The sequence below is a fragment of the Algoriphagus aurantiacus genome, assembly GCF_035156405.1.
Taxonomy (GTDB): Bacteria; Bacteroidota; Bacteroidia; order Cytophagales; family Cyclobacteriaceae; genus Algoriphagus; species Algoriphagus aurantiacus.
The window spans coordinates 1-57,671 of the sequence record NZ_JAXRUT010000024.1 but is presented as its reverse complement, the minus strand read 5'-3'; the positions used below and the strand labels follow the sequence as shown (position 1 = coordinate 57,671).

Annotated in this window: 56 protein-coding genes (1 of these 56 running past the window's edge); 22 read left to right on the top strand and 34 right to left on the bottom strand. The window is 39.9% G+C overall.

Features of this window, described 5'->3' with window-relative positions; all coding sequences use genetic code 11:
* Positions 1–479: the beginning of an AMP-binding protein gene (locus tag SYJ56_RS20050; RefSeq protein WP_323837283.1), read on the bottom strand. 589 nt of this gene lie to the left of the window's left edge; 479 of the gene's 1,068 nt are visible here — the first part of the coding sequence; it begins with the start codon at positions 477–479; the stop codon falls past the left edge of the window.
* A 109-nt stretch (positions 480–588) separates the two neighbouring features.
* Here SYJ56_RS20050 and SYJ56_RS20045 point away from each other — a divergent pair, with 109 nt between their 5' ends.
* Entirely contained in the window at positions 589–1,422 is an 834-nt protein-coding gene (locus SYJ56_RS20045) for a 1,4-dihydroxy-2-naphthoyl-CoA synthase (protein ID WP_323837280.1), read from the top strand.
* Between the two features lie 105 nt (positions 1,423–1,527).
* Here SYJ56_RS20045 and SYJ56_RS20040 read toward each other — a convergent pair whose 3' ends face one another.
* The 3 genes from SYJ56_RS20040 to SYJ56_RS20030 all read right to left on the bottom strand — a co-directional run bounded on the left by SYJ56_RS20040 (position 1,528) and on the right by SYJ56_RS20030 (position 2,659).
* The gene (locus tag SYJ56_RS20040) at positions 1,528–1,764 is read right to left on the bottom strand and encodes a DUF2442 domain-containing protein (RefSeq protein WP_323837277.1); all 237 of its coding nucleotides are present in this window, start codon (positions 1,762–1,764) and stop codon (positions 1,528–1,530) included.
* Positions 1,748–1,978 (bottom strand): DUF4160 domain-containing protein, encoded by a 231-nt coding sequence (locus SYJ56_RS20035; RefSeq protein ID WP_323837275.1) that lies wholly within the window; start codon positions 1,976–1,978, stop codon positions 1,748–1,750. The genes SYJ56_RS20040 and SYJ56_RS20035 overlap by 17 nt, the downstream gene beginning before the upstream one ends.
* Before the next feature lie 105 nt (positions 1,979–2,083).
* Positions 2,084–2,659, bottom strand: coding sequence for a DJ-1/PfpI family protein (locus SYJ56_RS20030; RefSeq protein WP_323837273.1), 576 nt, complete (start codon positions 2,657–2,659; stop codon positions 2,084–2,086).
* A 210-nt stretch (positions 2,660–2,869) separates the two neighbouring features.
* Here SYJ56_RS20030 and SYJ56_RS20025 point away from each other — a divergent pair, with 210 nt between their 5' ends.
* On the top strand, positions 2,870–3,706 hold the full coding sequence (locus tag SYJ56_RS20025; RefSeq protein WP_323837271.1) for an alpha/beta hydrolase: 837 nt from the start codon (positions 2,870–2,872) through the stop codon (positions 3,704–3,706).
* Here SYJ56_RS20025 and SYJ56_RS20020 read toward each other — a convergent pair.
* The 3 genes from SYJ56_RS20020 to SYJ56_RS20010 form a co-directional block, all read right to left on the bottom strand.
* Positions 3,703–4,476: a hypothetical protein gene (locus tag SYJ56_RS20020; protein ID WP_323837269.1), complete on the bottom strand. Its 774-nt coding sequence runs from the start codon at positions 4,474–4,476 to the stop codon at positions 3,703–3,705. The genes SYJ56_RS20025 and SYJ56_RS20020 overlap by 4 nt on opposite strands.
* A gap of 39 nt (positions 4,477–4,515) precedes the next feature.
* A complete protein-coding gene (locus SYJ56_RS20015; protein WP_323837267.1) occupies positions 4,516–5,004 on the bottom strand; it encodes a VOC family protein in 489 nt (162 codons plus the stop codon).
* Between the two features lie 96 nt (positions 5,005–5,100).
* A complete protein-coding gene (locus tag SYJ56_RS20010; RefSeq protein WP_323837265.1) occupies positions 5,101–7,254 on the bottom strand; it encodes an alpha-glucuronidase family glycosyl hydrolase in 2,154 nt (717 codons plus the stop codon).
* A 173-nt stretch (positions 7,255–7,427) separates the two neighbouring features.
* Here SYJ56_RS20010 and SYJ56_RS20005 point away from each other — a divergent pair, with 173 nt between their 5' ends.
* Together SYJ56_RS20005 and SYJ56_RS20000 are read left to right on the top strand one after the other, a co-directional pair.
* Positions 7,428–10,646, top strand: coding sequence for a UvrD-helicase domain-containing protein (locus SYJ56_RS20005; protein ID WP_323837263.1), 3,219 nt, complete (start codon positions 7,428–7,430; stop codon positions 10,644–10,646).
* The gene (locus SYJ56_RS20000) at positions 10,639–13,503 is read left to right on the top strand and encodes a PD-(D/E)XK nuclease family protein (RefSeq protein WP_323837261.1); all 2,865 of its coding nucleotides are present in this window, start codon (positions 10,639–10,641) and stop codon (positions 13,501–13,503) included. The genes SYJ56_RS20005 and SYJ56_RS20000 overlap by 8 nt, the downstream gene beginning before the upstream one ends.
* A gap of 673 nt (positions 13,504–14,176) precedes the next feature.
* Here SYJ56_RS20000 and SYJ56_RS19995 read toward each other — a convergent pair.
* Positions 14,177–14,800 (bottom strand): hypothetical protein, encoded by a 624-nt coding sequence (locus SYJ56_RS19995; protein WP_323837259.1) that lies wholly within the window; start codon positions 14,798–14,800, stop codon positions 14,177–14,179.
* 7 nt (positions 14,801–14,807) lie between these two features.
* The gene (locus SYJ56_RS19990) at positions 14,808–16,055 is read right to left on the bottom strand and encodes an LVIVD repeat-containing protein (RefSeq protein WP_323837257.1); all 1,248 of its coding nucleotides are present in this window, start codon (positions 16,053–16,055) and stop codon (positions 14,808–14,810) included.
* Positions 16,056–16,355: 300 nt separating this feature from the next.
* Between SYJ56_RS19990 and SYJ56_RS19985 the strand changes: the two genes are divergently transcribed.
* From SYJ56_RS19985 to SYJ56_RS19960, 6 genes are all read left to right on the top strand, one after another.
* Positions 16,356–19,019 (top strand): PQQ-dependent sugar dehydrogenase, encoded by a 2,664-nt coding sequence (locus SYJ56_RS19985; RefSeq protein WP_323837255.1) that lies wholly within the window; start codon positions 16,356–16,358, stop codon positions 19,017–19,019.
* Between the two features lie 127 nt (positions 19,020–19,146).
* The gene (locus SYJ56_RS19980; protein ID WP_323837253.1) at positions 19,147–20,199 is read left to right on the top strand and encodes a BF3164 family lipoprotein; all 1,053 of its coding nucleotides are present in this window, start codon (positions 19,147–19,149) and stop codon (positions 20,197–20,199) included.
* Positions 20,200–20,235: 36 nt separating this feature from the next.
* The gene (locus SYJ56_RS19975; RefSeq protein ID WP_323837252.1) at positions 20,236–20,604 is read left to right on the top strand and encodes a hypothetical protein; all 369 of its coding nucleotides are present in this window, start codon (positions 20,236–20,238) and stop codon (positions 20,602–20,604) included.
* A 120-nt stretch (positions 20,605–20,724) separates the two neighbouring features.
* Positions 20,725–21,981 (top strand): DEAD/DEAH box helicase, encoded by a 1,257-nt coding sequence (locus SYJ56_RS19970; protein WP_323837249.1) that lies wholly within the window; start codon positions 20,725–20,727, stop codon positions 21,979–21,981.
* A 310-nt stretch (positions 21,982–22,291) separates the two neighbouring features.
* Entirely contained in the window at positions 22,292–22,711 is a 420-nt protein-coding gene (locus tag SYJ56_RS19965) for a VOC family protein (RefSeq protein ID WP_323837248.1), read from the top strand.
* Positions 22,712–22,716: 5 nt separating this feature from the next.
* On the top strand, positions 22,717–23,007 hold the full coding sequence (locus SYJ56_RS19960; RefSeq protein WP_323837246.1) for a GNAT family N-acetyltransferase: 291 nt from the start codon (positions 22,717–22,719) through the stop codon (positions 23,005–23,007).
* A gap of 6 nt (positions 23,008–23,013) precedes the next feature.
* On the opposite strand, the gene SYJ56_RS19955 is transcribed toward SYJ56_RS19960, so the two are convergent.
* Positions 23,014–23,274 carry a hypothetical protein gene (locus SYJ56_RS19955; protein ID WP_323837244.1) on the bottom strand — a complete coding sequence of 87 codons (261 nt, stop codon included), beginning with the start codon at positions 23,272–23,274 and terminating at the stop codon, positions 23,014–23,016.
* Between the two features lie 25 nt (positions 23,275–23,299).
* On the opposite strand from SYJ56_RS19955, the gene SYJ56_RS19950 reads away from it, so the two are divergent.
* The gene (locus SYJ56_RS19950; protein ID WP_323837242.1) at positions 23,300–23,707 is read left to right on the top strand and encodes a GNAT family N-acetyltransferase; all 408 of its coding nucleotides are present in this window, start codon (positions 23,300–23,302) and stop codon (positions 23,705–23,707) included.
* Between the two features lie 163 nt (positions 23,708–23,870).
* On the opposite strand, the gene SYJ56_RS19945 is transcribed toward SYJ56_RS19950, so the two are convergent.
* From SYJ56_RS19945 to SYJ56_RS19935, 3 genes are all read right to left on the bottom strand, one after another.
* Complete coding sequence (locus tag SYJ56_RS19945) at positions 23,871–24,269, bottom strand: response regulator (protein ID WP_323837240.1); 399 nt, start codon at positions 24,267–24,269, stop codon at positions 23,871–23,873.
* Between the two features lie 173 nt (positions 24,270–24,442).
* Positions 24,443–26,074 carry a chaperonin GroEL gene (gene groL, locus SYJ56_RS19940; protein WP_323837238.1) on the bottom strand — a complete coding sequence of 544 codons (1,632 nt, stop codon included), beginning with the start codon at positions 26,072–26,074 and terminating at the stop codon, positions 24,443–24,445.
* 39 nt (positions 26,075–26,113) lie between these two features.
* Positions 26,114–26,392: a co-chaperone GroES gene (locus tag SYJ56_RS19935; protein ID WP_192349086.1), complete on the bottom strand. Its 279-nt coding sequence runs from the start codon at positions 26,390–26,392 to the stop codon at positions 26,114–26,116.
* Between the two features lie 214 nt (positions 26,393–26,606).
* Here SYJ56_RS19935 and SYJ56_RS19930 point away from each other — a divergent pair, with 214 nt between their 5' ends.
* Positions 26,607–27,317 carry a hypothetical protein gene (locus tag SYJ56_RS19930; protein WP_323837234.1) on the top strand — a complete coding sequence of 237 codons (711 nt, stop codon included), beginning with the start codon at positions 26,607–26,609 and terminating at the stop codon, positions 27,315–27,317.
* Positions 27,318–27,437: 120 nt separating this feature from the next.
* Here SYJ56_RS19930 and secG read toward each other — a convergent pair whose 3' ends face one another.
* From secG to SYJ56_RS19890, 8 genes are all read right to left on the bottom strand, one after another.
* Positions 27,438–27,803, bottom strand: coding sequence for a preprotein translocase subunit SecG (gene secG, locus SYJ56_RS19925; protein WP_323837232.1), 366 nt, complete (start codon positions 27,801–27,803; stop codon positions 27,438–27,440).
* Between the two features lie 12 nt (positions 27,804–27,815).
* Positions 27,816–29,204 (bottom strand): hypothetical protein, encoded by a 1,389-nt coding sequence (locus tag SYJ56_RS19920; RefSeq protein ID WP_323837231.1) that lies wholly within the window; start codon positions 29,202–29,204, stop codon positions 27,816–27,818.
* Positions 29,205–29,237: 33 nt separating this feature from the next.
* On the bottom strand, positions 29,238–29,777 hold the full coding sequence (gene lptE, locus SYJ56_RS19915) for an LptE family protein (RefSeq protein WP_323837230.1): 540 nt from the start codon (positions 29,775–29,777) through the stop codon (positions 29,238–29,240).
* Positions 29,761–31,050 carry a sigma-54 interaction domain-containing protein gene (locus SYJ56_RS19910; RefSeq protein ID WP_323837229.1) on the bottom strand — a complete coding sequence of 430 codons (1,290 nt, stop codon included), beginning with the start codon at positions 31,048–31,050 and terminating at the stop codon, positions 29,761–29,763. Before SYJ56_RS19910 ends, lptE begins: the two co-directional genes overlap by 17 nt.
* Positions 31,050–32,525, bottom strand: a complete 1,476-nt coding sequence (gene miaB, locus SYJ56_RS19905) for a tRNA (N6-isopentenyl adenosine(37)-C2)-methylthiotransferase MiaB (RefSeq protein WP_323837227.1) — start codon at positions 32,523–32,525, stop codon at positions 31,050–31,052. Before miaB ends, SYJ56_RS19910 begins: the two co-directional genes overlap by 1 nt.
* A gap of 190 nt (positions 32,526–32,715) precedes the next feature.
* On the bottom strand, positions 32,716–33,819 hold the full coding sequence (gene dinB, locus SYJ56_RS19900; RefSeq protein ID WP_323837225.1) for a DNA polymerase IV: 1,104 nt from the start codon (positions 33,817–33,819) through the stop codon (positions 32,716–32,718).
* The gene (locus SYJ56_RS19895; RefSeq protein ID WP_323837224.1) at positions 33,809–35,059 is read right to left on the bottom strand and encodes an anthranilate synthase component I family protein; all 1,251 of its coding nucleotides are present in this window, start codon (positions 35,057–35,059) and stop codon (positions 33,809–33,811) included. Before SYJ56_RS19895 ends, dinB begins: the two co-directional genes overlap by 11 nt.
* 62 nt (positions 35,060–35,121) lie before the next feature.
* Positions 35,122–35,844, bottom strand: coding sequence for a YceI family protein (locus SYJ56_RS19890; protein WP_323837222.1), 723 nt, complete (start codon positions 35,842–35,844; stop codon positions 35,122–35,124).
* 136 nt (positions 35,845–35,980) lie between these two features.
* On the opposite strand from SYJ56_RS19890, the gene SYJ56_RS19885 reads away from it, so the two are divergent.
* The 7 genes from SYJ56_RS19885 (at position 35,981) to SYJ56_RS19855 (ending at position 42,129) form a co-directional block, all read left to right on the top strand.
* The gene (locus SYJ56_RS19885) at positions 35,981–36,493 is read left to right on the top strand and encodes a gamma carbonic anhydrase family protein (protein WP_323837220.1); all 513 of its coding nucleotides are present in this window, start codon (positions 35,981–35,983) and stop codon (positions 36,491–36,493) included.
* A gap of 95 nt (positions 36,494–36,588) precedes the next feature.
* Positions 36,589–37,101 carry a hypothetical protein gene (locus SYJ56_RS19880; protein WP_323837218.1) on the top strand — a complete coding sequence of 171 codons (513 nt, stop codon included), beginning with the start codon at positions 36,589–36,591 and terminating at the stop codon, positions 37,099–37,101.
* Positions 37,102–37,218: 117 nt separating this feature from the next.
* Complete coding sequence (locus tag SYJ56_RS19875; protein WP_323837216.1) at positions 37,219–37,932, top strand: esterase family protein; 714 nt, start codon at positions 37,219–37,221, stop codon at positions 37,930–37,932.
* A 26-nt stretch (positions 37,933–37,958) separates the two neighbouring features.
* Positions 37,959–38,915 (top strand): ATP-grasp domain-containing protein, encoded by a 957-nt coding sequence (locus SYJ56_RS19870; RefSeq protein ID WP_323837215.1) that lies wholly within the window; start codon positions 37,959–37,961, stop codon positions 38,913–38,915.
* 23 nt (positions 38,916–38,938) lie between these two features.
* Positions 38,939–40,057 (top strand): carboxylate-amine ligase, encoded by a 1,119-nt coding sequence (locus SYJ56_RS19865; RefSeq protein WP_323837214.1) that lies wholly within the window; start codon positions 38,939–38,941, stop codon positions 40,055–40,057.
* 44 nt (positions 40,058–40,101) lie between these two features.
* Positions 40,102–40,932: a type 1 glutamine amidotransferase gene (locus tag SYJ56_RS19860; RefSeq protein WP_323837213.1), complete on the top strand. Its 831-nt coding sequence runs from the start codon at positions 40,102–40,104 to the stop codon at positions 40,930–40,932.
* Positions 40,933–40,938: 6 nt separating this feature from the next.
* Complete coding sequence (locus SYJ56_RS19855) at positions 40,939–42,129, top strand: hypothetical protein (RefSeq protein WP_323837212.1); 1,191 nt, start codon at positions 40,939–40,941, stop codon at positions 42,127–42,129.
* A gap of 214 nt (positions 42,130–42,343) precedes the next feature.
* On the opposite strand, the gene pyrE is transcribed toward SYJ56_RS19855, so the two are convergent.
* Positions 42,344–42,988 carry an orotate phosphoribosyltransferase gene (gene pyrE, locus SYJ56_RS19850; RefSeq protein WP_323837211.1) on the bottom strand — a complete coding sequence of 215 codons (645 nt, stop codon included), beginning with the start codon at positions 42,986–42,988 and terminating at the stop codon, positions 42,344–42,346.
* 99 nt (positions 42,989–43,087) lie between these two features.
* Here pyrE and SYJ56_RS19845 point away from each other — a divergent pair, with 99 nt between their 5' ends.
* Positions 43,088–43,774: an NUDIX hydrolase gene (locus SYJ56_RS19845; protein WP_323837209.1), complete on the top strand. Its 687-nt coding sequence runs from the start codon at positions 43,088–43,090 to the stop codon at positions 43,772–43,774.
* On the opposite strand, the gene coaD is transcribed toward SYJ56_RS19845, so the two are convergent.
* The 4 genes from coaD to SYJ56_RS19825 all read right to left on the bottom strand — a co-directional run bounded on the left by coaD (position 43,762) and on the right by SYJ56_RS19825 (position 46,309).
* Entirely contained in the window at positions 43,762–44,217 is a 456-nt protein-coding gene (gene coaD / locus SYJ56_RS19840; RefSeq protein WP_323837208.1) for a pantetheine-phosphate adenylyltransferase, read from the bottom strand. The two genes, SYJ56_RS19845 and coaD, sit on opposite strands and share 13 nt — an antisense overlap.
* Before the next feature lie 121 nt (positions 44,218–44,338).
* Positions 44,339–45,157 (bottom strand): DUF3822 family protein, encoded by an 819-nt coding sequence (locus SYJ56_RS19835; protein WP_323837207.1) that lies wholly within the window; start codon positions 45,155–45,157, stop codon positions 44,339–44,341.
* 11 nt (positions 45,158–45,168) lie between these two features.
* Positions 45,169–45,750, bottom strand: a complete 582-nt coding sequence (locus tag SYJ56_RS19830; RefSeq protein ID WP_323837206.1) for a hypothetical protein — start codon at positions 45,748–45,750, stop codon at positions 45,169–45,171.
* Positions 45,751–45,799: 49 nt separating this feature from the next.
* Positions 45,800–46,309 (bottom strand): NUDIX hydrolase, encoded by a 510-nt coding sequence (locus SYJ56_RS19825; RefSeq protein WP_323837205.1) that lies wholly within the window; start codon positions 46,307–46,309, stop codon positions 45,800–45,802.
* A 14-nt stretch (positions 46,310–46,323) separates the two neighbouring features.
* On the opposite strand from SYJ56_RS19825, the gene SYJ56_RS19820 reads away from it, so the two are divergent.
* Positions 46,324–47,787, top strand: coding sequence for an ATP-dependent DNA helicase (locus SYJ56_RS19820; protein ID WP_323837204.1), 1,464 nt, complete (start codon positions 46,324–46,326; stop codon positions 47,785–47,787).
* Between the two features lie 138 nt (positions 47,788–47,925).
* Positions 47,926–48,321, top strand: coding sequence for a DUF1573 domain-containing protein (locus SYJ56_RS19815; RefSeq protein ID WP_323837202.1), 396 nt, complete (start codon positions 47,926–47,928; stop codon positions 48,319–48,321).
* 379 nt (positions 48,322–48,700) lie between these two features.
* Here the strand turns inward: SYJ56_RS19815 and SYJ56_RS19810 are convergent, their stop codons facing one another.
* The 8 genes from SYJ56_RS19810 to SYJ56_RS19775 all read right to left on the bottom strand — a co-directional run.
* Positions 48,701–50,392, bottom strand: a complete 1,692-nt coding sequence (locus SYJ56_RS19810; protein ID WP_323837200.1) for a potassium channel family protein — start codon at positions 50,390–50,392, stop codon at positions 48,701–48,703.
* A 531-nt stretch (positions 50,393–50,923) separates the two neighbouring features.
* Positions 50,924–51,652, bottom strand: coding sequence for an ankyrin repeat domain-containing protein (locus SYJ56_RS19805; protein ID WP_323837198.1), 729 nt, complete (start codon positions 51,650–51,652; stop codon positions 50,924–50,926).
* A gap of 425 nt (positions 51,653–52,077) precedes the next feature.
* The gene (locus tag SYJ56_RS19800) at positions 52,078–52,446 is read right to left on the bottom strand and encodes a hypothetical protein (protein ID WP_323837196.1); all 369 of its coding nucleotides are present in this window, start codon (positions 52,444–52,446) and stop codon (positions 52,078–52,080) included.
* Between the two features lie 77 nt (positions 52,447–52,523).
* Positions 52,524–53,372 carry an alpha/beta fold hydrolase gene (locus tag SYJ56_RS19795; RefSeq protein ID WP_323837194.1) on the bottom strand — a complete coding sequence of 283 codons (849 nt, stop codon included), beginning with the start codon at positions 53,370–53,372 and terminating at the stop codon, positions 52,524–52,526.
* A gap of 117 nt (positions 53,373–53,489) precedes the next feature.
* Entirely contained in the window at positions 53,490–54,479 is a 990-nt protein-coding gene (locus SYJ56_RS19790; protein WP_323837192.1) for a proline iminopeptidase-family hydrolase, read from the bottom strand.
* Between the two features lie 122 nt (positions 54,480–54,601).
* Positions 54,602–56,116: an alpha-amylase gene (locus SYJ56_RS19785; RefSeq protein ID WP_323837190.1), complete on the bottom strand. Its 1,515-nt coding sequence runs from the start codon at positions 56,114–56,116 to the stop codon at positions 54,602–54,604.
* Positions 56,117–56,771: 655 nt separating this feature from the next.
* Positions 56,772–57,521, bottom strand: coding sequence for a hypothetical protein (locus SYJ56_RS19780; RefSeq protein ID WP_323837188.1), 750 nt, complete (start codon positions 57,519–57,521; stop codon positions 56,772–56,774).
* A partial coding sequence (locus SYJ56_RS19775) for a hypothetical protein (protein ID WP_323837186.1) occupies positions 57,487–57,671 on the bottom strand: 185 nt, incomplete at its 5' end. The genes SYJ56_RS19780 and SYJ56_RS19775, both read right to left, overlap by 35 nt.

Here is a 57,671-nt window from a genome sequence, read left to right as displayed (position 1 = left end):
CCGCCAACGATCAGATGTTTTATTCTTTTCAACTTTTCAAGCGAAGTTTTATCCTGAAGACATGCCTCAGCTTGTAGAGGGACCATAGCTACGAAATCAGGAATATTCCTTACTTCCAAAAGAGGATTTGACTTAGGTTCAGTAATCAGAATTGGGCTATTCCAAACCATTGCGCGGACAAGCATCATTTTGCCAGCGATGTAGCTTGGGTCAAGGCAACAGAGCAATAACGTGTTTTCATTTGTTTCGAAAAAAGTCTGCGTTGCCTTTGCACTGGCAATCATTTGAGACCGTGTTATCTCCAGTTTTTTTGGAGTTCCCGTAGAGCCTGAGGTTTGCTGCACAAAGGTGTTTTGCCCTGAAAGCCATTCCTGACAGAATAGCCCGGCATCTTTTACAAAGCCAGGAAAATCATCATTTTCAAGCTCAAAGTCTTCTTTTGTCCGTAATGTATGATTGCCGAAAGTAAGTTGAAACATTTAGTATGTGCTGGATAATGGCTTTCCCGAAGGTAATAATCCTGACCTCAAAATTCAGGATAGCCTGTTATCTTGCAAAAGAATTAGATTTTTACCCAAATCGAAAGATATGAACTGGACTACAGCAAAAGAATACGAAGATATCACCTATAAAAAATGCGATGGCGTAGCAAGAATCGCTTTCAACCGTCCGGAAGTAAGAAATGCTTTCCGTCCCAAAACTACAGCTGAACTATATGATGCATTTTACGATGCGCAGGAAGATACTTCCATTGGCGTGGTATTATTAAGTGGGGAAGGGCCTTCGGAAAAAGATGGTGGTTGGGCATTTTGCTCTGGTGGCGATCAGAAAGCACGAGGCAAACAGGGCTATGTAGGTGAAGATGGCTACCATCGATTGAATATATTGGAAGTACAGAGACTGATCCGTTTTATGCCCAAGGTTGTGATTGCAGTAGTTCCGGGCTGGGCAGTAGGCGGCGGACATAGCTTGCATGTGGTCTGCGACTTGACTTTGGCAAGCAAGGAGCATGCGATCTTTAAGCAAACTGATGCTGATGTAACTAGCTTCGACGGAGGCTACGGGTCGGCTTATTTGGCAAAAATGGTTGGGCAGAAGAAAGCACGTGAGATTTTCTTTCTGGGAAGAAACTATTCAGCCCAAGAAGCTTACGAAATGGGGATGGTAAATGCTGTGATTCCTCATGCTGAACTTGAGTCAACAGCTTATGAATGGGCTCAGGAGATATTGGCTAAGTCTCCAACGTCGATCAAAATGCTGAAGTTTGCCATGAATCTTACTGATGATGGCATGGTGGGCCAGCAGGTTTTTGCCGGAGAAGCCACGCGATTGGCATATGGCACTGATGAGGCGATAGAGGGCAGAAATGCTTTTTTAGAAAAGCGGAAGCCGAATTTTGGAGCGAATAAGTGGATACCTTGATAGTAGCTAGTATTTAGTAGTAAAACATTAGTATAAAGATAAAAGAGCCAAGAATCAAGATTTGTAAATGTCTTGGTTCTTGGCTTTTTCTATGTGGGTTTGAATTTAGGAAATCAATTCACTCACTAATAAATCTTCGTCTAGATCTTCCCAGTGAATTCCTTCTCCATCGCCAATAAATCTCCAGTTATTTAGCTCTGTTTCGGAGGCATTTCTTAAAGATGGAAACCATTCCAATGGAATACTGATCTCACGCCCATCCTCCATAGAGATTATCATTTTACTTTCAGAAAAAGAAAGCCCGGATGCTTGATTAGATTTGAATTTAGTTAAAGTGCTCATCCCATTTTTGATCAAATAGTTGTAGATTCAATTCAATTAATGTACGGATTTCTGACAATTCAGATGCTGAAAACTTTTTTGATTTGACCAATTGGATAGGGTATAAAATAAATTTTGCAGTCTTTCCCGATTTTTCCACATGAATATGTTTAGGCAAATGATCATTGCTATAAAAGAAAAACCTAAAACCTTTTACTTTCAGAACTGTGGGCATTACTTCACAAGTTAAACAATTCTAGGATTTCAATTAAGCTTATATTAACAGAAAATCCCTTCCAAAATATATGAAAGGGATTTTCTGTTGGAAGTTAAGTAAGTATCAAATCTCGATTTTTGCTCCCAAAACTTTCAAAAACTCACGAATCCAAGCCGGGTGGCCCGGCCATGCTGGAGAAGTGACCAGGTTGCCATCTACGTAGGCGTCAGTTGCTGGGATATCCTGAAACTCTCCTCCAGCAATGGTTACTTCAGGCCCCACGGCTGGATAGGCAGTTAATTTCCTGCCTTTGACTACACCAGCGGCAGTCAGAATTTGAATTCCATGACACACTGCAGCCACGGGCTTGTTTGTGTCGAAGAAGTGTTTGACGATCTCCAGTACTTTCTGATTTAGCCTTAGGTATTCAGGTGCTCGACCACCGGCAATCGCCAATCCCACATAATCGTCTAAATTCACCTTGTCAAAAGAATAGCTCAGCATAAAGTTGTGACCTGGCTTCTCAGTATAAGTGAGATCACCTTCAAAATCATGTATAGCAGTTTTGATCGTTTCTCCTTTTGTCTTTCCGGGGCAGACAGAGTGAACCTCGTAGCCAACCATTTCCAGCATCTGCACGGGTACCATTGTTTCGTAATCTTCTGCAAAATCTCCTGTGAGGAATAATATCTTTTTCATTTTAGAATAATTAGTTGATTTGAAAAGTGAGTAGAGAATCTACCTTTTTTAGTTATCCCAATTTAAGAAAATGAAGCCGGAATGAGATTAATCAAGAGTTAAGTTTTGCTAATCAAGTCAAGGTAAATTTCTAGCGAAATTCTGATTGCTATTTTTTAGCTTTCGACTTTTTGTGCAACTTATCGAGTCAACTCCGAAATCATTTTTCCCATGAAGCATCTCGAAACTTCCTACAAAACCCATGACGCTCTTGAACTTTACCTTCAGGCTTGGATGGTCGATTCTCCTAAAGCTTCGCTGTTGCTAGTTCATGGGCTAGGTGAGCATAGTTCTCGGTATTTTCATTTAGTAGAAAAGCTTAATGACATTGGTATTTCAGTTTTTACGTTTGATGGAAGGGGGCATGGCAAATCTGCCATGGATGGGCCAACTGCCTATTTTGAATCTTACGAAGACTACCTAAAAGACATAGATTCCCTTTTTGGAAAGGTGAAAAGCTATGTACCGAATGTTCCGGCCTTTATTTATGGCCATAGCATGGGGGGTGGTTTGGTGGCTGCCTATGCGTTAAAATACAAACCGGAAACTGCCGGTGTAATTTTGAGTTCTCCTGCGATAAAAGAAGCAGAAGGAACATCTAAAATTCTGATTACACTTTCTAGAGTGATCAGCAAGTATTTCCCGAAACTAAAAGCCTTACAATTGGATGCGAAGAAAATATCCCGAATTCCTCAGGAAATAGCTAAATACTTAAATGATCCATTGGTTTATACAGGTGCTGTGCCTGCAAGGACAGGATATGAGCTGCTGCAGGTAATGCTGTATATTCAGGAAAATGCCTCGAAATTCGTACTTCCGGTATTACTTATTCACGGTTCTGCAGATGGATTGACCAACCCTAAAGGATCTGAAATGCTTTTCGAAAAGGCTTCATCAAGCGATAAAACGCTTAGAATTTTCCCCGGTGGCTATCATGAATTAATCAATGATCTGGACAGGGAAGAGGTGATGAAATTGATTGTAAGTTGGATTTCCGATAGAATCTAGTCAAGGGGAGTTCCAAGCAAATACAGTAAGTAAGTAGGGCCAGATTTGACTCTACCAATTTCCCATAGAAACTTTTCTTTTCCTTCAACCTTAGCTACCAGTTGATTCATTTCTTCGATAGAATAAGTTCTTAAGCAAGATACCATTCCATCCCACCACACAAACAAAGGCACTATTGGGATCAAATAGGTGAAAATCAATCTTCCAACAGAAAAAGGTCGAATAAATGGGGTTGTCAATAGAACGGTGATAGGCGAAAAGAACATTGCTAAAAAGCTTCGAATTGATCTTTCTTGGCCTTCAGCAATAAATATAGGTTGATTGGAGAATACAGCGTTTTCAAGAATTTTTAAAGCATCAATAGGTAGGAAATGATGAAATGAGAGAAACTGTGTTCTCAAACCTTTCAATTGTTCAGGAACTAGCCTCGCATCAATAGGCTCCTTTGAAAAACCTATGTTGTAAGCTTTTGAAGCTGTGTATTTAAAAGCTTTTAGGTTAGGGAAAAAATCTGTCAGCAGAATTAAGACCTCTGGGTTAGTTTCGAGTAATTCTTTGTTGAGCGATAATATTCCACCTCCACCACCCGAAGCTAAATCAATGATTTTAGAGGATCGCGAAGCCATAAGTCCTTTTTTTATCCAAGGAAGTAGAGGGACAAACATTCTTGTTTTGTTAGCTAAAAACTGAAGAAAGTCTGTTCCGTAGTTTCTTATGAAATCTGGAAACCAAGTCTGATCTTCAAATTCAAAAAGATGGATTCTACTCATAAACATTCAAGCTTATTGCAGAATCAATTTATTGAATTTTTACAAGATCTCAGCCAATAATCCTTTGATATCCAATTGTCTGGTGTACATCATGATGCTTCCATCCTGGTTTAAAGGCCATTTTTCTTTTGGTCTATCCCAATACAGTTCTACACCATTTTCATCCGGATCATCCAGGTATAAGGCTTCAGAAACTCCATGATCCGCAGTACCAGTAAGTGGATAGTTAGCGTCAATGAGTCTCTGTAATAATACGGCCAAATCTCTTCGTGTAGGCAATACGATCGCTGTATGAAACAAGCCAGCTGTATTCTTTGGTGCTGGCTTTCCGCCTTTACTCTGCCAAGTGTTTAGTCCAATGTGGTGATGATAGCCTCCGGCAGAAATGAATGCCGCATCGGTACCATACATAGTGATCAATTCAAAACCCAATAAGCCTTGATAGAAATCCAGTGACTTTTGAAGGTCCGTAACTTTCAAATGAACATGGCCAATTCGGGTGGCGGAGGGGATGGTGTAAGTATTCATTAATTTGAAGTTTGAGATTTGAAATTAACCGAACTGATTGCAGATTAGTGCCAACTACTGAGGAAATTTCAAATCTCAAATAAGAAATCTCAAATTTTATATCCCAGGCGCATTCGGAAACATCAAGCTCTTATAATATTCCAAATCACCTTCAGGCTGCTCTATATCGTCAGGAAAAGGTAGTTTGGAAATGCTCTTAAAATAAAGCAAACAGGCATTTCTCCACCACTCAGCTTCTTCTTCCTGGATTTCCAAAAGCTGTCGGACGTGGTCAAATTCCTCAGGATCTATTTCAGATTCCAAGCTTGCCCAGGTCTGTTGCATTTCCCTGACTTCCTTTACACCTCTATCATAATGATAAGCTATGCCTTCCCATAGGGTATTACCATCCTTAAGCTCAAAGTCCCATGGGACATGATGAAACCAAAGCAGATATTTCTCCGGAATCTGATGTGGATCAGACCATTCCTTAGCTATTTCATGCGCATATTGATCCAATGCTCCACTACCGGCACTTGTTCTGTCAAACCCAATTCCAAGGTTATCTGCCTGATGGTAATATGGAGCTGTCCAATCTGCTCTTCCGCCCATCACCCAAGGTCCGGGACCATAGTGATGGCTTCTGCCCATGATATGATGCAAGCCAAGCGGAGTCATATAGTCAACGGCCGCTTCGTGTGATTTCAGCATTATATCGCTGATTTTAGCTACCATCTCTTGTTTTTGACCAAAAGTCAAACTGATCCATTCCTCAGCGATTTGCGCGGATTTCAGGCTTGGGTCCCAAGCTTGACGTCCGAAAGCATACCAGTTTGATTGCCCAAACAGATGCCCTGTCCAGTTGCGATCTGTTCCTATATTGGATACTCCTGCAATAAGTGTGAGCTTTTGATCGCTTTCTTTTCCTTCAAGAATACTCGCAACAGTTGAGTTCGGGGTTGGGCGATAAGTCTTGGTTTTTAGAACTTCCTCCCACATGGGAGCGAGGTAAACTAGCTGTGTAGCCTGACCTAAATATTCTTGAGTAATCTGGAATTCCATACCAACATTGGTTTTGTTGATTGCTCCAAAAAGTGGATGAAATGGCTCTCGAGGTTGGAAATCAATTGCGCCATTCTTGATTTGAATGATCACATTGTCCTTGAAATTTCCATCGAGTGGTTCGAATTCAAAATTGGCTTGCTTGTGACGATCTACATCGTCCTCGTGAGAATATACAAATGCCCTCCAGATCAAAATTCCTCCATGAGGAGCCAAAGCATCGGCGAGCATATTTGCTCCCTCTGCATGATTCCTTCCGTATTCATGCGGTCCGGGTTGTCCTTCGGAATTAGCTTTTACCAGAAATCCCCCGAAGTCAGGAATAAAGGAATAGATCTCATCAGTCTTTTTTTTCCAGAAATCAACCACCTCAGGATCCAGCGGATCGGCCGTCTCCAAACCACCAATTTGTATAGGAGCAGAGAAGCGGGCAGTCAAGAAAACCTTGATTCCGTAAGGTCTGAAAACGTCTGCCAAAGTCTTTGCTTTCTTCATGAAATCAGTGGTCAATATCAGTGCATTTGCATTCACATTTGTCAGTGAAACTGCATTGATTCCTATGGAAGCATTTGCGCGGGCATAGTCAATGTAGCGAGGATCAATGTACCCAGGCAGTCTGTGCCAGTCCCAAATCGAGAAGCCTCCATAACCTCTTTCGACAGTTCTGTCAAGGTTATCCCAATGGTTTAGCATTCTCAGCTTAATTTTCGGTTTATCAGCTAATTCTATAGACTTATCGAAAGTGTTACTTTGAATGGAATTTATCCAATTATAGACTCCATAAAGTACACCGACCGGCTGATTTCCTACAATTAAGTAGAACGATTTTCCATCCAGTTCCACGGAACCTCTCCAATATCCATCCTCTCCGAGTGCTTTGATTTCCGCTTGCTGATCCAGTGACAACACTTGCGATAGTTGTTCTCTTGTCCCGATCCAAAGATTCGTATTTTGAAGCCTGTCTTTGGAGTAAATGGGAGCTTTTCCAAGCATACTTTGGGATGCCAAATTAAGCTCATTTTTAATCGCTTCGAAGGATGGGTTTTCACCGTAAAAGTAAACCCCACCAAATAATGGTTCAACCTGAGATTTTAATTGGGTGTCGTTGATGGGCTGATAATCCAGCCAAAGTTTATAGCCATCATTGGCTACCGATGTCATGGTAAAGCATAGCCATAGTAAGGCTGTTAGGTAAATAGGTCTGTACATTGGTTTTGGGTTTGAACCTAAAAGATCGAAAAATCACAGCTAAATCCAAAGGTTTGATTTTAAGGCAGCTACTTACACACTTGATATTATTCCCGACAATTTTCGTCAAACTTGTTTTTCCATTGAGTTTAAACTGCCTGCCTTCCTTAACTTAGTTACATTACTTTTTACCTATGGATCAAAAACCTTTCATCATTTACAAATCCTCCGCTGGCTCGGGGAAAACCTACACGTTGACACTGGAGTACCTTAAGCTCGCTTTGCAGAGTCCTCATGCATTCAAGCAAATCCTCGCGGTGACTTTTACCAATAAGGCTACTCAGGAGATGAAGGAGAGGATATTGGAAGAACTGAAAAGATTGCGAAACCAAGTCAATCCCGAGGACAAGATGGATGGGGAATTGATGCGTTCGCTTCGTGTGGACGAGGCAGGGCTAAAGCTTCTTGCCCGACAGACACTCACAGCGATTCTTCATGATTACGGAAGATTTTCGGTGAGTACGATTGACAGTTTCTTCCAAAAAGTGGTACGGGCCTTTGCGAGGGAGATTGATCTGAATGCCAAGTTTGATGTGGAATTGGATCAATTGGCAGTGTTAGAGCGTGTAGTAGATCGGGTGGTGATGCTGGTGATGGAAGATGAATTTCTCCATAAATGGCTTGTAGATTATGCCTATGAGCAAATCCAGAATGGAAAAACCTGGGACATAAGACGCAATATCCGCGGTCTTGGTCAGCAGATTTTTCAGGAGGATTTCAAAAAATATTCCCCTGAAATCAAGGAGTTTCTGAAGGATAAGGAAAATATTACTTTACTACAGTCTTTCGTCAGGGAGCGGAAGAAGGAAATTGTCGGAATCTCAAAAGAATTGGGAAAACAGACGGACTTGATCCGGGTTTCAAATGGCTTGGAGTGGACGGATTTCGCCGGAGGCTCCAGGTCATTTGCCAGGCTGTTTGAGAAATTTGGGGATAGAAATCAGCCTATCCCGATTCTGACAGATTCGCAACTCAGTAAAATTGATAACCCCGATGCTTGGTTTTCAAAGTCAAGTAAGCAAATCGATGCAATTCTATCTGCGTACGATCAAGGCTTAAATCAAATTTTGCAACAGATTGTGGCTTTGACTTCCAAGTGGAATACGCTGCAGGCAATTGCCAAAAACAGTTATGTCTATGGTGTTTTTAGAAATTTGTTAGACGAACTCACCCTGATTAAGGATGAGGAAAACATACTTCTGATCTCGGATGCCAATGAATTCCTTAAGGAAATCACCAAGGGAAACGATACACCTTTTATCTATGAAAAGGTTGGAAATCAGTATAGAAACTATCTGATTGATGAATTTCAGGACACTTCGGGATTTCAATGGGACAGCTTCAAACCACTTCTGGAAAACTCACTTGGGCAAAATCAGACCAACCTGCTCGTCGGAGATGTGAAGCAGTCGATCTATCGCTGGCGTGGAGGAGAGATGAAATTATTGCTTTCCCAGGTGGAGGATGAAATTGGAAAGGAGCGTATCCAACTGGAAAATCTGGATACAAATTTCCGTAGCCTTCCAAATATCATCAATTTCAATAATGTTGTTTTTAAAGTGTTGCCTTTGGCGATGGAGCAGGTTTTGAGTATAAGCTATGATGTGGACAATCCGCAGATTCTTTCCCAAGCTTATTCGGATTCCTTTCAGAAAGTCTCTCCAAAGAAGGAAAAGTCAGTTTTTAAGGGAAAGGTTAAATTGGAGTTTATCGACCCAAAAAATGAGGACGATGAGGGGAGTTTCGATGAGGTGGTATTATCAAAATTACCCGATTTAGTTATGGAGCTACAGGATCACGGGTATGAGCTGGAGGATATTGCTTTTCTGGTGAGGAGAAAGTCAGAAGGCGAAGCAGTAGCGGATTGCCTGATGAGTTATGCGGCTGATAATCCCGATTCTCAGTATAGTTTCGATGTGCTTTCTGACGAATCCATGTATCTGAACAAAGCCGCATCTGTGAAGGCCTTGATTTCGGGATTCAACTACCTGCACAATCCGTCCGACAAAGTTCAGTACAAAACCATGTGGTATTACCTGGCAGTGTTGATGGACGCATCCATAAGTCACGAACTTTTTGCATTGGATACAATGCCTCTTTTCTTTGAAGAGCAAGTCAAGGCTTTCAGAGAAAAGGAAATCCTTATGCTCCAATTGCCTTTGATGGAAGCATTGGAAGAGTTGATCAAAGTACTTGGATTGATGGAAATAGGATTGGAGAGAGCTTATATTTCAGGTTTTAAGGAAGCTGTGTATGACTTTACGGCAACAAACCGTGCAGACCTGAGTGGTTTTCTTGAATGGTGGGAAATCAATCAAACCAAGCGCACAGTCAAAATTCCCGAAGGGCATAATGCCATGAGGATTCTGACGATTCACAAATCGAAAGGGCTGCAATTTAAGGTGGTCGTGATGCCATTTCTGAAATGGACGATCTTCGATACCAACAAAGGGAATGTGGTCTGGTCGCCATTTGAAGATCGGGAAAAGGGGCTTTCTGCGATTATTCCGCTGACGCTAAATGGAAATTTGGCAGATTCGGACTTTAGGGATACTTATACCGAGGAAGCTACAATGGCTTATTTGGATAGCTTGAATATGTTGTATGTGGCACTTACTAGGGCTGAGGACGTGTTTTTCGGATTTTTGCCTTACAAAGAGAAAATCGGATCACAGAATTCCATGGAAGTCCAGATCCAGCAATTGATCCAAGCACCACAATTTTCTGAGTCTGAAATGAGCCTAACCTCATATTATGACCCAGAGTCAAAAATATTTGAGTATGGAGATTGGCCGGAAAGCCAGCTAAAAATCATTGAGGTCAAAAAGTCTTCCGAGCTTCGTTGGGCTTATAAAAATTGGTCGGAAGTACTGACCCTGAAAAAGTATGCTGTGGACTTTTCGTTGGAAGGAATGGAGCAACGGAAAAAGCAAAAGTTTGGTCTGATCGTGCATGAGATTCTGGAATTGTCAGCCGACAAAATTGCAGCATTACAGAATTTGCAGACCTTCTATTATGAAGGGAGATTGAATGAGGAAGAAAAGCAATTGGTGGAGAGGCAATTGGAACACCTGTTTATCGATCCGCTTTTTGCTTCATGGTTTGGTATAAAAGGGATTCTCTTGGCCGAGCAAGGCATTCTTCTTCCCGGAGGAAAGCAGAAGAGACCGGATCGGATAATTCTGAATGAAAGCGAAGCATTGATTGTGGATTTTAAAACAGGCGAAGCGCAGAGTCGCTACGCCAATCAAGTGAGAGAATATATGGAGTTGGTATCAAAACTATCGCATAAGCCCACCAAAGGTTATTTATGTTATTTAGAAACAGGTTTGATTGAGGAGGTTTATGCATAGTTTTTTAAGAAATACAGCAAAGGAAATACTGGAAAGCGGTGCAGATCTTCAAAAGCTAACCGTGGTATTGCCGAATAGGAGAGCGGGATTGTTTTTTACCCAACATCTTGGAAGTTTGATCAGCGAACCGACTTGGATGCCGGAAGTAAAAACCATTGAGGAGATATTTTATGAATTGGCCGGAAACCGTCCCGCAGATGATCTGACGTTAATCTTTGAGTTGTATCGCGTGTATCAGGAGCTGAATCCTGAAGCTGAGACTTTCGACCGGTTTTATTTCTGGGGGGAAATGATCCTTAAAGACTTTAATGATGTAGATCAGTTTATGGCAAATGCGGACAAACTCTACCATCATTTGTCTGAGATCAAGGAGTTGGAGTCGGATTTGAGTTTTCTGAACGAAAGTCAAGTAGGACTGATCAAGCAATTCTGGTCTTCATTTATCCGTCAGGATAGAGACTACCAGGAGAAATTTCTGAAGTTCTGGCAATTGCTAAGTCCGCTTTACACCAGTTTTCAAGGAGCCTTGGCTGTATCCGGGTTGGCTTATTCCGGAATGCTCTATAGAAAAGTAGCAGAATCGCTGCATGCTATTCCCCGCCCTGAAAAAGTGCATCATTTTATTGGTTTCAATGCGTTCACAGGCACGGAAGAGGCGTTGATCAAACATTACCTCACAGCGTTTGATGCCAAGATTTATTGGGATGTTGATGCGTATTATTTGGGAGATAAGGTACAGGAAGCTGGCATGTTTTTCCGTGATTATCAGAAAGACAAGGTTTTCGGCCCCACTTTCCCTGAGCGGATTCCAACACAGATTGAGGACCGAAAGGCAAGCATTAAAACCTATGCCACTCCTCTAAAGACCAATCAGGCAAATTTGGTAGGGTCAATTTTGGAAAAAGTCCCTGCCGGTGAGTCTTGGGAAGAGACAGTGGTGATCTTGCCGGATGAGCAGATGCTTTTTCCTGTGCTGCATACGCTGCCTGAGCAAGTGGATAAAGTGAACGTGACCATGGGTTATCCCGTGAAAAATGCACCTGTTTATTCCTTTCTGGAAGCAGTGTTGGAAATGCAGCGGTATATCAAAGAGGAAGATGGAAAGTTGCTTTTCTATCATACGGCTGTGAAAAACCTGCTGAGCTCCCTTTACCTGAAAAGTGCTAATTCCGGCTTTGCGGAGAAGTTGATGGAAGAAATGCAGCTGTTGAACCAGATTCATGTTTCTGCTGAAAAACTACATGCAGGTGGTCCGTTATATCAGTTGATTTTCCAGAAACTTGAAAACGACTCGCTTTTCAGCTATCTGGCCAATCTGATGGAAGCTCTGGCAGTGCGATTGGAGGACGAGCCTCTACAGCGATCCTATCTTTATCAATGTTTTAAGCAATTGACACGATTGCGCGAGATTTTTGCAGGTCAGGATATTCTCACCATCAATAGAGAGTTTTTTATACGGCTTTTTCGTCAGGTTTTCAGAGAGGTCAAATTGCCTTTTGAAGGAGAGCCGCTCCAAGGTTTGCAGATCATGGGAGTGCTGGAATCCCGAAATCTTGATTTTAAGCGGGTGATCATTTGCAATATGAATGAGGATAGTTTTCCTCCTTCCGCAGGTCTGAATTCCATGATTCCTTTTAACATACGTAAAGCGTTTGGATTGCCTGTGCAGGAGCAGAATGACTCGATATACGCCTATACTTTTTATAGATTATTGCATAGTGCGGAAGAAGTACACATGATCTATACTACGGCATCTGATCAGGGAAAATCCGGAGAAAGGAGCCGTTACATTCAGCAAATGGCTGTGGAACTGGGGAGAGCTATGGATGAAGAGGTGGTTTTCATTCCAATAGACCAAAAATCTCCTGAGGCGATCACTATACAAAAAGCGCCTGAGGTGATTCGCCTGCTTGATAAGTACCTAATCGATGAGAATGGTATTTCCCTAACTTCCTTTTCTCCATCTGCACTGAGTGTTTTCTTGGATTGCAGGTTGAAGTTTTACCTTCAGTATTTGGCAAATATTCGGGAAAAGGAAGAAGTGAGTGAGGAAATTGATGCGGCGGTTTTTGGCAATCTCGCTCACCTGAGCATGGAGATATTGTATCAGGATTTTGCGAAGAGAAAGTATAGGACTTTGCTGGAAAAGTCAGATTTCGAGGAATTGGGGAAATTGTGGGTATTTCCGGCTATCGAAAAAGCAATTCGGAATTTTTATCATTTGGAAGACGAAGCAGATACTAAGCTCAATGGTCAGATGGCGATTGCCCGGGATGTGCTACAGAAATATTTGCATCAAATTTTAAAAATAGATGAGGCTTCAGCTCCCTTTACCTTGATTTCTTTGGAGAAGGAGAAAGTGTATAAAGCAGGTTTAAAGATCACTACATCAAAGGGAGAACAACTGGTTTCTCTGAAGGGAATCATTGATAGAGTGGATGAGCACAATGGCTCGGTGAGACTGATAGATTACAAATCCGGGCAGGACAACAAAACCTTTCCGGATGTGACATCGCTTTTTGACAGAGAGAATAAAAACCGTAACAAAGCTGCAATGCAGACGATGTTTTATGGCTTAATCTATCAGGCTACTAACCCGGGGAATACGTTGCCTCTTAAACCTGCGATCTTTAATCTCAGGGAAATGTTTGGTGAGGATTTTAATCCCTACCTGCAGCAGAAATTACCCAGAAAAGAGGGATTTGAAGTGAATGACTACATGCAGTTTGAAGAGGAGTACAGCGCTGGGTTGAAAGTGCTGTTGGAGGATATTTACAATACTGAAATTCCTTTTGACCAGACGGATGATTTGAAGAAATGTAGCTATTGCCCTTATAAAGAGATTTGTGGGAGGTAGGGGAATAACTTCTTGCGTAGGGTTTGTAGCGATTTTTGAAGCATTTTTGGCTTCCCAAAACGAACTAGGCTAAGAGGTGAAAACCTTGGGATTAGTGATTTACCCATGTCATAAGCTATAGCTTAGATATGGGCTTTTTGAGTTCATTAAGTTCTTAGATCGTTCTGTTGAAGAAACCTTTTAGCATGTTTAAAGGCTAGTTTGTTGAATATTTTAATCAAGTTGTTCTTAGCGAACTTGTTAATTATACCTTTTTTTCAAGAAGTCAGAAATCTCCTTTTCAAATTTGAGCCAAGAATTAAAAGGAAAAATTGTACTGGCTGTAAGCAAGCTCATCAGAGATGATATAAAAATGTTAGGATAACATGCATCAACTATGATTTCGTTTTCGTGAACTGTTATTTGGGCACCGATTGTGGCAGATTTTCGCACAATTATGCTTTTTTGAGGTATAGAGTCAAATGTATAAACTGAGTAATTGGAGAATCCACTCTTCAAAATTTGAATCAAATCGTTTAAGTTAGGTAGCCCTGTTGCTTGAACTATCATAGTTTTTATGTTTGTCGAATCTTAAATTACTAATAAATATTGAAGTCGTTGGATTTTGAATTTGCAGGAATTCCCTATAACATGGGAATAGATTCAATGTAACCCTGATTTAATTCCCAAATTGTCAATACATTATTCCCAACCGGAGTACAAGACTTCGAAATAAAAAGTCGTTTTTTGTCATAGAGCTAAATCCTGGAGGTAGCTGATCAGAAGCAATTGTTTGGGTACCGGGGTTTGACAAACTTCCTCGAAAATGAGTGATTTCCTGCCTTTTGTAGGCAAGACTGAATGACAAGGCTGTTTTGCTTTTCAAAACAGGAAAGCTGATGCCCACTGAGGGACTGACTAATAAACCACCTTTATACCAGCTTTTGCTCCATTCATCACTTACTTTTTTCTCCAATACTGCACTACCTCCCCCAAAATCCAAACCTCCAAAAAGTTTAGGTTTGCCATCTTTTCCTAAAAATCCGCGCCATCCTAATGCAATTGGAATTATCGAGATATCCTCATATTGATCAAATCCAACAGAAAATCCCACAACATGGTTTTTGAGGATTCGAGCCCCATGAAAACTCATAATACTTACATCAGTCCGCTTTTCGTGATTTCCATCCCATTGCTCCTCACTTCGGCCTATTAGCACACCGATTTCAGTTTGGCCAAAATACATTTTGTTCTGGGCGAAACCTTCGACGCTGATTAGTAAAAAGCCGATCAATAGGAGTTTTAAAGTTCGAATCATTGGCTTATCAATAAAACTTGATTGGATTTTTGACCTGAATACAGCTGAGTCTTTTCAATTGTGCAGGGTTGCTATAGTCAAATTGGCAAACGCCATCAGGACCGATTACAATCAGAGATTTAGGTCCCGGGATTAGGTCAACTGATTTTTGGTTGGTTAGAAACTCAAGTTGATTTTGGTCAATAGCCATCACATCGCGGACATTGAAGCTTTTCAGACCATGTGCTCCCTCCGCTATATATAAGAAGTCTCCAGCTAATCCCAATCCGTGTGGATTGAGCATGGAATATGATTTTTTAAGCTTGGGTTGGTAAAGGTCTTTGATATCAATTACCTGAAGTTCATTCACACCATTCCAACAGGCATTACCATTTCTCAGTGTCACAAAAGCGTAATCAGCATTTACCACTACAGGATCGCAAGCCTGAACATGCTCGTAAACTGACATGCGGGTAGGAGAACTCGGGGTGCTGGCATCGTAAATGTGCATTCCGACATTGGATCCGATAAATAGCTTGTCCTCAAAAGGGAAAATGGTTTCAATTCCCCAGCCCAAATCAATTGGTTTTACAAAAGTGGGATCGGCAGGAGTCTCTACATCAAATACACGTAAGGTAGACTCGTCTACTGCATAAAGATGTTGATTTGAAAGTGTGAATCTTGCCATGGATCCGCCTGTACCGTAGCTTTGGGATGCAGCAGAAAAGTTGGCTGAAAAGCTCATTCTAGAATCCATAAGCCATCCGCCTTCCATTTGCCAGGTTGGATTCTCGGTGGTAATTACTGTGTCGCGGAAGGTAATTATTTCACCTGTTTCGTGATAGAACATATGGGTAAAAACATCTTCGATACGTTTTACCATTTGTATACTGTTGATATTACTAATGTCGAATGCTAGTAGATCTACATAATTATCGGCATAAAGAATATTACCATTCACCGCCATGTCTACATTTCCAGCAATGGATATAAAGCTCAAATTGATAGGATCGGACGGGTTGGAATTGTCCAGAATGTGAATTCCCTTCGTAGGTTCATTAATAAAAAGATAATCCCCATAGATGTAGATTTTACCCGGGTTGTCCAAAGGTTTGGCTGGCTCTGTAGTGATGATCCTTGCTCTTTCATTGCTCATTTCCACATACACCGGCATCATAGTATGGTAAGTGTATGAAGAATTGATTTCATCATGGCAGGATGAGAATAACAAAATCGATAGTAAGAGTAGTAGATAGGAAGAGGAGAAACGTTTCATATAGCTCGATTTTAGTGGTATAAAAGTATATATTCTTCAGACGTAACCGAACAATAATACGCTACAGAAGCCGTTAGGGAAATTTGATTTTTTTAGCAAATTTTCTCAAAGCACCCTAAAATCTGTCTAGTTTCAGCTTCAAATTCACCTGCAGCCTGTTATTATTTTCTCAAAGAATTCCTGAACTATTTCAGTGGAAGAAAATTTCCTAAGCCGAAATTGATACCATTGATCATAATCAGCCGCTGAAATTTTCAGATTTCTTTACCTTCAAGGTCTGAATAAATCTAAGTCAATTGTATGAGAAAGTACCTGCTTCTGTTTGCAGTTTGTAGTTTGAGTTTTTGGAGTTGTGACAAAAAGCAAGAAGATCCTTTTGCCAACGTGAAACCAGATGAATCGCGATTCACTAAAATCCCTTTGGCGGGAAACTTTAATGAACCTATGGAAATCGAGGTGCTGGATAATGGTGATGTACTGATCATCGAGCGCCATGGTAAACTCAAACTTTTTCAGGCTGAATCAGGAGAAACCTCAGTTGTAGGAGAATTGGCAGTATTCCCAGAGCGGGAGGATGGCTTGATGGGAATGGCAATGGACCCAGATTTTATTACCAATAATTGGTTGTATCTCTACTATGCTCCGGCTTCTGAACCGACCTTAAACAGGATTTCAAGGTTTGATTTTGTAGATAATAAGCTGGATTTGGCTTCTGAAGTTGAGATTTTAGATGTGGATATCTATCGTGGCTGTTGCCACTCTGGAGGTGGTTTGGAATTCGACGCTCAGGGAAATCTCTACTTGGGAATAGGGGATGATTCTACGCCTTTTGAATCTAGTAATTTCAATCCTATAGATGAGCGCCAAGATCAGCCTAAGAATGTGGATGCTCAAAGAAGTTCTGGAAATACCAACGATTTGCGTGGTGCTATTCTTAGGATCAAACCTAATCCGGAAGGAGGATATTCTATTCCTGAGGGAAATTTATTTCCGGTAGGTACGCCCAAAACACGTCCCGAAATCTATGTAAAAGGAAATCGTAATCCGTTTAGGTTTTCCATTGACAGTCGTAATGGTAATTTGTATTGGGGTGAAGTAGGTCCTGATGGTTCGGAGGACAAAGAAGGTCGTGGCCCTAGAGGCTATGATGAAATCAATGTCGCAACTGAACCTGGATATTACGGATGGCCATATTTTGTAGGAAATAATTACGCCTATTGGAAGTATGATTTTGCTACAGGTGAAAGCTTATTTCAATTTGATACACAAGCTCCAAAAAATACTTCTCCCAATAATACAGGTATGGAAATTTTGCCAGCGGCAAAGCCTGCTTTGATTTATTATCCATACGCAGAGTCAGAAGAATTCCCAATGCTAGGTCAGGGTGGTAGAAATGCCATGGCTGGTCAGGTGTATTATCGTGAAGATTATGAGGAGTCTGAAGTTAGGTTTCCAGGATATTACAATGAGAAGTTGTTCATCTATGATTGGATGAGAAACTGGATTTTTACCGTTAGTCTGACGGAGAATTTTGAATACGATACCATGGAGCGATTTATGCCGGAAACTCACTTTGAAAAGCCCATGGATATGCAGTTCGCTAAAGACGGTTCGTTGTATGTGTTGGAATATGGGACTTTTTGGCGAGCGAATAACGATGATTCGGGTTTGTATAGAATTGTCTTTTCCGAAGGAAATAGAAAGCCGGATGTAAAAATCTCTGCAGACAAAACGGCTGGTGCAGCACCTTTGGCGGTAAGTTTTTCTTCAGAGGGTACAAAAGACCCAGACACAGACGACCAAGTCAGTATTCAATGGGAGTTTGGAGAAAACGGAGCAACTTCCACGGATGAAAATCCAACCTTTACTTTTGATGATCCTGGTGTTTATAAAGTAAAATTGACAGCGACTGATCTAAAAGGTGAGGCACCAAGTTCATTTTTGGAAGTGAAAGTAGGCAATGAGGCACCGACAGTTTCTATTGACTGGCAGGGAAACCGGAGTTTCTATTTCGGCGAAGAGACGATTAGTTATGAGGTCACAGCAACTGATAAAGAAGATGGGAATATAGATCCTTCTCAGATCGAGGTGACTATTGATTATCTGGAAGGTGGATACGATCTGATCGAAATGGGTCATCAGGAACAAATTTTGAGTATTGGGGAGACCTACATCAACGAAGCTGGCTGCAAAGCCTGTCACGGGATCAGTAATGAATCCGTGGGGCCGGATTATACTTCGGTGTCTGAGAAATATAAAAGCGATCCCGAAGCTAAATCATACTTGATCGACAAAGTCAGAAATGGTGGAGCTGGAGTTTGGGGTGAGCAGATTATGCCAGGTCATACTCATTTGAAGGAGAATAAAGTTGGGCAGATGATTGATTTTGTGTTGGGTATTTCCAACCCAACTGCTGGAACAGGATTGCCTGCTTCAGGGGGATTCCAAATTGAAAACACTGAAAAGACAGAGGGAATCTACCTCGTGCAAGCTTCTTATGAAGATCAAGGAGCGAATGGTATTCCTGGGATTAAGACGACCAGTCAATTGAAATTGCGAAATACAACGGTCTCTGCTTACAGCGCAGATGGTATGGAGGGTGCCGCCCGTGCTAATCCTGAAGATGAGTATTATGTGCAATTCACTTCTGCTGGATCTTGGCTTTTGTTGAAGGCTATTGATCTCAATCAGATCAGTGAAATCACCCTGTCCATTATGCCGGTAAACACGAAAGGAAAAATTCAGTTGAGGTCAGGATCTCCAGAAGGAAAACTTATAGCAGAAACAGAAATAATAAGCAAAGGTTCACGACCTGCGTCGGGTCAACGAGAGGGCTGGTTTGATTTTCCTTTTGCCATTCCAGCAACAGGTTACTATGGGGATTTATACTTCGTGTATGCCTCAGAAGATCCTATTGATATTTGGAACACATTTAATCTGAGTACTTTAAAGTTTGAGAGGTGAGCTAGAGGGAAATCTTGAGCCAATTAGTTTGAAAGGATTGTTTTTCAAACTAATTGGTTAACTTAGTTTGTGTTCAAGAGATATAGGATGAATGATTTTTTCCATTTAGCTAATAATGCCAATTAATATGAGAGAACTTAGGTTAATTACACTTTTAACAATTCTTTTTTCAGCCGTTGCTTGCGAAGGAACAAAAAATGAAGCTTCAGAAGAAATTAAATCCAAAGTTGAATTGGATAAACACGAAACCGGAATACAAGTGCTCAGCAGAGGAAATGTAAATTTACTGGTAATAGATACACTGCTAATTGTACAAAAGTCCTCAGAGCCTTTTCTGGAAATTTATGATACGAATTCACATAAGCTACTGACAACTTTCGGCAAACACGGGGAAGGTCCAGGAGAAATCTTAATGCCATTGTTGATCAAACAAAAGGAATTTGAAAATGGATCTCCAATAATTACTGTGTTTGATTCTCAAAGAAGAATAGTTAATAAAATTAATCTCAAGAGTCTTTTACTAAACAAAGAATCAGTTCTTAAGCAAGAACCCCTTCCTTTTAGAGGCAGTCACATGATTTATTTCTACCATGCAGACCAGGATTTTATCCTAGGGACGACAGAGGGGGATGATAGGTTCACAAGTTACAGCTTTGAAAAAGACAGCGTACAATTTATCCCTTACATTCCGCATCAGGAATTTAATAAAGGCGAAATCCGAAATACTTCTATATACAGATCTGCTGTGACAGTTAATAAAGAGAAAGGGCTCATAGCTGCATTTCCTATACTATTAGGGTCTCTTGATTTTTTTGATGCGCATGGCCAATACCTAAGAAATACCTATTTTGATGATCCGGAAAAATTTTTACAAGGGTATGAAGAGAAAGATGAAAACAAGAGATCTCTTGTTAATGTATTCGTTAGAGATTCTGACTCTGATCAAAAATATATCTATGGATTAAATCTCAATAATCGAGCATCTGATTTAACAGGAAATAGCTTGCCGAAAAAGATGCAAGTAGAAGTATTTGACTGGGAGGGGAATCATATAAAACAATACATACTTAATGATGATCTTCCTACAGAGACTTTTGCATTCGATGAAAAGCATAACCGGTTTTACACCTATTGCAGGGAATGTGAAGATAGTAACCTTAGTTATTTTGATGTAGATTAACAGCGGTGGATTAAATTACTTCAAACTTTTTAGCGTATGGCAATTGAGAAAAAATACTGTTTGAATTGTAATGCAGTAATTCAAGGCAGAATTGACAAAAAATTCTGTGATGACCAATGCCGAAATACGTTCAACAATCAGCAAAATGCTTTTTCCACCAATTACATCCGTCGCGTAAATCACAGCCTAAAGAAGAACCGGAATATTCTGGAAGCAATTATTCCTTCAGGCGAGGAAATAGGCAAGACCACGAGAGAGCGTTTACTTCGCGATGGATTTCAGTTCAAGTATTTTACGCATCTCTACGAAACCAAAAAGGGCAATATTTATCACTACTGCTATGACTACGGCTATTTGGCTCTTGAAGGAGATTGGTATTTGGTAGTGAAGGGAAAGGAAGTTTAGCTACTCACACAAATTGACCACATAGCTCAAAGGAAATGGGTACTTTTGTGCGTGTCAGAAAATCAAACAGAATCCACCGCCCAGTATCTAAAAAGCCTTTCGATTGACAGCCTCAACGAAATGCAAACCGAGTTCATCTCCAGAGCCGCCAAAAATCCACACCTCGTACTTTTATCACCCACAGGATCGGGTAAGACTGTCGCCTTTCTGATTCCGCTTTTAAATTCTTTGAATGATAATGTGAGAGAAGTGCAGGCATTGATAATTGTGCCTTCCAGAGAATTGGCAATTCAGATCGAGCAGGTTTTCAAGGCCATGAGAACTCCCTTCAGAGTGAGTACAGTCTATGGAGGGCATTCCTCCAAACTCGAATCTAACAGTTTGGGGGAAGCTCCAGACGTGATTATTGGCACTCCAGGAAGGCTGGCTGATCATATAGAAAGAGAATCCTTCGACCCTAAAACTATCCAGACAATAGTTTTGGATGAATTTGACAAGTCGCTACAAATGGGATTTCATGAGCAACTGAAAGTGATTTTCGGAGCGCTTAACGGGCAGCAGAGACATTTGCTTACCTCGGCGACGGTGCTGAAGCGAATGCCAGATTTTCTACCATTTGTAGATTACCGCACAGTCAATTTCCTTCGGGATGTGGTTGAGTCTAAGTTGGAGCTAAAGGTTGTACACAGCTCCAGCAAGGAGAAAGGAGAAACACTGATGCGGTTAGTAGCGGGGTTTCAGGACGAATCTTGCATTGTTTTTTGCAATCACAGAGATGCTGTGGACAGACTGAGCACTTTGCTGAATGACTATGATTATTTTCATTCGGTACTGCATGGTGGTTTGGAGCAAATAGATAGGGAGAAGAACCTGATCCGATTCAGAAGCAAAGTCACCAATTTATTGATTGCGACCGATTTGGCATCGCGTGGCTTGGATATTCCGGAGATCAAGCATATAGTTCATTACCAATTACCGCCCAAGGAAGATGCCTTCATCCATAGAAATGGGCGAACAGCCAGGATGCATGCAGAGGGCTTGTCCTATCTGATCTTGGCCAATGATGAGTCCAAACCTGAGTATATTGATGAATTTATTGATGAATTCAAGGTTGGTGAGAAGCTTGTTCCGCCAGTTCCTCAGGAATGGACCTGCCTTTATGTGAGTGCAGGTAAAAAAGATAAGGTCAGCAAGGGGGATATTGTCGGGATGCTTACCAAAAAGGGCGGGCTAACCAGTGCTGAAATCGGTTTAATCACCATTATGGATTTTGCTTCGTATGTAGCCGTGAAAAGCAGTTTGCTTCAAAAACTTTTGCCAAAACTCAAAAATGAGCGGGTGAAAAAAGTTAAAGTGAAAATTGAGGAAGCGAATTAAGGTTCAATTTTCAGTGATCAGTCGCAGTGATCAGCCAGTCGCAAGGGGGGTTTTTCCTTTCAAAAAACACTTATGAGGATAAGAGATTTCATTATTTTCTTATCTTAATACTCCACAAATAATGATGAATTCAGATGAAATCGAGCATGACGAAAAACGTCACACTGGGATGATTATAATGCATGCGAGATTCCCTGCCTGACGGTAGGCAGATCCCGATTGATCCCGATAACTATCGGGACGGGACAGGCTATCTCGTATCCTTCGTCACGGGACAGGTTATGACCTTTAAAAGACAAATTATAAACAGATGAAAAAGCGCGTCACAGGAATAGGAGGAATATTTTTCAAAGTAAAAGATCCAAACCAAACCAAAGATTGGTATCAAAAGCATCTGGGATTGAATACCGATCAATACGGGACTGCTTTCGAGTGGAGGAGTTCTGAGAATCCCGAGAAGATGGGCTTTTCCCAATGGTCTCCCATGAAGGATGATACCCAATATTTTAAGCCTTCGGAAAAGGATTTTATGATCAATTACCGCGTGGAAAATCTAGTGGAATTGGTGCAGGAGTTAAAGGCTGAAGGTGTGACTATTTTGGATGAAATCGAGGATACTGAGTACGGTAAGTTTGTGCATATATCAGATCCAGATGGGCATAGTATTGAACTCTGGGAGCCAATTGATGAGGTTTATGATGAATTAGTTTTAGGCAGAACAAAAAGTTAAATACGATGAGTGAGATCAAGATCCAACATCAATTTGATGGGAAAAGAGGTTCCTTCTATCTGGAAGAAGGGGCGAAGCGAATTGCAGAAATGGTCTATGTGATGGCTGGGCCGAAGAAGATGATCATCGAACACACTGAAGTAGATGACAGTTTACAAGGTCAAGGAATAGGGCTCAAACTATTAAACGAGCTAGTGGATTATGTGAGGGAGGAAGAGATAAAAGTCATTCCACTTTGCCCATTTGCTAAAGCCATGTTCAAAAAAGAGGAAGAACTTAGAGATGTACTTAATTAGTGCTATCTAAAGAAAAAGAGTCCAAATAATCCAAATCAAGGTTAGGATAACCATGATCGCAAAGAAATAACCACTTTTGGAAGAAGAAGAATATCTCTCTGCTCTGAACTTGATACCGTCATCTATACTTTTAAGATCAGCCTTATCTAGATTCTTTTCTCTGGATATTCCATCAGAATTTGAGGATTTGGGACGGACTTTTCCCAGGTTCCTATTCTCCTTAGAAGACTTAATCGCTGAAACACTGAATCCTGCTCCTCCTGTCATTGTTAACTAATTGTTCCTCAACATAATGATTTTATACGAAATAGAAAAGAACTTGTCTCTTCAGGACTTTATGTATGTTTTGGATGATTCAGGATTGGGGAAAAGAAGACCAATGCATGATCCTGAACATCTAGAAAGGATGCTTCGAAATTCTAATCTTGTCATAGTTGCCAGAGAGGGAGGTGATATTCTTGGTGTTCTTCGTGCGCTATCTGATTATTCATACCGGACTTTTATCGCTGATTTAGCTGTAATTTCTTCTAGACAAGGAGAAGGTATTGGACGGGGAATGTTGGAGTTTGCTAGAAGCTTAGCTCCAGAGGCTAGACTAATTCTTTTTGCAGCTGAAAATGCAATCAATTTTTATCAGAAACTCGGGTTTCACTTACATGAGCGTTGTTATCAATTGAAGCCTGATGAGCGCCTTCATTAAGATGTGTTTCTCATATCAGGCAATGCAAAAATGGCCAGTTTTCGATAGTGGTTCCGTCAGAGGTTTGGCACTTGTTAGAATGGTAGGGCCAGGAGATAATGCTCTGTTTTCCTTTTATTGATAAAGGATATTGGGGGAAATTGTAATCAATAATCGAATAGGATCAGATTGAGTCTTTCTCGTATTTCTCCATTTGAATCCTTATTTTTTCTAAAGTCAGTGGTTTCTCTAGAAATCCGGAAACGATCTGATATCCTTGAGCTTTGAATCTATCTTGATAATCAATGGAACTGGAAAGGATCACTATTTTATCCGATCTGTTTGCATGTATCTCTTGATATTTATTGAGAAACTCCCAGCCATTCAAGACAGGCATATTTATATCTAAAAAAATTAGAATGGATAGGTTTGGGTCAAAATCATTGAGTTTGAGTAAAGCCTCCTCACCTTCGAGGAATTCCACAATATTTTCTGCAATACCAACTTTTCCAAGTAGCCTTCTATTGATAAGGTTGTTTATTGGGTCATCATCCACTAGAAAAATTGTGTCAAATTGGATCATCGAGAGAATTGAGATAGAAAAAAGGGCTTTTTACTAAGCCAAAATACAATTAATACTGATCTGAGAAAAAGGTTTAACTACCTTTTTTATTTTAATCTTTTTAACTACTAGTATTCAGACAATAAAAAAGGAGGTTCCGAAGAACCTCCCTTTAAAGTATTGTGGAGGGATGATTACATCATGCCGCCCATTCCTCCGCCGCCACCCATTGGAGGCATAGCAGGAGAGTCTTCTTTCACATCTGCAACTACACACTCAGTAGTCAAAAGAAGCGCTGCTATAGATGCTGCGTTCTCAAGAGCCAAGCGAGTTACTTTAGTAGGATCGATTACACCAGCTTTGAATAAGTCTTCGTAAACGTCTGTTCTAGCATTGTAACCGTAGTTACCTTTGTTTTCTCTGATCTTGTTGATCACTACAGAAGGCTCACCACCGGCGTTTGCTACGATTGTTCTCAATGGAGATTCGATAGCCTGTCTGATGATATTGATACCAGTATCTTCATCTTCGTTAAGGCCTTTAAGGTCATTAAGTGCCTCAGCAGCTCTTACAAGTGCTACACCACCACCTACGACAACACCTTCTTGAACAGCTGCTCTAGTTGCATGAAGTGCATCGTCTACACGGTCTTTTTTCTCTTTCATTTCTACTTCAGTAGCAGCACCGATATAAAGGATAGCTACACCACCAGATAGTTTTGCAAGTCTTTCCTGCAATTTCTCTCTGTCGTAGTCAGAAGTAGTTTTGTCGATCTGAGCTTTGATTTCAGCTATTCTGCCTTTGATAGCAGCTGCATCACCAGCACCATTCACGAGTGTAGTATTATCTTTGTCAATATTGATTTTCTCAGCTCTACCAAGCATATCAATAGTTGCATTTTCTAGTTTGAAACCTCTTTCTTCAGAGATTACTGTTCCGCCAGTAAGGATTGCGATGTCTTCCAACATTGCTTTTCTTCTGTCACCGAAACCTGGAGCTTTTACAGCAGCCACTTTCAGAGCACCTCTGATTTTGTTGACTACCAAAGTAGCTAGCGCTTCACCATCTACGTCTTCAGAGATGATTACTAATGGCTTGCCTGACTGAGCTACTGGCTCAAGTACTGGAAGCAGTTCTTTCATCGAAGAGATCTTCTTGTCGTAGATCAAGATGTAAGGCTGCTCAAGTTCAACCTCCATTTTCTCCGTGTTAGTTACGAAGTATGGAGATAAGTAACCTCTGTCAAACTGCATACCTTCTACAGTTCTTACTTCAGTTTCAGTGCCTTTTGCTTCTTCTACAGTGATTACGCCGTCTTTACCTACTTTGTCCATTGCGTTAGAAATCATTGTTCCGATTTCTTCGTCATTGTTGGCAGATACAGTCGCTACTTGAGCGATTTCTTTAGAAGTAGAAATTTGCTTAGAGTCAGCTTGTAGTTGTTTTACAACTGCAGCTACAGCTTTATCAATTCCTCTTTTAAGATCCATTGGGTTAGCTCCGGCAGCTACGTTTTTGATACCGACACCGAAGATGGATTGAGCAAGTACAGTTGCAGTAGTAGTACCGTCACCTGCATCGTCAGCAGTTTTGGATGCTACTTCTTTTACAAGCTGAGCGCCCATATTTTCGATTGGCTCAGCCAATTCGATTTCTTTGGCAACAGATACACCATCTTTAGTGATAGTAGGTGCGCCGAATTTCTTATCAATGATCACATTACGTCCTTTAGGACCCAATGTTACTTTTACTGCATCTGCAAGCGCATCAACGCCTTTTTTCAGCTGATCTCTGGCACTTGTATTGAAAAATAATTGCTTAGACATATTGTTAACTATTTTGAGTTAAAGATTAGGGATGATTTATTAAAGGATTGCGAAGATGTCTGACTCTCTCATGATAAGATAGTCACTACCCTCTACGTTCAGCTCAGTACCGGAATATTTACCGTACAATACTGTATCGCCAACTTTAACAGTTAAAGGCTCATCTTTTTTGCCATTTCCTACTGCCACTACAGTACCTTTTTGTGGCTTCTCTTTAGCGGTATCTGGAATATAAAGACCAGAAGCTGTTTTCTCTTCAGCTGCAGCAGGTTGTACCAAAACTCTGTCTGCAAGAGGTTTGATGTTCACATTTGACATAATATAAATTCGTTTAAGGTTAGTTTAAAATGTACTTGCCTAATAGCACTTCTTGTGCCAAGGAAGGAATAATGGCAAAGGCTGACAAATCGGCTGTTAATGTTTAGAAAATTGTGATGAAAGGCTGATTTTTTTGGCAGAACAGACTGCCATTTTTGCTCTTATCGCTTCAGAATTGTCAGAAATTTGTAATTTAAAGTCAAACCTATTTCTTATGACATCACTACCTAAAAACTGGATTACCGAAGGCCTGATAGATTTCGAGTATAAAAAGTATCAGTTGCTGGCCTATCTGCAGGAAACTAACAAGCATTTTAATGAAATGAAGCTTTATCCTGTTCTTTCCGAATTGATAGATCATTACCGCGATTTGGAGGAATTGAAGTCAGGTAGGACAGAGCTGACAAAGCTTTTTCCAAAGACATTGGAATCAATTGACTTTCAAAAAGGAGAGTTGAATTATCTATCCAAGGTAAGTGAGGATGGAGTGATGAAAGAGCTTACTATGATCACCGAATTTGCATTGCCAAAGTTAGTTTCACAGATCGAAGAGGGCAGGACAATTTATGATTATGTGGAAGATCAATTAGAATTTGAACCTGTAGGAATTGTACCGATCTATAATCAAGAAGGCTATATCTTGATGTCCAGAGACAGAAAAAAAGATATTCATGCCTTTCGTTATAAATCAAGTTTGCTGCATTTTGCAGGGGGAAAATTTCGAGGCATTAGCATGTGGCTAGTTGGAATTTTCCAGCGAAGCATAGTAAATACCCTGGAAAGAATCAAAATGGATTTGGTACGAGAGATCAAGGAACTGCCAAACCCTGCCACTTGGAGAATTCATAGCCAACAAGAATTTCCCATCGAAGAAACACTGATCCCTATCACTAAGCGACTTCTGCTTAAGACTGTTTCTTTATGAGCTATGAGGTGTTTCGAGCTTTTCCAAAGTTCTAAACTTTGGAAAAGCTCGAAGAAAGCTTATAAACAAGAAAAGTCTGCCCTTTGCGGAGCAGACTTTTCTTGTTTGGAGATATTCTACTTAGTTTCCTGAAGTAGTATCAGGCTCAGCAGAAGTTTCTTCAGTGGCTGCGGGAAGCAAGCTTTCGCCTTCTCCAAAAGTAGGAGCTACCACTTGCTGCTTCGCATTCTCAATATTTGGAGATGAGAATTGATTCGACTGTGCTCCATTGTAGAAGGCAGATGATGCCAAAGAAAGCGCAAGGATAGAAACTGCCAATACCCAAGTAGCTTTTTCAAGTACGTTTCCGGTACGGGTTACTCCCATGATTTGAGAAGCACCGCCTCCGAATGCTGCACCAACTCCACCTTTAGAGTTTTGGCCTAGGATCACTAAGATTAGCAAAACAGCTAAAATCAGAATAATTGTAATCAATAAAATAAACATATAATATGGGTGTTAATCTTTCAGTTTTTCAATCAAGTCCGCAAAGTAAGCCCTTTTATCCGGAAACTTCAATACCAATTTCTCATAAATTTCCTTGGCCAATTGCTTCTTACCTTGTTTGGCAAGAATCTTAGCGTAAGATTCTGATATCAGATTATCATTGATCTGCGTACTGGCAGCTGCAAGGTTCTCTGTATTTTGGTTTGCTTCGATTTCCTTGATTGTAGCCAGCTTGATGTCTTTTTTGCTAAAAGCTTTGATCAGGTCTATTTGCTCTTTCTTTTTCTCGTCAACAATTACCCTTTTTTCTTTTCTTTTGATGGTCTCAATCAGGTCATCTTTCGGAGGTTTTCTTCTTTGCCGAATTGGCTTAGCAGGTTCAGAATTGATTTCTGCTTTTTTATTCGCTTCCTCAGTAGCTTCAGTTTTTTCTCCCACGTTAATTTCAGGTTTCGGAATACTTGCATTTGGAATGCTAGCTTCCACCGCCGTCTTTTCTATCAAGCTTTTAAGCCAAATTCTATCGGGGCTTGAAATCGCTGCATAACCTAGTGAGGAAGGTTTCTCTGTCCCATCTTTTTGAAGTTCAAAGCGGGCTGTGAGGACATAGGGAATTTGAAAGTAGGGAAAATTTTCCTGCACCTTTTGCAACTGCAGGATCTCACTCGGATCTAAGGAATCTGCTTTTTGGATTATTTCTAAAAATTGGACTGCGTTCACGTGAATATTTCTTTTGGCTTGAATATAGTTAAAATCCGGGTTAGCGACTGTCGATGTGAAGATATCTTGAATGATAGTGAAAATCTCATCTACCAACTCATTTTCCATATCGAGGAGAGTAGTAGTTCTTGGATCGTAATCTTTGAAAAACGTAAAGGGTCTTTTTAGAGTTTCCTTTTGGTTTGTTGGGTTGATATATTCCACATCAATAACAATAGTTAAGCGCATGGTGGCAGCACTCAGATTATATTTTACCTGCGTGCTGCCTGCCGCAAGGTTATCAGTATTCTGTTTTGCTTCGATCTCTTTGATCGATTCTAGTTTGATCTTTTTTTTGCTAATTCCTTTGATAAGGTCTATGGGCTTCTTCTTCTCCTCCTCGACAATTCCCCCCTTCTCTTCTTGAATAGTCTCGATCAAATCATCTTTAGGTGCGACAGCTTTTTCTCCCTTCTTTTCTATAAGGGTTTTCAGCCAGATTCTATCGGGGCTTGTGATCGCTGCAAAGCTTAGTGATGAAGTTTTTTTACTTTCATCTTTCTGATATTCATAGCGTGCAGTGAGGATATATGGAATTTGAAAGTAAGGGAAATTTTCCTGCACCATCTGTAACTGCAGTATCTCACTGTAATCTAAAGAATCGGCTTTACGGATAATATCTAAAAATCGGACTGCGTTCAAGTGAATATTTCTTATAGTTTGAATATAAGAAAATTACCAGTTGGCTACTGTCGCTGTGAAGATATCTTGAATGATAGTAGTGAAAATCTCTTCTACCAGCTCATTTTCCACATCAAGGAAAGTTGTTGTTCTAGAATCGTAATCTTTGAAAAACGTAAAACCTTTTTTTAGATTTTCTTCTTCGTTTGTCGTGTTGATGTATTCCACGTCCACGACTATAGTCAGGCGCATGGTGCCTGCACGGTCAGGTAGATTCGGATCAGTACTTGATACAGGAGCTTGCGGAGTAGTAGTGTATCGGGTGATTGCCCCCATAAACTGCAAGTGGCCGTTTGTTCTCACTAGCTCTAACTGGGTGTTTCTCTGGTAATATTCTTTCAGTGCTTCAGTGAATCTCTGCTCTATATTCGCAGGTCCTCCGCCGGAATCATTGAAGAAATTATCTACAGTAAATGTCTTCACTAGATTGTAATCGATATTTGTACCTGTAAAGCTGTATTTGACCGAACAGCTTTGGAAAAGGAAAAAGACCAATCCCAGTGCAAAGAGCGTGAACTTATTGGTCAATTTCATATTGTTTGATCTTTCTGTAAAGTGTTCGTTCTGAGATACCCAGGTCACTCGCTGCGTATTTTCTCTTATTATTATGCTTGCGCAAAGCTCTGAGAATCATTTCTTTCTCTTTCTTTTCAAGTGAAAGTGAATTATCATCTTCCTCATGAATAATGTCCTCAATGACATCGTCTTCATAATCATCGTCATTTGATGAGTTAGATTTCTTAGAATCGATTACTAAAGGAACGTAACTTGGATTGGATTCAGTACTTTCTTTAGAACCAAATCCGCTATCCATATCTTCGAAAAGTCCCTGATGCTTTTGGATGATATTTGAATTTAACCCGCCATTGTGATACGTCTCCAGCACAAGTTTTTTCAGGTCAGTCATATCTTTTTTCATGTCAAACAATACTTTGTACAGCAAATCTCTCTCAGAGAAATCTGTAGTGTCAGTGTTTTTTGACAGGCTCGGAAGTGTCATCGGCAGACGGGAACTTTCTGATGGCAGGTACTTGGCCAAAGTTGTAGCATCTACTTCCCGCTCATTTTCCAAGAGAGAAATTTGCTCCGCAATATTTTTCAGCTGACGGATATTGCCCGGGAAAGAATAACGCATCAAAGCTGCTTGAGCCTCAATATCTAAGGAAATTGGGCGAACGTGGTATTTTTCAGAGAAATCAGAGGTGAATTTTCTGAAAAGTAAAACCACATCTTCTCCACGCTCTCTCAGTGGTGGTACAAAAATCGGAACGGTATTCAATCTATAATAAAGGTCTTCTCTGAACTTGCCTTTTTCTACTGCCTTGAGAAGTTTGACATTGGTAGCCGTGATTACGCGGACATTGGTTTTTAGGACTTTTGAGGAACCTACTTTGATGAATTCTCCATTTTCCAGCACACGAAGTAACCTAGACTGAGTGCCTAAAGGCAGTTCTCCGATTTCATCGAGGAAGATGGATCCGCCATCAGTTACTTCGAAATAGCCTTTTCTGGATTCATGAGCACCCGTGAAGGAGCCTTTCTCATGACCAAAAAGTTCGGAATCAATCGTTCCTTCCGGAATAGCACCACAGTTGATAGCTATGGATTTACCATGCTTGCGAAGGCTGAGGGAATGAATGATTTTTGAAAAACTTTCCTTACCACTTCCACTTTCACCAGTGATCAGCACTGTCATATCGGTAGGAGATGCCTGCATTGCTACCTGAATCGCATGATTCAAAAGCGGACTATTTCCAATGATCCCGAAGCGTTGTTTGACGCTTTGAATTTCCGGATTTGTAATCATCAAATTTTCGGGTTTATTTCAATCACCTCACCAAATAACGTTGCAGGAGTGCAATCGGTGATTTTTACCTTTAAGTAATCGCCCTTAGCGTAGTTTCCTGCAGGTACGATTACTACTTTGTTTGCGGAGTTTCTTCCTTTGAAATCATCTGCAGATTTTTTCGAAGCACCTTCAACTAGCATTATTTGCTCTTTGCCAAGGTCAAGTTTATTTCTCTCCAGAGAAGTTGCACTTTGTTTTTTAATCACCTCAGCCAGCCTTCGCTTTTTCACTTCCAAAGGAATATCATCTGCATATTTCTTTGCAGCCAAAGTTCCAGGTCTCTCGGAATAGAAGAACATGTAAGAAAAATCGAATTTCACGATGTCCATCAAGGAAAGCGTGTCCTGGTGTTCTTCTTCTGTTTCGCTGCAAAATCCTGTAATCATATCTGAAGAAATTCCGCATTCTTCGCCGAGTATCTCTCTGATTTTGGAAACACGCTCCAAGTACCATTCCCGGTCATACGTTCTATTCATCATTTCCAGTACACGGGAATTACCACTTTGTGCCGGTAGATGGATGTATTTGCAGATATTATCGTACTTCTTCATCGTGTACAAGACATCGTCTGTGATGTCCTTGGGATGGGAGGTAGAGAAGCGCACACGTAAACTTGGATCTACCAAGGCAACCATTTCCAATAAGTTGGCGAAATTGACTACAGTAGTTACTTCCTCTTCTTTTTTGTTCAGTCTTGCTTTGTTGTTTTCTTCAGGAGACCATTTGTAGCTATCTACATTTTGACCCAGCAGAGTCACTTCCTTGTATCCTTTGGAAAATAGGTCTTTTGCCTCTTCGATAATGGAATGTGGATCACGGCTTCTCTCTCTTCCACGAGTGAAAGGTACTACGCAGAAGGAGCACATATTGTCACAGCCACGCATGATGGAGATGAATGCCGATACACCGTTGGAATTCAGTCGGACAGGAGAAATATCTGCGTATGTTTCCTCACGGGAAAGAAAAGTGTTTACAGCCTTTTGCCCGTCTTCGGCTACTGAAAGGAGATTTGGAAGATCTCTGTAAGCATCCGGACCCACGACGATATCTACTATTTTTTCTTCTTCAAGTAGTTTTTCTTTCAATCGCTCAGCCATGCAACCCAACACTCCAATAGTCAATTCAGGCTTGTTTCTTTTGGCTCTGTTGAAATCAGTGAGGCGTTTTCTTACTGTTTGTTCAGCTTTTTCGCGGATGGAGCAGGTGTTAAGGAAAATCACATCTGCTTGATAAAAATCAGAAGTTGTATCAAATCCCCCTTCTTTCATAATGGAGGCTACAATCTCCGAATCTGCGAAATTCATGGCGCAACCGTAGCTCTCGATGTAGAGTTTTCTGGTTTTGCCGGTGTTTTCATCTACAGTGGTTTTGAAGTCGCATGCTTGTGCTTCTTCTGCTGGGATGATATCAATGTCTGCAATTAAATTATTCATGTAACTTCTTCTTTCCTTCTTTCGGATGGCGAAATTACGAAAATGCGGACAAAATGGCAGAATGTGTGATTCTTTTATTTGTTAAAACTCTTAATGTTTATTGATAAGAGAGATAACCTATCTTAGAGTATTCCTTTTTATTCCAGTACATATCAATTCATTTACAGGAAGTAGGGGAGATAAGTGAATCTTATCCTTCAAACGGAATCTTCAACTGCTCTCCAAAATGCTGATGCTCCTCGATAATGTTGAGATTGGATATGCCCAGTCCCAATAATCGAATAGAGTTGCTGAAGGGTTCTTGGGCCAAAAGCTCCTGAGCTATTTTCCAGATAAGGTCTTCATCAGGATATTGCTCCTGAGTTTTGCTCCGGGTTTGCTGTGTGAAATCTGAGTATTTGATTTTTATTGTGACTGTCCGGCCTTTGATTCCACTTTTCTTTATTCTTTTGATCAGTTCATCACAGATTGGTTTTAAGGCAGAAAGTAAGTCTTCCATTGCCAAGAGATCTTTTTCAAAGGTGTTTTCTGCACTGATGGATTTTCGAATCCGATGCGGTTGAACTTCGGAGAGGTGAATTCCCCGTACTATATTGAAATAATGGATGCCTGATTTACCAAATTTCCGGGTGAGGTATTGAAGTGAAAACTGCTTCAGGTCTTTTCCGTTGTGAATTCCCAGACTACTCATTTTTTCGGAGGTTACTTTTCCGATTCCGAAGAATTTTTTGATGGGCAGTTTTTCTAAAAACCCTTCCGCTTCTTCAGGAAGTATCACCGCCTGACCATTAGGCTTGTTCAGATCAGAGGCGATTTTTGCCAGAAATTTATTGTATGAAACTCCTGCAGAAGCATTTAACCCAGTGCGTTCTTTGATTTTCTGACGGATTTGCTTAGCTATCAGAATAGCAGACTTCAAGCCTTTCTTATTTTCTGTCACATCCATAAATGCCTCATCCAGAGACAGTGGCTCCACCAAGTCAGTGTATTCGTAAAAAATCTCCCGGATTTGACTGGAAATCTCTTTGTACCGATCAAATCTTGCTGGTGCAAAAATAAGCTGGGGACACTTCCGCGCTGCCAAAACTGAAGGCATAGCAGAATAGACACCGAATTTCCTTGCTTCATAGCTGGCTGCTGCTATCACGCCTCTGGCTGCATTCCCGCCTACTACCAGTGGCTTCCCTCTCCATTCGGGATGATCAAGCTGCTCCACTGATGCATAAAATGCGTCCATATCCACATGGATGATTTTCCGGATTGGAGGGAGCGATATTTCTTTTTCATTTTTCACTGAGAACTTCTAGAATTGCCTGAGCTTTGAGGCCACATTCCTCATATTCCTGAGCGGCATCTGCATCGAAAGTGATGGCGCTGCCCACTCCAAAATAGAGTTTTTTCACTTCCAGATCAGCAATAATGCTGCGAATGATGACTGAGAAATCAAAATCTCCATTTTCTTCAATCACTCCAAAAGCACCTGAAAACCAACCTCTCTTGAAACTTTCTAGTTCATCGATAATTTCCATGGTACGGATTTTCGGAGCCCCTGTCATGCTTCCCATCGGGAATGAAGCCTGGATAATATCAGAGAAGCTTACATCTTCCTTCAAGTCTGAAATTACCGTGCTGATCATCTGAAAGACTCTGGGCAGGGGATAAATCCCAAAAAGCTCTTTGACTTTTACAGTTCCTGTTTTTGATACTTTCGAAAGGTCATTACGCATCAGGTCGGTAATCATCAAGTTTTCAGCTTGCTCTTTTTCACTCTTGGCCAAGGTTTCTCTATTGATCACATCTTCAGCTATGGATTTTCCGCGCTTGATAGTTCCTTTGATAGGTTGTGCTATGATTTTCGATCCAGTTCTTTTCAAATAGCGCTCTGGAGAAGCCGAAACTAACCATTGAGATTTAGCTTTGAATAGGGATGAAAACGGCATGGGGGAAAGCTTATTCAGGTTGAAATAAGCTGTAATAGGATCCCAGTAATCAAATGTTCCTGAATATGCTTGGCAAAAGTTGCTCTCATAGGTATTACCCTCGATAATGTGATTCTGGATTGTATGTACAGTTTCCAGATATCTCTCCCTGGAGATTTGTGGAGTAACAATACAACTGGTATTTACAGAGGTTGGAAGCTTTGTATTTTCAACTTCTTTCCAGAATTCCTGAGACAGTTCAATATCTGAATGGACATTTCCTCCATCAAACGCTAAGGAAAAAGAGGATTTGAAAAAGCAGATATCGGGGAGATCGAAGAAAGCTGAATTATCACTTTGGAGCTTTTCCAGCTGATTTTTGAAGTCATAGCCGATGATGCCGACTTTCTTGAAGCCACACGATTCGCTCCAGATTTCCTTTTCAGTTAATTGATTGTTTCCCGCAAAAAACCGTGTGGTAAAAGGTGCCTCTGGATATTGGTGATCATTTCCATTGGTGTAGGCGAAAAAGTCAAAATGCACATCTGCCCATCTGCAAAGTTTTTCGATCCAAACGGGATCTGCTATGGGGTAGACGAAGGATGCACTTTTCATTGGTAGCACAAAAAAAGAGGAATCCTGTTAAAGAATTCCTCTTTTGTAAGAGTTTGTTGTGATTAATTGGCTTTTGTATCCAACACAATAGATACGCTATTGTAAATGAATTTGTCTTTTGTCTTATCAGTAGCAGTAGCTTCGTCACCATAAGCAAGACCCCAGTCGGTACGGTCGATGTTGAATCCTGCTTTAACAGCGGCAGTTCCGTTAGATACACTTACTGTTGCTGGAAACTTGATGTTTTTAGTAGTTCCTCTCATAGTAAGGTTACCACTGATCCAATTAGTAGGAGCTTCAGGTGCCAATTCAGAATCAGATGAAGGAGTAAACTCAGTTTCAAATTCATCCTTATCGGATACAGAATCGCTTGAAGTGAACGGTTCTACAGCAGTGATTTCAAAAGTAGCGGTAGGATGAGTAGCTGCGTCAAAGAAATCTGCTGACTGCAGGTGACCATGAAGTTTTCCGTAATCTTCAGAACCTGCCTCCAGATCTTTGATCTCCAGTTGAGTGATGTCAAATGTGATTTTTCCACCGGCTATAGTTTCACCTTCTGTTATAAGTGTTCCTTCTGTAGCAGGAATTACACCGTTGTGCTGTCCGGCAGGCTTGTAACCTGTCCAAGTAATAGTACTAGCTCCTGTATCGACAGTTAAAGTAGTTCCTTCTGCTTCGGCTACTTCTTGTGCTGCAGTAGCTTCTACCGTGTCAGTGGACTTGCCACAAGCAAAAGTCATTAGAGCGGCTGCAAGAATAAAGCCTGTTTGTTTGATAATTTTCATTGTTGTGAGTTTAGTTTCGAATTTAGATGTATATACATGAAAACTCAAAGTTTGCCAAAAAGTTCATTACTCAAAAGAAAAAGTGAAACTTTGTTTCTCAGATACTAATAATCGAAGCACAATAAGTTTAGTGAATATGGCATTACTATTAGAAGTAAATGGGAAAAATCCTGCCTTTGGGGATAGCTGTTGGTTGGCACCTAATTCAACTGTAGTCGGCGACGTGATCATGGGAGATAACTGTACGGTGTGGTTTAATGCGGTAATCCGTGGGGACGTGCATGAGATCAGAATTGGCAATGAAACCAATATTCAAGATGGTGCGGTGATCCATTGTTCGTATCAAAAAGCCGGAACGTACATAGGCAATCAAGTGTCAATTGCTCATAATGCTGTAGTACATGGGTGCACGATTCATGATCGGGTATTGATAGGGATGGGAGCTATCGTGATGGATGGAGCTGTGGTTAACTCTGGAGCGGTGATCGCCGCTGGTGCCGTTGTTTTGGCAAATACTATCGTAGAAGCAAACTCGATTTATGCCGGAATGCCTGCCAGAAAAGTAAAAGACACTGGAGCGACAATGAATGAAGTAATCTCAAGAACTGCCAAAAATTATCCAATGTATGCGAGTTGGTACACAACCTAAATTTGGTCTCTTGCGTACAGAAAAAAGCGATTTGGCTATTAATCTTTAGCTAGATTCGCTTAACTTTATTCAAATTCATTTTATTAGATTTTTTTATGAAAACTATTTTTAAGTTTCTTGACAAGCCATCTAATTTGGTTATTCTTTTTGCATTATTTCTTTTCTTTAATTTCTTACTCATCAGTTTTATCTCTCCTTATCAGGTGTTAGACTTGCGATTTGCATATTCAGCAAATGAAGCTTTTAAGGTCATAAAAAATATGGGTGAAAGCATGAGGGGGAAATATTTGTTTGTGATTTGGGCCCTTGACTCGCCATACATGATTGTTTATTTATTATTGCTAATAGGCTTGATTCGTAAACTATGGAAACAAAAAAAGTTTCTTATTCTCCCTTTTATTATTGCAGGGCTAGATTTGTTTGAAAATATAATGGTGTCGAGCTTATTACTAAGTTTCCCTTTTGAAAGTAAATTATTAGGATATTTTGCTTCATTTTTCACCACCACCAAATGGTTATGCGTTGGGGTTTGTGTAGTTTTTTTAATTGTAGGTTTGGTCAGGAATTATGTCTTTAGAAAGGAACCAAATCTTGATTTGAAAAGGTAGAGGAATGATTTTTTTTCAATAAGCTAACACCACTTTCTTTTCTTTTTAGGAATTTTTGACTAGTATTTGAAAGTGAGAGAAAACCTCTGATTTTCACTGTCTGTTGAAATTTTATCTATGAAGGAAGAATATTTGAAATGGTTTTCTCCGCATCTGCAGCGGGATGTAGAAATGTTAGTTTTTGGTCATGCGGGTTATCCTGTAGTTGTTTTCCCTACATCCAAAGGCTCGTTCCATGAAAATCGCGACATGGGGCTCGTGAAATCTGCCCAATGGTATATTGATCAGGGACTTATAAAAATTTATTGTCCTATAAGTAATGATGCTGATAGTTTTTACAATAAGAATATTCATCCTCATCAGCGTATTCAGCATCATGTAGCCTATGACAAAATGATTTGCCAAGAGATCGTGGAGCGCATCCGATTAAACACAGCAGTGGCAAAAGTGGTGGTAGCTGGATGCAGTTTTGGTGGGTATCATGCAGCTAATTTCGCTTTTAGACATCCTGGATACGTAAGCCACATGTTTAGCATGTCTGGTGCATTTGACATTAGGAACTTTATGGATGGCTATCAACACGATGATATCTATTACAACAACCCACTTGAGTATTTGCCAGGTCTTCACGACCAGGAACTTTGGAAAATGGATATTGTCTTAGGAACGTCAAACTGGGATATCTGCTTCGATGCCAATATCAAGCTTCACGAAACTCTCAAGGCAAAAAATGTGAGTCACTGGTTTGATGTGCGTCAGAATCGTAAGCATGATTGGGATGTTTGGAAGGAAATGTTTCCACATTACCTCAGCAGAATTAAGTTTAATTAGAACCACTTATTATCAATTATAAACAGATGAAAAAAATAGGAATACTTTTCGGGATGGAGGATACTTTTCCTCAGGCTTTTATTGACAGAGTAAATCAGAAAGCCGAAAAAGGAATCATCGCAGAAGCGGTGCAAATTGATAAAGTGATTCAGAATCAGTTGACAGAATATGCCGTCATTATTGACAGGATCTCGCAGGATGTGCCTTTCTACAGAGCGTATTTAAAAAATGCCGCTTTGACCGGTACCGCAGTCATCAATAATCCATTTTGGTGGAGCGCAGATGATAAGTTTTTCAATAATGCATTGGCTGATAAATTGGGCGTACCACTACCCAAAACAGTGATTTTGCCATCTGCAAAGCATCCTGATGACACCTCTTCTAAGTCATTTAGAAATCTTGTAGCTCCTTTGGATTGGGAAGGGATATTTGAATATGTTGGCTTTCCGGCGTATATGAAACCCTATGCAGGTGGAGGTTGGAAGAACGTATATCGTCTGGAGGATAAGGCAGAGTTTTTCAGAACCCACCCTGAGACTGGACAGCTTGTGATGATGCTTCAGGAAGAAATTGTTTTTGAAGAGTATTTCAGAGTTTATTGTCTGGGTGGTAAAGCTGTGAAAATCATGCCTTACGAACCAAGAAATCCTCACCACTTGCGCTATGTAGTAGATGGGCCACCTTCATCCAAGAAGTTACTTGCCACGGTTAAGGATTATACCATTCGTCTTTGTGAAGGACTAGGGTATGATTTTAATACGGTAGAATTTGCAGTGAAAGACGGTATTCCTTATGCGATTGATTTTGGAAATCCTGCCCCAGATGCGGATGTGAATTCTGTAGGAGCGGAGAATTTTGAGTGGGTAGTGGAGGAAGCTGCGAAAATGGCAATTAGCTATGCAAAAGCCCAGAAACCCGGAAAAATGAATCTATCCTGGGGTACATTTATCAAAGATGCAGCAAGCAGTTCCAAGAGGTTTTAAAATTTTTAGCTTAACGAATTACCATGGCTTCATCCCTGAAAAAGCTCCCGAAATTTACGCTAGGCGTAGAAGAAGAATATCAGATTATAGATCCTGAAACCAGAGATCTTCGCTCACACATGTCAAAAATTGTGGAGGGTGGAAAAATTACACTCAAAGAGCAAGTGAAAGCTGAAATGCATCAATCAGTGGTGGAAGTGGGTACCAACGTCTGTGAAAATGTGGCTCAGGCAAGAAAGGAAGTTTCGTATCTTCGGAATAAAATCTCTGAATTGGCGGCTAACCAGAATTTATTGGTAGGAGCTGCTAGTACGCACCCATTTGCAAGATGGCAAGATCAGGAAATTACGGACGATCCCAGGTATCATACTATCGTAGATGAATTAAAAGACATTGCGAGATCCAACCTGATTTTTGGACTTCATGTCCATGTCGGAATTGATAATAGGGACGTTGCGCTTCAGCTGATGAACCAAGCTTGCTACTTTCTTCCTCATATTTATGCGTTGACCACTAATTCACCTTTTTGGGAAGGAAGGAATACTGGGTTTAAAGCATTTAGAGCTAAGATTTTTGCCAAATTCCCGAGAACTGGATTGCCGGAGTATTTTGATTCGGTTCAGTCCTATGATAATTTTTTGGAGACACTAGTAAAAACAAACTGCATAGATAATCCAAAAAAAATATGGTGGGATCTTAGAATTCATCCATTCTTTAGTACGATAGAATTCCGAATCTGTGATATGTGTCTTACAGTCGATGAGACTACTTGTATTGTAGCTTTAATCCAGGCTGTCGTAGCCAAATTGTACAGACTTCTTCTTAGTAACACCAGTTTTAATATTTATCGAATTGCCTTGATTCGTGAAAACAAGTTCCGTGCAGCACGAAATGGGATTGAAGGGAAGCTGATAGATTTTGGCAGAAAAATAGAAGTGCCTACGACAGAGCTTATCATGGAATTGCTGGATTTTGTGGATGATGTAGTTGATGAATTGGATAGTAGGAAAGAAATTGATTATGTCCATCAAATACTGAAAAATGGAACAGGAGCAGACCAACAATTAGCCGTATTTGAGAAAACTCAGGATCTGAAAAAAGTAGTGGATATGATCACTTCAAAGTTTACAGAGGGGATTTAAGCGCTTTCATTACCTTTGCGGTTCGAAAATTAACAATTGGCAACGTGGGAAAGAAAAAATTGAACTTGGCGATCTTGGATATGTATGATGGCGAGCCAAATCAGGGGATGCGTTGTATTAAAGACATCGTGGCTAGATTTGAAAGCCAGTTAAGCTACAAGGTGTTTGATGTGAGAGGCAAAGCCGAAATCCCTGAAATCCGGGATTATGACCTATTTATATCAACCGGGGGACCAGGAAATCCCATGGATGGTGATGGTTATTGGGATTTAAAATATTTTGATTTTTTGGATCAAATTTGGATCTGGAATCAAAATCATAATCATAAGAAATACATTCTCTTCATTTGTCATTCTTTCCAGATGGCATGTAGGCATTTCGGACTGGGAACCTTGACTAAAAGAATATCTACCTCATTTGGAGTGATGTCAGTTCACAGGACAGCTGATGGACACAAGGATTCCTTGCTACAGAACTTGGACAATCCTTTTTGGGCGATAGACTCGAGAGATTATCAAGTAGTGCGGCCTGATTTGAAGAAGTTCAAACTATTGGGAGCCAAAATCATCGCTCTGGAAAAGATCCGTGACCATGTAGAATACGAGCGTGCAATTATGGCAATCCGATTTTCCCCAGAAATGGTGGGAACACAGTTCCATCCAGAAGCAGATCCTGTAAGTTTTCTGGCACATTTGAAAAAAGCTGAGGTTAAAGAGAAAATTATTGCGTCCAAGGGTAAAATCAAGTTTAGAAAGATGCTTGAGAATTTGACAGATGAGGACAAAATATACAAGACGAATGAAACGTTGATTCCGAATTTTCTTGAGCAATCCATCCTAAACGTAAAAGCTTCCAAATCGCTTACCTTAATTTAATGCATTATGATTGAATCCCGCAGAGCTCAGTTCAATAAGGAATTTTCTGTAGAGAAATATCAGGCTTTCCTTGATGACATAGCTGCGGACTTCAATTATGCCCCTACTTTCAGAGTAGCAGAAACTCCCTTTTTCATTCCTAAGGAGCTGAAAAAACAGTTGGAAGAAGCATGTGATGAGGTATGTAATTTCATCAAAAAGCCAGAATTCAAAAAGATCACTCAGCGGGCAATTGATCTGAATACTGCTGTGCCGAATGAAGATGCCCATACCCAGTTTATGGCGATAGATTTTGGTATCTGTGAGGAAAATGGAAGGATTGTACCAAAGCTCATCGAGGTTCAGGGCTTTCCAACTATCTTTAATTTTCAGTTTAATCTTTTTCGAAAGATTCAAAAACAGTATCCTTTTATTTCAGAATTGACGCCCTATTTATCAGAGATGGATGAAGAGGCTTATTTGAAGCAACTTAAGGAAGTGGTGCTGAATGGACATGACCCTGAGGAAGTGGTTCTGTTGGAAATTGAGCCGGAAAAGCAGAATACTAAAATTGACTTTTACTACTGTCATAGAGATGTGGGTATTCCAATCGTCTGTGTCACCGATGTAATAAAAGAGGGAGAGCAACTTTTTTATCTAAATCTAGCTGGAGATAGAATCCAGATCAAGCGAATTTATAATCGGGTGATTTTTGATGAACTTGATCTTCGGCAGGATTTGAAGCTGCAGTTCAATTTTGAAGAAAACATGGACGTGGAGTGGGCAGGACATCCGAATTGGTACACCAGGATTTCAAAGTTTATTTTACCTTATCTACAGGGGCAATATTTTATAGAAACCACCCTATTAAGTGAAATAACCGAAATACCTGAGGATTTGGAGAATTATGTCTTAAAGCCTTTATTTTCTTTTTCAGGTTCAGGGGTGATTTTCAATGTAAAAAAAGCTGATATAGAAGCTGTGAAAGATAAGGATCTATATATTCTCCAGAAGAAAGTGACTTATGCTCCCGTGATCCAGTCTCCTGACGGAAAAGTGAAAGTAGAAGTCAGGATTCTTGCGCTGTGGCCAGAAGCAGATGAGAAACCAACGATGGTGGGGAATCTGGTAAGACTGAGCCGAGGGGAAATGATTGGAGTGAAATTCAACAAAGACAAAGACTGGGTAGGAGGGTCTATAGGACTTTTTGAAAAGTAAGACTTGTGATTAGCAGCAATGATGTCAGTTACCTTGTTTTCTTTGCTTTATTGGCAGGAAGACCGAAGACAGAAGACCGAAGTCACATTGAACATTAGAGTCACCAAATTCTTTGTCGCTTTAGACTTTTACTATTAGCAAATACACCTAAATAGCATATTATAATACAACAAAGGCAGCGAAAATTCACTGCCTTTCGTTGTATTTAGTAGACCTATTGTTTCCAGATTGCCGGGTTTTTCCTCCATTCCGAAAGAGATCCCAGCGTGTCGTCGTTGATATATTTTCTCCGAACTGCCATTGGAAGCATCGCTTCATAATGACTTAGGCATACAAGCCTTACACCTGCTTTTTCGAAGTTTTGAGCAGCCACATCGAATCCATAGCTGAAAATGGCAACCATACCCAGCACTTCAAATCCGGCGTCAAGTAAGTCCTGAGTGGCTTTGAGCGAACTTCCTCCAGTAGAGACTAGATCTTCGACCACAACCACCTTTTGGCCTTTTACAACCTGGCCTTCGATCATATTTTCCATTCCATGGCCTTTAGCCTTGGATCGTACATAGATAAATGGAAGATCAAGATCATTGGCAAGCAAGGCTCCCTGAGGAATTCCGGCAGTAGCTACCCCTGCGATTGCTTCTACATTTGGAAAATAATGCTGAATGCTTCTGATCAATTGCTCTTTGATCATTGTCCGCACCTTAGGAAAAGACAGGGAAAGTCTGTTGTCACAGTATATTGGTGATTTCCAGCCAGAAGCCCAGGTGAAGGGCTTTTCAGGTTGAAGTCTAATTGCTTGAATCTCCAATAATTTATCTGCTACTTCAGCAGCTACATTCACATCTAAAATTTCCATAAACCAAAAATAATAGATTAACGCTGCCTAAGGGTGTAGCAAGTGAAAAAAAATATGCACTTTTGACTTATTCCAACCACGCCAAATCTTTGATTCAATATGAGAATCTTCGTGAATGACAAACCATTCGACCTGATAAGCTACGAGGAACTGAACCCTTCGAAGACTTATGATTCTGTATATGAGCAGCAAGAAGACTTGCCTCCTCATTTACCATGGAAAGATGATATTCTATTTCATGAGCCTTCTCATGATCTGATTATTCGTCTGCTGTATCTGCTACGTACCCGAAAACTGAAGGACCTGGACTCGATTACTTTGGTCAGTAAGGATAAGGCTGCTTTGAAAAAGTTTGTGAAAAGTCGCTTTTCTATCATAAAGGCTGCCGGTGGGGTAGTTGCTAAAAAGGATAAGTTACTGCTGATTTTCCGGCTTGGAAAATGGGATTTTCCAAAAGGGAAATTCGATAAGGGGGAGACTCCAAAGCAATGTGCTGTTCGTGAAGTGGAAGAAGAATGCGCCATAAAAGTGAAAGCGGGCAACCCAATCTGCAATACTTGGCATACCTACACGCAGGACAGAAAAAGTATCCTAAAGAAGACGTATTGGTTTGAGATGGATTGTATCAATGATGCTCAGATGACCCCGCAGAAAGAAGAGGGTATTGAGGATATCAGATGGTTTTATGAGGGGGACGCAAAAATCGCTTTAATCAATTCCTATCCATCGATGCGTTATCTCTTTAAGCATTACATCAAGAGCCATCTGAAACCTCAGATATTATAAGGAAGGAATTCTTCCACATCTCCTCCAAAACGATGTACCTCACGGATAATAGTGGAGCTGATCGCTGCATATCTTGGTGAAGTAATCAGGAACACAGTTTCCAATTCGGCATTTAAATAACGATTCATCTGGCTGATGGTGTTCTCGTATTCAAAATCAGTAGTATTTCTCAATCCTCTGATCAGAAACTGGGCATTGTGCTTTTTAGCTAGGGTAGAGGTTAGTTCGTTGTAAACGATGACTTTGACTCTAGGTGTATTTTCGTATACACTTTCTACTTTAGCCACCATATCATCGATCTCAAAGTACCTGGATTTCTTGGTGGAATTGTAACCAATCCCAATAATCACCTCATCAAATAAATTCAGACTCCTCATCACAATATCGTGGTGTCCGAGGGTATATGGGTCGAATGAGCCAGGGAAAATGGCAATTTTTTTCATCTGTTGTGTTGTTAATCAAGGGTCGCACCTGACTGCCGTCAGGCAGGTGGAACCTTTAATGACCAAATTAATCATTGCCATGTGTATTTGGTGATTAGTTTGGTCATTTTGGTTTCATAGGTTAATCAAATTGCCAATTGGTCTCAAATAGATTAACTGACTTCAAATGTTTGAATCCATGGGTGAAATTCTGATTGGCATGTGGAGTCAATAGACGAAAATGGTGAAAGTATCCCTTTCCCCAATCCTCAGTAATCCCATTTTCTTCAGTTGCTCCAAAAAGACTGACCCGCGCATGATTTCGATCAAATTTCAACTGCTCGATGAGAATCAACGCATATTTCAGAATATCCTCTTTGGAGTCAATAGAGAAGATGTTGAATACAGCCAGTTCCTGATTTGAAAATGCTGCTGCATAGATTTGATTTCCAAATATGCTGATCAGAATTTCTTGTCCAATAAGATTAAACCGTTCCTTGAACAAATAAGACAGGAATGAAACCGACCCATGATGGAATGTTAACTCTGAAAAACGGGCTTCAAGTGATTTCTTTAGCTTACTGGAGATACCAGAAAGTACCTGCAGATTGTTGCTGTCCAGAGGGGTATTGAAATAGCTGGTATTGGCTTTCTGCTCGCTCGCAAATGACAAGTAGGATGCTTCTTGCCCAGGCTGAAATAAAACTCCCGGAACCAGACAGAAATCAGGTTGGTGGAGATAGATTTTGGCAGGGACGTCATTTTTCAATAAATGATCTGATATCACCAATTGCTCTAAAGATGCCCAATCGAAATTAATGTATTCGTGAATACAAATATTGGTCTGGTTATTATCCTTCGCAAAAATGAATAGAGAATCTGGATACAAAAAAAGTGATAGGCTCGCTGCGTCTTCCACATCAAACCTATCACTTTTAAATACTTTAAGGTTACTTTCCAAAATAGGAGGTTTTATTTCCAGTTACCCTCGGTAGAGGCATCTGTTCTTGAACCTACTTTTAAGGCTTTTTCGTTGTTATTCAATCTTCTTTTTGGATTGATTGGAGCAGGATCTCTGATCTCAAATACGGAGATTTCATAAGAATTTCTCTCTACTTTATCTGCGAAGAATTCAAACTGCTTTCCTCCAGAACCTGGGACTACCACAAGACCATCAAGATTGAAGTCAGGATATTTTCTTTCGTTAAACAAAGAATCGATTACTGGCACAGAACCAAGTGTATCGAACTCTACAGTAGTTTCTTCCGCACCGTAATCAAGGATTTTAGTGGTCTCTGTTCTTTGGATGAGCCAGATCTGTCCATTTTGGATAAATGATTTCAATTCATTCCAGTTCTCGGCATATCTTCCGTTAGAAGCTTGAAATGCCAATTCTGCGTCTCTGAGCATCTGCAACTTTTCGATGATAGCTGCTTCTACAAGTGCGATTCTTTTTTCGTCCTCAACTACGTCTTCAACACCTTTCCAGAGAAGGTAGCCTAGACCAATTGCCACTACTAAGAAGACCAGGGATAGTACTTTTGATAAATTCATTTGCTAAAATTTTAAGAATCTGGGTAAGGTTGATGGTTATTAATTTGTGCTATTTTAGAGAATTATTTCCAAATTTAAAATATCCTCGCAACAATACTAAGTCCTCAAGGGATTTAATTCCCCAAAAGATTTGATGAAGGGCTTCATTAGGCAATGATCGGATTTCATTTATGCTCATCCATTTGACTTCCTCTAGTATTTGAGAGTCTGGATAAAGCTCTGGATCCGTACCTAGTGATAAATTTCCTCCGGTTTTTTCCACACAAAAGAAATGTTCCATCGCATGAAGTGGCGCAGCAAGGTATTCGTAGACGAAAAGATACTCTTTTACTTCTATATCTAGGCTAGTTTCTTCAGAAAACTCTCGTTTTAAATTTTCTGAAGCGCTCTGGCCAAAATGCATTCCACCACCTGGAACTGACCACATAATCTTCCCATTTCCCATTAAATGTTTGATCATCAGGATTTTTTCATCTTCGATGAGAATACCATTTACACGTGATCTGAGATGATTTCCGAATTTAGCTTCGATTTCCTTGCTGATTTTGTCTTTAGGCATTTACATTCGTTTGTATGAGTAAAGATAATGAGTCATTGCTGAGGCCTTCGGCATTGCTGGGTAAATATTTTCCATTTGAGCCTACATCAGGACAAGCTGCTTTTTTCTCCAAAATGGATTGCTTTCTCCTTATGGAGCCGGAGAAAAAGCCGACGTTCGTCCTGCGTGGCTATGCGGGTACGGGTAAGACCTCTGTTATCTCAGCATTAGTGAAAGCTCTCCCCAAATTGTCTATGCGCTCATTATTATTGGCTCCCACAGGACGAGCTGCCAAAGTGATGAGTAATTATAGCGGACGTGCTGCTTATACCATTCACAAGATTATCTACAAGCCAAAAGCTGAAGATGGGAGTTTGGGAGGTGGTTTTATTCTACAAAAGAATTATTACAAGGACACCGTCTTTATAATCGATGAATCATCCATGCTGGCTGATGACGGTGGGATGTCAGGCAATTTGCTTGGGGATTTGATCAGCTTTGTTTTTCATGGACAGAATAACCGGTTAATCTTAGTAGGGGATACCGCCCAGCTTCCGCCTGTGGGAAGTGAATTTAGCCCTGCCCTCGAAGCTGATTACTTGTTGAGACATTTCCGATTGGATGCAGACTTTATTGAATTGACCGAGGTGATGCGGCAGCGCTTGGAATCAGGTATTCTTTATAATGCTACCAACCTGAGGTATCAATTGCAGCAGGAGAAGCAAGAAATTAAGATCAGTACCAATCAGTTCAAAGATACCTTCAAAATGACCGGAGAGCGACTGGAGGATGGCCTGAGGTACGCTTACGATAAGTTTCATACTGAGAATACAACTATCATCACCAGATCAAATAAGGCAGCTGTACAATACAATCTATACATCCGACGAACGATCCATTTTTTCGAGGATGAAATCAGCTCAGGGGATTTGTTGATGATAGTGAAGAACAATTACACATATATGGCTGAGTCCGAAAAGGTGAATTTTCTTGCAAATGGCGATATGGCTGAGGTGATGAAAATCCGCTCTTTTGAGGAGTTTTACGGTCTGCGGTTTGCCACACTCGAACTTAGGCTGTTGGACTATCCAGAAGAACCTCATTTTGAGGCAAAAGTGATTCTTGATACGCTTTATTCCCCCAGTCCTTCGCTGACGCGGGATCAATACAGAAGTCTTTACCAGCAAGTGTCGGAAGATTATGCAGATGTAGCAAGTAAAGTGGAACGTAAAGAATTGATCAGGAAAGATCCTTTTCTGAATGCCTTGCAGATCAAATTTGCCTATGCCCTGACTTGTCACAAGGCGCAAGGTGGACAGTGGAAGGCAGTTTTTGTAGACCAGGGTTACTTGCCAGAAAATCAAGTGGATAAGGATTTCACGAGATGGCTTTATACAGCTATAACCAGAGCTACAGAGGAACTTTATTTAGTGAATTTTGCGCCGACTTTCTTTGTTAAGCCAAAGGAAGCAGAGGATTTGGATTTGGATAGTTTTTAGAAACAATAGCTTTAAAAAGTGTTTTTGGCAAGGTATTTTCCATACAATCCCTATTGAAGACATCTATAAAGTATAGAAATCCGTTATTTTGAAGTTGACTCAAAAAGTTGAATATTTGAAAACCAAATAATAATAGCCATGAAAAAATTAGGAGTACTATTTACCGTCTTTGCTTTGGTATTTGCATTCAATGCCAATGCTCAAGAACAAAGTGGTGCAGCTATCACTTTCAAAGAAAAATCAATTGATTTCGGTGACATCACACAAGGAGATAAAGTAGAGCACACATTTGAACTTACAAATACTGGATCGGCACCCTTGATCATTTCAAATGTAGCAGCAACGTGTGGATGTACAGTTCCAAGCTGGCCTAAAGATCCAATTGCTCCAGGTAAATCCTCAGAGATCAAAGTTTCTTTCAATTCAGCAGGTAAAATGGGCAAGCAAAATTCTGTAGTGAGAATTTATTCCAATGCTTCAGAACCGATTGAAAAAGTATCCTTGATTTCCAACGTGCTGCCGAAGACAAAGTAATCAGGTAGTAAAAATCTAGAACAGAGCCTTCCGGAATTTTCGGAAGGCTTTTTTATGCTCTAGTAGGATGTGTAAGATCGGGGAAGGTTGTGGGCTTATAGTACACGAATCAGGCTGTTTGGAGACTGAGTCCGCCACGGATATGGTGAACCTAAAGGCAGGTAGGGCCGAAAACAGTGACGTAGAGGCTGATTTTTAAGTAATTACAGGCCTCAATAGAATTGTTGATGCATATTTTGGGGTTAATCTATTATGTGAATATTCAATTGTTATTTTCAATAATTTATTGAATTAGCACAGATTCCAAAAGTGTCAAAGAAAATTGAGAGCTTTCTTAATTTATGATGATTTCCTCATTATTCCCCCAAGCATTCACTGACTAATTTGATTCATAGATCTTGAAGAACAGATTTTCTGCTTCGACGGTACCGATCAATATAATTTCAGCATCATTTGGTAATACCATGGATGGATCAGGATTGATAGTCATTTCTTCATCGGTTCGAATGGCGATAATGGTACACCCTGTTTCTTGTCGAATGGAGGTTTCTTTGATTTGTTTCCCTATGATTTGTTTGGGGATTTTTACCTTGATAAGGTCGAGGCCCTCCGCTACCATCAGGATATCACTTCTTTGGAGCAAATTCAGAATAGTGTTGGCTCCCAGGGAAGCATAAGAAATTACAAAATCTGCGCCTGCCCGATGCATATTTCCCAAATTCCTTTCCAAAGTTGCGCGGGTAATAATTTGGATATCAGGTCGGATTAATCTGCAGTAAATTGTGAGGTATACATTGACATCATCATCATGGGTGGTAATGATCACACATGGCGAATCCATTATCCCTGCTTCCTGCAGGACTTCAATATCTGAGGCATCTCCAATAATCGTATTTTTCTTATCACTTACCCGAGCACTGTCTTTTTCGACAACCTTGTATTCCAAGTTCCTGGCAGACAATGCCTTCGCGGTAGCCCTGCCTACCCTGCCTCCTCCCAAAATCAAAACGGGAGCATTTAACTCTACTTTTACACCAAATGTCTTGTTGTACAATTCGATCTCATGCTCAGATCCTGCCAATACTAACACAGTGCTTTGAGAAATAAGTGTATCTGGTCTCGCAGTCTGGAAGTTTCCCCGTTCCCAAATACCTACAACACTTACCCCAACTTTTTGTCTCAATGCAGTATCTTTTAAGGAAAGCCCAACCAATGATGATCCGGTCACCAAGGCTTCTGCAATCTGCAAATCCCCAAAACGTCCCACAACATGTGCACAGGCATCTCCGGCATTAGCACGTCTCGAAAGAATTAAGCCCATTGTTTCGCCCAACCGAAGCACATTATTACTTCCTGCCAGTTCCAAAATATCTACTGCCTCTTCGGTATTTGCAGTGGAGATGATGATGACCTCTTTGCTGATTCCCCTTACTGTAAAAGCAACATTGGTGTTGAGTACATCGGATTCGGTGGTCGCTACCAAAGCAGCTTTTTCAACTCTCGCATTTCTATAGGTCTGTGGATCTACCAAATCCCCTAACATCACATTTACCCCCAATTCTCTAAGACGCAGACCTTCGGCAAGATCCGTTACTAAAACAATGTAATGGTATTTAAATCGATCAAGCTTTTTGATCAGCGCTTCAGTAACTGGACCATATCTGGTCAAAATAATGTGTCCCTTCATTTTTTTTGGCAGTTCTCTGGGTACACGGGCTTGTTCCTGTGCTTTCATCCAAGGAGAATAAAAGAAATTGATGAAAGTAAAAGGGAATAAAACCAACAAAAATAACATCCCTGAAAGCAAGACCATTATTGAAAACAAACGGCCCAAATCACTGTTGAAGGTGATATCCCCAAATCCAAGGGTGGACATCACAGTCAGGGTCCAATAGAATCCTGTCAACCATGAAAAGGATTGTCCTTCACTCTGCATCAAAAGATGAAAAATCACCGAGAAAACCGTAATCATACCCGCGAGGATCAGCAAGAAATTAAACAATAACCTAAGGTTTTTTCGGTCAGGTTTATTCTGTAAAAAAAGTGTAATCTGTGCTGTGAGAAACTTCATTCCATTTTGGGTTTTTATGCTGAATAATGCTATTCTAAAATAAATTAACGGAATAATTTAGTCTTCCAGGGATTTACTTCGAATTCAAAAGGGGTGCTTAGTGGGGTTGGCTGATTTTGCCTCATTTTTTTTAATTAAGCGCAACGTGTTTATATAACCGTCAAGTGCTGGTTTTAAATTTACTATTGAAAGTCTTCGTGAATAAAGTCTCTTTGGCCCTATGAATTACAAGCCGCATTTAAGAGAGCCGTAGGAGGGGGCTGAGACCGGTGCTTCGTGGAGTAAGCGTATTACCGTTGAGCAGGGGAAAGCTGTGGACTTATAGCTCAGGGCTGTATCTGCTTAATTTTTATTCTACTAATAAATCCATCCTAATAGGTTGATTATAAGTGTGTTGATTAATGGTTCTGTGAGAGGTTTAGGGGTGATATCCCTTTACCTAGGCGACTGCACCATCATGCATTTTTATTCTTACATTCCTTCTATTTGTTATCTAATTCAGTTAGCTACAAATTATACTTTTAATCGTAATCATTCTCGAATAAATTGTCCAATAAATTTATTTTCCATTCCATTGCCCCATCCATTTCCATGATCACTAATCATTGAAGACATAGTGTTTTTACCGATTTTATGTTCTCCATAACATAATAGTGAAAGTATTTTTGCCGGTCTTAAATGTATACTTCCCCAAGCCAAGGGAGTATCTCCATTAGAATCCCTTTTTTCTTTATCTGCACCACGATCTAACAATAGTCTAATTGTTTCCTCATCAGCATAAGCAGCAGCACGGTGTAAAGGTGTTTCTCCGCATGTTTTAACATCTCTCATAAATGAGCCAGTTTCCAAATTTGGATTGGTGGCAAGGTTTACATCTGCTCCACACTCAAGGAGAAGTCGAACGACATTTTGATAATAAGGACGTCCAGCTTTACAAAGGGCACAGTGTAAAGGAGATTCACTGTTACTTGGATGTTGATAATTTACATCTGCACCTCTCTTTAGCAAAAAATCACAAGTTTTCCAATGTCCAAAAAATGCCGCATCACATAAGTCATTGTTTAGATTTAATGACTTTACATCAAGCCCTTCTTTTTCAACTAACCTGAGTCCAGTTACATCATCATAGAAAATTAACCACTGAAACAGACTTGGCTCATCTGAGATAATTAGTTCTTTCCAATTAGGTAAAGTGAGTAGTTCAAGTACTGTATCGGTTCGCCCACTTGCTATTCTCATAGCGATTTCTTGGCTATTCATGTTTCAAGTGTTTTAATTTAAAATAAAACAAGTTTTGTCAGTATTATGTAAAAGTACAATTCCTTATGGAATAAGGTGCTATTACCCCTGTATAAGTCGTTCAATAAATTATACACATTGTGTTTGCCTTGAATAGTGAATATAGACCAAAAAAATGGTCGTTCCAACGGGTGAAATACGAAGTATTTATAACACCATTATTAGAAATTATTCGTAATTAATGTCCCTTAAGCACTGGGGAATCCCGATTCTCTGGATAGTCTGTCCCAGAATCCACGCATGTTACGTACAGGTTGCAAACAGAGTATACTAGGTCACTAAAGTTAGTAGTCTAACTAAGCTCCAAATTATCTATTCGCGCTTGCAATGTTTACATTCATACTGTTGCCAGCAGTAGGTGTCGCCTGTTAAAATAAACTCACTCCTTATTTTAATTTTTGAAAAGTCAAAATTGTCCCAGATGGTGAGTCATAAAAATTTCCTATTTTTAATTTGTCACCTAACAGTTTGAAGTAATAGTCATTGTATGTATTATAAGTACTTGCTAAAGTCCATTTAATTGATATTTGATCGATTGGTAAAAGCTTGTATTCGTAAAGTCCTGTAAATGTACGTTCCGCTCTTTTTAAAACCATGAATTTCTGACCATTAAGTGTCTCAAAAGACAATGTGTCAGTTTTTGTATTTAATGCTATCCATTCTCCCCTTAAATCAGGTGAATTGACCATATCTAGGTTGTCATTAGTACAACTCAACACTGCCAATACGAAAATTGCTATTAATCCATATTTCATATTGCCCAGGTTTTATTATTAGAAAAATAGTTGTTAAGAAAGGTTGTTTATAGGCGTTTAATCCGTCTCATTATAAGTCAGGGACTATGTTTTTCAATAAATGATAAAACTGTCTTATTGTAATCAAGTGCATTATCTTCATGAGAAATATGAGAAGCACCTTCGATAATTTTTCGTTCAACTTTAGGTAATAATTCCATTAATCTACCCAAAAGGAAATGAAATATTTTTGGAGTGTTTCGTCCAGAAACTAATAATGTTGGAATTTTAATTTCTCTAATTTTATTTATATCTAAGTGCGGAAACCCTGATCCGACAAATTCAGCTTTTATGGCATTGCTGTATACTTGCTCCATTCTTAAATCAGATAAATTTTTATAAGTATCCGAACCAAGTGTAGCTTTCCCAAAAATTTCAATTGCTTTTTTCATATTGCCACTTTTCACCTCCTTAGTTGCGGGTTCAATTCCTTTTACTCCTAATTTAATTAAGGCTATTGCTGTTCTTGGTCTTGAAAAAAGTAATTTCAAAATTTCCAGTGGTTTTGGAGAGTTGCTCACATATAACGTAATAATAGGAGGTTCTGATAAAACCAAACTATTGATTACATGAGGGGATTTCATTGCTAATAACAAACAGATAAAGGCTCCATATGAATGACCTATTAGATGGACAGGAACATTCAGCTTTTTTATCAAAGCTTCTAAATCCTCCATATGTTGATTTATGGAATAATCCTCATGTTCAGATATCTGTTCATTTGGCCAATGGAATCTTCTACTATATGAAATTGTATGGTGGCGTTTACTGAACTCTTCTTGCTGTTTTTGCCATGTTCTGTAATCACTTACTGAGCCATGCACAAATACAACTGTCTCACCCTTTCCTTTTTCGATTAGTTCAAAAACGTAGTCATTTATTTTCATTCTTTAACGATTTAAGGTTGTTAGAATTACAATATCAAAATTGAATACCTCTTTTCTGATTAGGAATTCATTTACTGATGATACTCACCGGTCAGGGATAATGCGTTTTATAGTATTCTATCTATTGTTAGCTGTTATATTAGAGTCCAATTCCGTTAGAAAATCATGTACTACTTTAATATTCTGTTCAGGAGCATCCCAAGTAGTCAAGTGACTTGAATTTGGGAATACTTCGACCTTCGAATTTTTAAATTTTGTAGCCATTTCACGTACGAACGATGGTTGGATTTCATCAAACTCACCAACTGTGAATAAAGTTGGGATATCAATGTCTTGCATTGTATTCAATGCATTGTAATTTTTCAGTGTTCCAGTTATACTGAATTCACTGGGTCCCCACATGAAGTTGTAAATTGATAAGTTGGCAGTGTTAACCATGCTATCCAATTCCATTTCTATTGGATTTTTACCCCATACGTATTTATTATTAAAAGTATTGATTGCCACTTCATAAAGCGGATCATCATATATGCCTGTTGAATCAGCTTGGACAACAGCCTTTTGAAGTGAATCGGGCAACGATTGGAGAAGTTGGTTAGTGCTTTGCTCCCATGCATTTATATCAATACAAGGACTGCCCAAAATCAACGAATTTACCCTAGAAGGATATTTTCTATAATATTCAAAAGCCAAGACAGTACCCCAGGAGTGACCTAATACATGCCACTTCTCAACCTTAAGATGATTCCTTAACGATTCGAGCTCCTCCACGAAATGACTTATAGTGAATAAACTTGTGTCACTTACAAAATCAGATTTTCCAGATCCTAATTGATCGTATCGTATGATCTGACGACTGCTCCCTAATTCCTCCAAAGGTTTAAGATAGAAACTAGAGTATCCAGGACCACCATGTAATAGTACAACAGGTGAGTTAGATCCCTCACCTGAAACTTTATACCAGATACTTCCTCCATCTACTTCCAACTTTCCCTCACCTATGGGGATTGGATTAAATTCTGTTTGGTCACTGCTATTACATGAAACAAGCAAAGTAATCAGACTAACAAGTCCAAAGTAATTCAGGGAATTAATCACATTTTTCATATTTCAATGGGTTTTTTCTCAATAATTATTATAGCAAACGTTTTCGGCTATGTCAAGTGCTGGATTTTGAGGCTACATTCTTATCCTCCTACCGTAGTTTATTAAGGGCAATTTTCTTCATTTTAGTCCTGAAAAACCCATACCGAAACCGAACCTCCATTAACACGGAATGGTGCCCAACCCTCATTATTTACTGTAATAGTTCCATTACTATTTCCCAAAAAATCGTAGAGCATTTTCCCTGCGTATTTTTCACCTATTTTCATCCACTTTGTTGCTTCAGGGCCATTGGTAAGCAGTACACCCATTCCACTGCCAATATGTTCTGCATCCCCCTCTCTGATCCAACCTATTGCGTTTCTATCATCAAAATAATCATATTGATTTCCATAGGCAAATTGTTTTCTTGCAAGCATCAGCTTTTGAATATTGGGTACCACGACAAGGCTTATATGCAAGTTTTTGTCCTCGTATTCCGCGCTATATAGATCGGGGTAAAATACCGATGGGTATCCATCCTTTCTTAATAAGATAATAGCATAGGCCAATGGCTTAAACCACCAATCTACCCAATGTTCCAGTGCTTGGCAGGGTTGGGTGTCATGGTTGTCAACAAGGGTAACTGCCAGGGTCGGGCAGTCTTTTACCAAAGTATTGTCCAGTATGGACCGCATATCATACCCTCCCCAGGGTGTACGTGAAGCGTTATAAAAATTATTTTGCAACGGCGCGTCAAACAATGACATGCATTCTGCGGTGTTTTCAATGTAAAACTTCAGATTATTGACATCGTAACTCCAGTATTCACCCACAAAAAACAAATCAGGATATTCCTTTTTTAAGAATCTAATCCAGTCCCGAAAAAAGCTGAATTGAATGTGCTTCACTGCATCTAGCCTGAAACCATTAACACCGGTAAATTTCAGGAACCACTTAGCCCATCGGGCCAGTTCTGTACGAACCTCCGGACCATTCATATCAATATCAGAAAACATCAGGTAATCATAATTGCCATACTCACCCGATACCAATTTCTCCCAATCCTTGCCTATTCTATTAAATTTGAAGATGCCTTTGGCATGTTGGGGATCCAGATTAGCAGCCCAGTCTACCCCGTCAAAGTGTCGGTAACACCATTTAAAATCAGAATAGGCTTCGGCACGTCCCTCAAATTTAAATTGGGTCCATGCTTCAATCCATAGTTCGTCTTCAATTACAAAATTTCTGTCGTGTTCCGCAACCCGCGAAGCATCCACCCATTCCGTATCATCAGCTCCAGCCTTATGATTAAATATTACGTCAGCATAAATATCAATTCCGTGTGTATGTGCTTTTTGAATGGCGGTTATATATTGATCTTTGGTGCCGTATTTGGTACGGATAGCGCCTTTTTGGTTAAATTCGCCCAGGTCATACAAATCGTATAAATCATATCCAACACTGTATTGTTCATTGATAGTGTTTCCGCCCGGATTGAAGGAATCAGCTTTAAATGCAGGTGGCAACCACAGAGCAGTTACACCCATTTTTGATAAATTTTCGGCTTCGTCCCCAACCCTAACCCATAAGTCGGGATCACTAATCTTATTTCCATAATACCAATGAAAATACTGCATCATTGTTTCATTATTTTTCATATTTTAAAAAATTTAGGTTGGTAGAAAAGTTTAAATATTTAGTCAGATTTGCATACAATAACCCCCAGTCTTTAGTTGCTTTTCGTCCATTAGCGAAGACAGGGCTTACAGGTAGCTTATTTAAAATTATAGAAAGGAATTATATTCTGTAAACTTTACTATAATATTTTTATTAGGTTCAACTTTTTTGACTATTAGTTGAATAGGGCAACTTTTTAAGTTTTGAAAGTCTTTGGAATTATAATTCCATTTTTTTAATGCTGCAATATCAATGGAAAGACCTAAAATACCGCCCTGATCCTGCTAATGCTTACCTGGGTAGTTCCTAGATAGGATCCAAAATAATAGAGCAGACCCCTGTTCATAATGCCTTGATATTTTCTTGCCTTTTCTGATAAGGCCCAACAGATTGAAAAATTTTAAATATTAGGTATATGCCTGCCTGCTGGGTTTATTGCAATTCGTTATTCTTTCTCCAGTTTTAAGAATTAATACATTAGAATTTAATTTTGTTATTTCAAACGCAATTCCATAATAGCTATAAACCATTGGGCTACATACTTGTCCACCTACAAGAATGCTGTAGCGGGAACTGAAAGATAGTAAACTGACGAATACCAGTTATTTTGTGCGTTATGAACTGGCTTTACTATTCTCATAATATCCAGAATTTATCTTTCACATACAGTTCCCACTGCTTTTCAAACTCCACATCAGTCAAACCTAAAGTTGAATTTATATCCCCATTATTTTTTATAAGATCTAAGAGTTTTTCTTTTCCCCATTGATGGACTATAAAATCAATCAAAGTGTAGCCTACATTATAGACTAAATTATTTGGTTCATTTAGTGCCTTTAAGGTAGGAAACCCATCTTTAAGAGACATGTATAAGGAAAACATGTTTAATTGATCTGCTTCATATACGGCAATAGATTCCCATATCCAGCGTGGGTAAATCTCATCAAACCGTTTACCATCTTGAGAATAAAGGCTATCGAAGCCTACAATAGATGAAATTTTTCCACTGCTGATTGCGTCTTGTATAAGGATATTTAAAGTTACGTTATGCGTGAATTCATGAATTGCACCTTTTTCCATGGACATCATCAAACTAAATGGAAAACCTGTATATAATAAATGCAAAGTGTCAACTCCTTTAATTGCTCCATAAGCATCAAAGCCGACTTCACTTCGAAATTCTTCGTTATTTGGATGAATATAAACCTGAACTTTAGGGTGTTTAGGTGCTTGAAGATCCTCTGTTATCCGGTAATAATTTTTTTCTAATTCATTGGAGATCCTTTCTGCATCCCAACTACTGACTTGATGAAAATGAATATTAAAATGATCAGTGGGTAAAGTTTGTTTTTCATCTTTTGTAAAAAATCCCTTGATAAAAATCAAACTTATCTGGAAGATGAGAAACAACCCTATAGCTATAAATGTATGCATCCGACAAAACCATATTGATAGTTGAGTCCTGAATGTATAATGTTGCAGGATGAAAAAGACAAGCAACGAAGCGTACTATTCCCTGTTCTGTAAGTGGCAGGA

Bases quoted from the DNA above. Each gene is read 5' to 3' on its own strand.
- SYJ56_RS20045 (WP_323837280.1), top strand. From the start codon at position 589: ATGAACTGGACTACAGCAAAAGAATACGAAGATATCACCTATAAAAAA.
- SYJ56_RS20040 (WP_323837277.1), bottom strand. From the start codon at position 1,764: ATGAGCACTTTAACTAAATTCAAATCTAATCAAGCATCCGGGCTTTCT.
- SYJ56_RS20035 (WP_323837275.1), bottom strand. From the start codon at position 1,978: ATGCCCACAGTTCTGAAAGTAAAAGGTTTTAGGTTTTTCTTTTATAGC.
- SYJ56_RS20030 (WP_323837273.1), bottom strand. From the start codon at position 2,659: ATGAAAAAGATATTATTCCTCACAGGAGATTTTGCAGAAGATTACGAA.
- SYJ56_RS20025 (WP_323837271.1), top strand. From the start codon at position 2,870: ATGAAGCATCTCGAAACTTCCTACAAAACCCATGACGCTCTTGAACTT.
- SYJ56_RS20020 (WP_323837269.1), bottom strand. From the start codon at position 4,476: ATGAGTAGAATCCATCTTTTTGAATTTGAAGATCAGACTTGGTTTCCA.
- SYJ56_RS20015 (WP_323837267.1), bottom strand. From the start codon at position 5,004: ATGAATACTTACACCATCCCCTCCGCCACCCGAATTGGCCATGTTCAT.
- SYJ56_RS20010 (WP_323837265.1), bottom strand. From the start codon at position 7,254: ATGTACAGACCTATTTACCTAACAGCCTTACTATGGCTATGCTTTACC.
- SYJ56_RS20005 (WP_323837263.1), top strand. From the start codon at position 7,428: ATGGATCAAAAACCTTTCATCATTTACAAATCCTCCGCTGGCTCGGGG.
- SYJ56_RS20000 (WP_323837261.1), top strand. From the start codon at position 10,639: ATGCATAGTTTTTTAAGAAATACAGCAAAGGAAATACTGGAAAGCGGT.
- SYJ56_RS19995 (WP_323837259.1), bottom strand. From the start codon at position 14,800: ATGATTCGAACTTTAAAACTCCTATTGATCGGCTTTTTACTAATCAGC.
- SYJ56_RS19990 (WP_323837257.1), bottom strand. From the start codon at position 16,055: ATGAAACGTTTCTCCTCTTCCTATCTACTACTCTTACTATCGATTTTG.
- SYJ56_RS19985 (WP_323837255.1), top strand. From the start codon at position 16,356: ATGAGAAAGTACCTGCTTCTGTTTGCAGTTTGTAGTTTGAGTTTTTGG.
- SYJ56_RS19980 (WP_323837253.1), top strand. From the start codon at position 19,147: ATGAGAGAACTTAGGTTAATTACACTTTTAACAATTCTTTTTTCAGCC.
- SYJ56_RS19975 (WP_323837252.1), top strand. From the start codon at position 20,236: ATGGCAATTGAGAAAAAATACTGTTTGAATTGTAATGCAGTAATTCAA.
- SYJ56_RS19970 (WP_323837249.1), top strand. From the start codon at position 20,725: ATGCAAACCGAGTTCATCTCCAGAGCCGCCAAAAATCCACACCTCGTA.
- SYJ56_RS19965 (WP_323837248.1), top strand. From the start codon at position 22,292: ATGAAAAAGCGCGTCACAGGAATAGGAGGAATATTTTTCAAAGTAAAA.
- SYJ56_RS19960 (WP_323837246.1), top strand. From the start codon at position 22,717: ATGAGTGAGATCAAGATCCAACATCAATTTGATGGGAAAAGAGGTTCC.
- SYJ56_RS19955 (WP_323837244.1), bottom strand. From the start codon at position 23,274: ATGACAGGAGGAGCAGGATTCAGTGTTTCAGCGATTAAGTCTTCTAAG.
- SYJ56_RS19950 (WP_323837242.1), top strand. From the start codon at position 23,300: ATGATTTTATACGAAATAGAAAAGAACTTGTCTCTTCAGGACTTTATG.
- SYJ56_RS19945 (WP_323837240.1), bottom strand. From the start codon at position 24,269: ATGATCCAATTTGACACAATTTTTCTAGTGGATGATGACCCAATAAAC.
- groL (WP_323837238.1), bottom strand. From the start codon at position 26,074: ATGTCTAAGCAATTATTTTTCAATACAAGTGCCAGAGATCAGCTGAAA.
- SYJ56_RS19935 (WP_192349086.1), bottom strand. From the start codon at position 26,392: ATGTCAAATGTGAACATCAAACCTCTTGCAGACAGAGTTTTGGTACAA.
- SYJ56_RS19930 (WP_323837234.1), top strand. From the start codon at position 26,607: ATGACATCACTACCTAAAAACTGGATTACCGAAGGCCTGATAGATTTC.
- secG (WP_323837232.1), bottom strand. From the start codon at position 27,803: ATGTTTATTTTATTGATTACAATTATTCTGATTTTAGCTGTTTTGCTA.
- lptE (WP_323837230.1), bottom strand. From the start codon at position 29,777: ATGAAATTGACCAATAAGTTCACGCTCTTTGCACTGGGATTGGTCTTT.
- SYJ56_RS19910 (WP_323837229.1), bottom strand. From the start codon at position 31,050: ATGATTACAAATCCGGAAATTCAAAGCGTCAAACAACGCTTCGGGATC.
- miaB (WP_323837227.1), bottom strand. From the start codon at position 32,525: ATGAATAATTTAATTGCAGACATTGATATCATCCCAGCAGAAGAAGCA.
- SYJ56_RS19895 (WP_323837224.1), bottom strand. From the start codon at position 35,059: ATGAAAAGTGCATCCTTCGTCTACCCCATAGCAGATCCCGTTTGGATC.
- SYJ56_RS19890 (WP_323837222.1), bottom strand. From the start codon at position 35,844: ATGAAAATTATCAAACAAACAGGCTTTATTCTTGCAGCCGCTCTAATG.
- SYJ56_RS19885 (WP_323837220.1), top strand. From the start codon at position 35,981: ATGGCATTACTATTAGAAGTAAATGGGAAAAATCCTGCCTTTGGGGAT.
- SYJ56_RS19880 (WP_323837218.1), top strand. From the start codon at position 36,589: ATGAAAACTATTTTTAAGTTTCTTGACAAGCCATCTAATTTGGTTATT.
- SYJ56_RS19875 (WP_323837216.1), top strand. From the start codon at position 37,219: ATGAAGGAAGAATATTTGAAATGGTTTTCTCCGCATCTGCAGCGGGAT.
- SYJ56_RS19870 (WP_323837215.1), top strand. From the start codon at position 37,959: ATGAAAAAAATAGGAATACTTTTCGGGATGGAGGATACTTTTCCTCAG.
- SYJ56_RS19865 (WP_323837214.1), top strand. From the start codon at position 38,939: ATGGCTTCATCCCTGAAAAAGCTCCCGAAATTTACGCTAGGCGTAGAA.
- SYJ56_RS19855 (WP_323837212.1), top strand. From the start codon at position 40,939: ATGATTGAATCCCGCAGAGCTCAGTTCAATAAGGAATTTTCTGTAGAG.
- pyrE (WP_323837211.1), bottom strand. From the start codon at position 42,988: ATGGAAATTTTAGATGTGAATGTAGCTGCTGAAGTAGCAGATAAATTA.
- SYJ56_RS19845 (WP_323837209.1), top strand. From the start codon at position 43,088: ATGAGAATCTTCGTGAATGACAAACCATTCGACCTGATAAGCTACGAG.
- coaD (WP_323837208.1), bottom strand. From the start codon at position 44,217: ATGAAAAAAATTGCCATTTTCCCTGGCTCATTCGACCCATATACCCTC.
- SYJ56_RS19830 (WP_323837206.1), bottom strand. From the start codon at position 45,750: ATGAATTTATCAAAAGTACTATCCCTGGTCTTCTTAGTAGTGGCAATT.
- SYJ56_RS19825 (WP_323837205.1), bottom strand. From the start codon at position 46,309: ATGCCTAAAGACAAAATCAGCAAGGAAATCGAAGCTAAATTCGGAAAT.
- SYJ56_RS19820 (WP_323837204.1), top strand. From the start codon at position 46,324: ATGAGTAAAGATAATGAGTCATTGCTGAGGCCTTCGGCATTGCTGGGT.
- SYJ56_RS19815 (WP_323837202.1), top strand. From the start codon at position 47,926: ATGAAAAAATTAGGAGTACTATTTACCGTCTTTGCTTTGGTATTTGCA.
- SYJ56_RS19810 (WP_323837200.1), bottom strand. From the start codon at position 50,392: ATGAAGTTTCTCACAGCACAGATTACACTTTTTTTACAGAATAAACCT.
- SYJ56_RS19805 (WP_323837198.1), bottom strand. From the start codon at position 51,652: ATGAATAGCCAAGAAATCGCTATGAGAATAGCAAGTGGGCGAACCGAT.
- SYJ56_RS19800 (WP_323837196.1), bottom strand. From the start codon at position 52,446: ATGAAATATGGATTAATAGCAATTTTCGTATTGGCAGTGTTGAGTTGT.
- SYJ56_RS19795 (WP_323837194.1), bottom strand. From the start codon at position 53,372: ATGAAAATAAATGACTACGTTTTTGAACTAATCGAAAAAGGAAAGGGT.
- SYJ56_RS19790 (WP_323837192.1), bottom strand. From the start codon at position 54,479: ATGAAAAATGTGATTAATTCCCTGAATTACTTTGGACTTGTTAGTCTG.
- SYJ56_RS19785 (WP_323837190.1), bottom strand. From the start codon at position 56,116: ATGAAAAATAATGAAACAATGATGCAGTATTTTCATTGGTATTATGGA.